The sequence below is a fragment of the Providencia heimbachae ATCC 35613 genome (assembly GCF_001655055.1).
Taxonomy (GTDB): Bacteria; Pseudomonadota; Gammaproteobacteria; order Enterobacterales; family Enterobacteriaceae; genus Providencia; species Providencia heimbachae.
On sequence record NZ_LXEW01000014.1, the window covers coordinates 1 to 57,671 of the forward strand.

General features: G+C 40.2%; 54 protein-coding genes (1 of these 54 running past the window's edge). 31 read left to right on the top strand and 23 right to left on the bottom strand.

The window, feature by feature from the left end; all coding sequences use genetic code 11:
- Positions 1 to 319: 319 nt before the first annotated feature.
- Both M998_RS03520 and glpX read left to right on the top strand, forming a co-directional pair.
- Positions 320 to 1,243, top strand: a complete 924-nt coding sequence (locus M998_RS03520) for an AEC family transporter (RefSeq protein ID WP_068442813.1) — start codon at positions 320 to 322, stop codon at positions 1,241 to 1,243.
- A 166-nt stretch (positions 1,244 to 1,409) separates the two neighbouring features.
- Positions 1,410 to 2,393: a class II fructose-bisphosphatase gene (glpX, locus tag M998_RS03525; RefSeq protein ID WP_068442810.1), complete on the top strand. Its 984-nt coding sequence runs from the start codon at positions 1,410 to 1,412 to the stop codon at positions 2,391 to 2,393.
- A gap of 102 nt (positions 2,394 to 2,495) precedes the next feature.
- Here glpX and M998_RS03530 read toward each other — a convergent pair whose 3' ends face one another.
- Positions 2,496 to 3,395, bottom strand: a complete 900-nt coding sequence (locus M998_RS03530; RefSeq protein WP_068907586.1) for a LysR family transcriptional regulator — start codon at positions 3,393 to 3,395, stop codon at positions 2,496 to 2,498.
- 124 nt (positions 3,396 to 3,519) lie between these two features.
- On the opposite strand from M998_RS03530, the gene M998_RS03535 reads away from it, so the two are divergent.
- Together M998_RS03535 and M998_RS03540 are read left to right on the top strand one after the other, a co-directional pair.
- Positions 3,520 to 4,386 carry an SDR family NAD(P)-dependent oxidoreductase gene (locus M998_RS03535; RefSeq protein WP_068442804.1) on the top strand — a complete coding sequence of 289 codons (867 nt, stop codon included), beginning with the start codon at positions 3,520 to 3,522 and terminating at the stop codon, positions 4,384 to 4,386.
- Complete coding sequence (locus M998_RS03540) at positions 4,383 to 5,228, top strand: SMP-30/gluconolactonase/LRE family protein (protein ID WP_068907588.1); 846 nt, start codon at positions 4,383 to 4,385, stop codon at positions 5,226 to 5,228. Before M998_RS03535 ends, M998_RS03540 begins: the two co-directional genes overlap by 4 nt.
- A 198-nt stretch (positions 5,229 to 5,426) precedes the next feature.
- On the opposite strand, the gene dtpA is transcribed toward M998_RS03540, so the two are convergent.
- Complete coding sequence (dtpA, locus tag M998_RS03545) at positions 5,427 to 6,893, bottom strand: dipeptide/tripeptide permease DtpA (RefSeq protein WP_068907589.1); 1,467 nt, start codon at positions 6,891 to 6,893, stop codon at positions 5,427 to 5,429.
- A 1,000-nt stretch (positions 6,894 to 7,893) separates the two neighbouring features.
- On the opposite strand from dtpA, the gene M998_RS03550 reads away from it, so the two are divergent.
- Positions 7,894 to 8,925 (top strand): tetratricopeptide repeat protein, encoded by a 1,032-nt coding sequence (locus M998_RS03550; RefSeq protein ID WP_068907591.1) that lies wholly within the window; start codon positions 7,894 to 7,896, stop codon positions 8,923 to 8,925.
- A gap of 355 nt (positions 8,926 to 9,280) precedes the next feature.
- Here M998_RS03550 and dpiA read toward each other — a convergent pair whose 3' ends face one another.
- On the bottom strand, positions 9,281 to 9,973 hold the full coding sequence (gene dpiA, locus M998_RS03555) for a two-component response regulator DpiA (RefSeq protein ID WP_068907593.1): 693 nt from the start codon (positions 9,971 to 9,973) through the stop codon (positions 9,281 to 9,283).
- Entirely contained in the window at positions 9,966 to 11,603 is a 1,638-nt protein-coding gene (dpiB, locus tag M998_RS03560; RefSeq protein WP_068907595.1) for a sensor histidine kinase DpiB, read from the bottom strand. Before dpiB ends, dpiA begins: the two co-directional genes overlap by 8 nt.
- A 367-nt stretch (positions 11,604 to 11,970) precedes the next feature.
- On the opposite strand from dpiB, the gene citC reads away from it, so the two are divergent.
- The 8 genes from citC (at position 11,971) to M998_RS03600 (ending at position 20,445) form a co-directional block, all read left to right on the top strand.
- Positions 11,971 to 13,047: a [citrate (pro-3S)-lyase] ligase gene (citC, locus tag M998_RS03565; RefSeq protein WP_068442787.1), complete on the top strand. Its 1,077-nt coding sequence runs from the start codon at positions 11,971 to 11,973 to the stop codon at positions 13,045 to 13,047.
- The gene (gene citD, locus M998_RS03570; protein WP_068442785.1) at positions 13,044 to 13,340 is read left to right on the top strand and encodes a citrate lyase acyl carrier protein; all 297 of its coding nucleotides are present in this window, start codon (positions 13,044 to 13,046) and stop codon (positions 13,338 to 13,340) included. The genes citC and citD overlap by 4 nt, the downstream gene beginning before the upstream one ends.
- Positions 13,340 to 14,236: a citrate (pro-3S)-lyase subunit beta gene (gene citE / locus M998_RS03575; protein ID WP_068442782.1), complete on the top strand. Its 897-nt coding sequence runs from the start codon at positions 13,340 to 13,342 to the stop codon at positions 14,234 to 14,236. The genes citD and citE overlap by 1 nt, the downstream gene beginning before the upstream one ends.
- Positions 14,237 to 14,244: 8 nt before the next feature.
- Positions 14,245 to 15,771, top strand: coding sequence for a citrate lyase subunit alpha (gene citF / locus M998_RS03580; RefSeq protein ID WP_068907597.1), 1,527 nt, complete (start codon positions 14,245 to 14,247; stop codon positions 15,769 to 15,771).
- 2 nt (positions 15,772 to 15,773) lie between these two features.
- The gene (gene citX / locus M998_RS03585; protein WP_068907599.1) at positions 15,774 to 16,319 is read left to right on the top strand and encodes a citrate lyase holo-[acyl-carrier protein] synthase; all 546 of its coding nucleotides are present in this window, start codon (positions 15,774 to 15,776) and stop codon (positions 16,317 to 16,319) included.
- Positions 16,300 to 17,190, top strand: coding sequence for a triphosphoribosyl-dephospho-CoA synthase CitG (citG, locus tag M998_RS03590; protein ID WP_068442773.1), 891 nt, complete (start codon positions 16,300 to 16,302; stop codon positions 17,188 to 17,190). Before citX ends, citG begins: the two co-directional genes overlap by 20 nt.
- A gap of 392 nt (positions 17,191 to 17,582) precedes the next feature.
- Positions 17,583 to 19,016: an anion permease gene (locus M998_RS03595; RefSeq protein WP_068442770.1), complete on the top strand. Its 1,434-nt coding sequence runs from the start codon at positions 17,583 to 17,585 to the stop codon at positions 19,014 to 19,016.
- Positions 19,017 to 19,389: 373 nt separating this feature from the next.
- Positions 19,390 to 20,445 (top strand): 4-oxalomesaconate tautomerase, encoded by a 1,056-nt coding sequence (locus tag M998_RS03600; RefSeq protein WP_068907601.1) that lies wholly within the window; start codon positions 19,390 to 19,392, stop codon positions 20,443 to 20,445.
- 104 nt (positions 20,446 to 20,549) lie between these two features.
- On the opposite strand, the gene M998_RS03605 is transcribed toward M998_RS03600, so the two are convergent.
- From M998_RS03605 to M998_RS03620, 4 genes are all read right to left on the bottom strand, one after another.
- On the bottom strand, positions 20,550 to 21,686 hold the full coding sequence (locus M998_RS03605; RefSeq protein ID WP_068442763.1) for an AAA family ATPase: 1,137 nt from the start codon (positions 21,684 to 21,686) through the stop codon (positions 20,550 to 20,552).
- Entirely contained in the window at positions 21,683 to 22,393 is a 711-nt protein-coding gene (locus M998_RS03610; protein WP_068446444.1) for an RNA ligase family protein, read from the bottom strand. Before M998_RS03610 ends, M998_RS03605 begins: the two co-directional genes overlap by 4 nt.
- A 311-nt stretch (positions 22,394 to 22,704) precedes the next feature.
- A complete protein-coding gene (locus tag M998_RS03615; protein ID WP_068907603.1) occupies positions 22,705 to 23,523 on the bottom strand; it encodes a VanW family protein in 819 nt (272 codons plus the stop codon).
- Between the two features lie 347 nt (positions 23,524 to 23,870).
- On the bottom strand, positions 23,871 to 25,187 hold the full coding sequence (locus M998_RS03620) for a CitMHS family transporter (RefSeq protein WP_068907605.1): 1,317 nt from the start codon (positions 25,185 to 25,187) through the stop codon (positions 23,871 to 23,873).
- Positions 25,188 to 25,909: 722 nt separating this feature from the next.
- Here M998_RS03620 and M998_RS03625 point away from each other — a divergent pair.
- Positions 25,910 to 27,001 (top strand): NADH:flavin oxidoreductase/NADH oxidase, encoded by a 1,092-nt coding sequence (locus M998_RS03625; RefSeq protein ID WP_068907607.1) that lies wholly within the window; start codon positions 25,910 to 25,912, stop codon positions 26,999 to 27,001.
- A gap of 76 nt (positions 27,002 to 27,077) precedes the next feature.
- Here the strand turns inward: M998_RS03625 and M998_RS03630 are convergent, their stop codons facing one another.
- Entirely contained in the window at positions 27,078 to 27,401 is a 324-nt protein-coding gene (locus tag M998_RS03630; protein ID WP_068442751.1) for a hypothetical protein, read from the bottom strand.
- 163 nt (positions 27,402 to 27,564) lie between these two features.
- Positions 27,565 to 28,434 (bottom strand): DMT family transporter, encoded by an 870-nt coding sequence (locus M998_RS03635; RefSeq protein ID WP_068907608.1) that lies wholly within the window; start codon positions 28,432 to 28,434, stop codon positions 27,565 to 27,567.
- A 375-nt stretch (positions 28,435 to 28,809) separates the two neighbouring features.
- Between M998_RS03635 and M998_RS20030 the strand changes: the two genes are divergently transcribed.
- Positions 28,810 to 29,007 carry a hypothetical protein gene (locus M998_RS20030; RefSeq protein ID WP_068442746.1) on the top strand — a complete coding sequence of 66 codons (198 nt, stop codon included), beginning with the start codon at positions 28,810 to 28,812 and terminating at the stop codon, positions 29,005 to 29,007.
- A gap of 83 nt (positions 29,008 to 29,090) precedes the next feature.
- Here the strand turns inward: M998_RS20030 and M998_RS03645 are convergent, their stop codons facing one another.
- Positions 29,091 to 30,563, bottom strand: a complete 1,473-nt coding sequence (locus M998_RS03645) for a DASS family sodium-coupled anion symporter (protein WP_068442742.1) — start codon at positions 30,561 to 30,563, stop codon at positions 29,091 to 29,093.
- Positions 30,564 to 31,274: 711 nt separating this feature from the next.
- Here M998_RS03645 and cutA point away from each other — a divergent pair.
- Positions 31,275 to 31,622, top strand: a complete 348-nt coding sequence (cutA, locus tag M998_RS03650; RefSeq protein WP_068907610.1) for a divalent-cation tolerance protein CutA — start codon at positions 31,275 to 31,277, stop codon at positions 31,620 to 31,622.
- 382 nt (positions 31,623 to 32,004) lie between these two features.
- A complete protein-coding gene (locus M998_RS03655; protein ID WP_068442737.1) occupies positions 32,005 to 32,346 on the top strand; it encodes a carboxymuconolactone decarboxylase family protein in 342 nt (113 codons plus the stop codon).
- 72 nt (positions 32,347 to 32,418) lie between these two features.
- Here the strand turns inward: M998_RS03655 and betA are convergent, their stop codons facing one another.
- Genes betA through betI form a run of 3 tightly spaced genes read right to left on the bottom strand, consistent with a single transcriptional unit; the run spans position 32,419 to position 36,242 of the window.
- Positions 32,419 to 34,092, bottom strand: coding sequence for a choline dehydrogenase (gene betA, locus M998_RS03660; protein WP_068907612.1), 1,674 nt, complete (start codon positions 34,090 to 34,092; stop codon positions 32,419 to 32,421).
- A gap of 39 nt (positions 34,093 to 34,131) precedes the next feature.
- The gene (gene betB, locus M998_RS03665) at positions 34,132 to 35,613 is read right to left on the bottom strand and encodes a betaine-aldehyde dehydrogenase (RefSeq protein WP_068907614.1); all 1,482 of its coding nucleotides are present in this window, start codon (positions 35,611 to 35,613) and stop codon (positions 34,132 to 34,134) included.
- Positions 35,614 to 35,639: 26 nt separating this feature from the next.
- Complete coding sequence (gene betI / locus M998_RS03670) at positions 35,640 to 36,242, bottom strand: transcriptional regulator BetI (RefSeq protein ID WP_068442727.1); 603 nt, start codon at positions 36,240 to 36,242, stop codon at positions 35,640 to 35,642.
- 206 nt (positions 36,243 to 36,448) lie between these two features.
- Between betI and M998_RS03675 the strand changes: the two genes are divergently transcribed.
- On the top strand, positions 36,449 to 38,491 hold the full coding sequence (locus tag M998_RS03675) for a choline transporter (protein ID WP_068907616.1): 2,043 nt from the start codon (positions 36,449 to 36,451) through the stop codon (positions 38,489 to 38,491).
- 73 nt (positions 38,492 to 38,564) lie between these two features.
- Here the strand turns inward: M998_RS03675 and M998_RS03680 are convergent, their stop codons facing one another.
- Positions 38,565 to 38,924: a hypothetical protein gene (locus tag M998_RS03680; protein ID WP_068907618.1), complete on the bottom strand. Its 360-nt coding sequence runs from the start codon at positions 38,922 to 38,924 to the stop codon at positions 38,565 to 38,567.
- Between the two features lie 257 nt (positions 38,925 to 39,181).
- Positions 39,182 to 39,964 carry a DNA-binding transcriptional regulator KdgR gene (gene kdgR / locus M998_RS03685; protein ID WP_068446443.1) on the bottom strand — a complete coding sequence of 261 codons (783 nt, stop codon included), beginning with the start codon at positions 39,962 to 39,964 and terminating at the stop codon, positions 39,182 to 39,184.
- Positions 39,965 to 40,177: 213 nt separating this feature from the next.
- Between kdgR and kdgK the strand changes: the two genes are divergently transcribed.
- The 4 genes from kdgK (at position 40,178) to M998_RS19900 (ending at position 42,556) form a co-directional block, all read left to right on the top strand.
- Entirely contained in the window at positions 40,178 to 41,110 is a 933-nt protein-coding gene (kdgK, locus tag M998_RS03690; RefSeq protein ID WP_068907619.1) for a 2-dehydro-3-deoxygluconokinase, read from the top strand.
- Between the two features lie 49 nt (positions 41,111 to 41,159).
- Positions 41,160 to 41,777 (top strand): bifunctional 4-hydroxy-2-oxoglutarate aldolase/2-dehydro-3-deoxy-phosphogluconate aldolase, encoded by a 618-nt coding sequence (locus M998_RS03695; protein WP_068907621.1) that lies wholly within the window; start codon positions 41,160 to 41,162, stop codon positions 41,775 to 41,777.
- Between the two features lie 181 nt (positions 41,778 to 41,958).
- Positions 41,959 to 42,405 (top strand): GNAT family N-acetyltransferase, encoded by a 447-nt coding sequence (locus M998_RS03700; protein WP_068907623.1) that lies wholly within the window; start codon positions 41,959 to 41,961, stop codon positions 42,403 to 42,405.
- 22 nt (positions 42,406 to 42,427) lie between these two features.
- On the top strand, positions 42,428 to 42,556 hold the full coding sequence (locus M998_RS19900) for a hypothetical protein (protein ID WP_269459833.1): 129 nt from the start codon (positions 42,428 to 42,430) through the stop codon (positions 42,554 to 42,556).
- Positions 42,557 to 42,737: 181 nt separating this feature from the next.
- Here M998_RS19900 and M998_RS03705 read toward each other — a convergent pair whose 3' ends face one another.
- Complete coding sequence (locus M998_RS03705; RefSeq protein WP_082787579.1) at positions 42,738 to 43,451, bottom strand: RNA polymerase sigma factor FliA; 714 nt, start codon at positions 43,449 to 43,451, stop codon at positions 42,738 to 42,740.
- A gap of 435 nt (positions 43,452 to 43,886) precedes the next feature.
- A complete protein-coding gene (locus tag M998_RS03710; RefSeq protein WP_068907625.1) occupies positions 43,887 to 45,011 on the bottom strand; it encodes a FliC/FljB family flagellin in 1,125 nt (374 codons plus the stop codon).
- A 354-nt stretch (positions 45,012 to 45,365) separates the two neighbouring features.
- Here M998_RS03710 and fliD point away from each other — a divergent pair, with 354 nt between their 5' ends.
- From fliD to fliT, 3 genes are read left to right on the top strand one after another with little or no spacing between them, the layout of a single operon-like run.
- The gene (gene fliD / locus M998_RS03715) at positions 45,366 to 46,796 is read left to right on the top strand and encodes a flagellar filament capping protein FliD (protein ID WP_068907627.1); all 1,431 of its coding nucleotides are present in this window, start codon (positions 45,366 to 45,368) and stop codon (positions 46,794 to 46,796) included.
- A gap of 5 nt (positions 46,797 to 46,801) precedes the next feature.
- Positions 46,802 to 47,200 carry a flagellar export chaperone FliS gene (gene fliS, locus M998_RS03720; RefSeq protein ID WP_068442702.1) on the top strand — a complete coding sequence of 133 codons (399 nt, stop codon included), beginning with the start codon at positions 46,802 to 46,804 and terminating at the stop codon, positions 47,198 to 47,200.
- Complete coding sequence (gene fliT / locus M998_RS03725; protein ID WP_068442699.1) at positions 47,190 to 47,579, top strand: flagellar protein FliT; 390 nt, start codon at positions 47,190 to 47,192, stop codon at positions 47,577 to 47,579. Before fliS ends, fliT begins: the two co-directional genes overlap by 11 nt.
- A 90-nt stretch (positions 47,580 to 47,669) precedes the next feature.
- Here the strand turns inward: fliT and def are convergent, their stop codons facing one another.
- Positions 47,670 to 48,176, bottom strand: coding sequence for a peptide deformylase (gene def, locus M998_RS03730; RefSeq protein ID WP_068907628.1), 507 nt, complete (start codon positions 48,174 to 48,176; stop codon positions 47,670 to 47,672).
- Positions 48,177 to 48,762: 586 nt separating this feature from the next.
- Here def and M998_RS19785 point away from each other — a divergent pair.
- Complete coding sequence (locus M998_RS19785; protein ID WP_068907630.1) at positions 48,763 to 49,707, top strand: YadA-like family protein; 945 nt, start codon at positions 48,763 to 48,765, stop codon at positions 49,705 to 49,707.
- 98 nt (positions 49,708 to 49,805) lie between these two features.
- On the opposite strand, the gene M998_RS03740 is transcribed toward M998_RS19785, so the two are convergent.
- A complete protein-coding gene (locus tag M998_RS03740) occupies positions 49,806 to 50,306 on the bottom strand; it encodes a hypothetical protein (protein ID WP_068907632.1) in 501 nt (166 codons plus the stop codon).
- 430 nt (positions 50,307 to 50,736) lie between these two features.
- Between M998_RS03740 and M998_RS03745 the strand changes: the two genes are divergently transcribed.
- Entirely contained in the window at positions 50,737 to 51,192 is a 456-nt protein-coding gene (locus tag M998_RS03745; protein WP_068907634.1) for a DUF1097 domain-containing protein, read from the top strand.
- A gap of 346 nt (positions 51,193 to 51,538) precedes the next feature.
- Here the strand turns inward: M998_RS03745 and M998_RS03750 are convergent, their stop codons facing one another.
- From M998_RS03750 to fliE, 3 genes are all read right to left on the bottom strand, one after another.
- The gene (locus M998_RS03750; RefSeq protein WP_068907636.1) at positions 51,539 to 51,748 is read right to left on the bottom strand and encodes a hypothetical protein; all 210 of its coding nucleotides are present in this window, start codon (positions 51,746 to 51,748) and stop codon (positions 51,539 to 51,541) included.
- A gap of 391 nt (positions 51,749 to 52,139) precedes the next feature.
- Positions 52,140 to 52,499, bottom strand: coding sequence for an MmcQ/YjbR family DNA-binding protein (locus M998_RS03755; protein ID WP_068907638.1), 360 nt, complete (start codon positions 52,497 to 52,499; stop codon positions 52,140 to 52,142).
- 151 nt (positions 52,500 to 52,650) lie between these two features.
- A complete protein-coding gene (gene fliE, locus M998_RS03760; RefSeq protein ID WP_068907640.1) occupies positions 52,651 to 52,962 on the bottom strand; it encodes a flagellar hook-basal body complex protein FliE in 312 nt (103 codons plus the stop codon).
- Between the two features lie 242 nt (positions 52,963 to 53,204).
- Here fliE and fliF point away from each other — a divergent pair, with 242 nt between their 5' ends.
- The 4 genes in view from fliF to fliI are tightly spaced (each overlapping or abutting the next) and all read left to right on the top strand, a layout consistent with a single transcriptional unit that may run on beyond the window.
- Positions 53,205 to 54,890 (top strand): flagellar basal-body MS-ring/collar protein FliF, encoded by a 1,686-nt coding sequence (gene fliF / locus M998_RS03765; RefSeq protein WP_068907642.1) that lies wholly within the window; start codon positions 53,205 to 53,207, stop codon positions 54,888 to 54,890.
- Positions 54,887 to 55,879 carry a flagellar motor switch protein FliG gene (gene fliG, locus M998_RS03770; RefSeq protein WP_068442675.1) on the top strand — a complete coding sequence of 331 codons (993 nt, stop codon included), beginning with the start codon at positions 54,887 to 54,889 and terminating at the stop codon, positions 55,877 to 55,879. The genes fliF and fliG overlap by 4 nt, the downstream gene beginning before the upstream one ends.
- Complete coding sequence (fliH, locus tag M998_RS03775; RefSeq protein WP_068907644.1) at positions 55,872 to 56,603, top strand: flagellar assembly protein FliH; 732 nt, start codon at positions 55,872 to 55,874, stop codon at positions 56,601 to 56,603. The genes fliG and fliH overlap by 8 nt, the downstream gene beginning before the upstream one ends.
- Positions 56,600 to 57,671: the 5' portion of a flagellar protein export ATPase FliI gene (fliI, locus tag M998_RS03780; RefSeq protein ID WP_068442668.1), read on the top strand. The gene runs 293 nt beyond the window's last position; 1,072 of the gene's 1,365 nt are visible here — the first part of the coding sequence; the start codon lies at positions 56,600 to 56,602; its stop codon lies beyond the right edge, outside the window. Before fliH ends, fliI begins: the two co-directional genes overlap by 4 nt.

A 57,671-nucleotide genomic window follows, 5' to 3' on the forward strand; every position in this document is an offset into this window, starting at 1 on the left:
TGAAGTATGACGGATTTAGACAACCCGATTAATTTACCCTAAATAATTCGAGTTGTCGGTAGGCGGCAAATGAGCGAGTCTCTAGGAGCATACATAAGTATGTGACTAGAGTGAGAGAATGTAGCCAACACCCCGACAATTTGAAGTATGACGGATTTAGACAACCCGATTAATTTACCCTAAATAATTCGAGTTGTCGGTAGGCGGCAAATGAGCGAGTCTCTAGGAGCATACATAAGTATGTGACTAGAGTGAGAGAATGTAGCCAACACCCCGACAATTTGAAGTATGACGGGTAAAGATGGGTAAGAGAGACACTATGCTACTACACATAATACTAGCCGCATTGGGGCCTATTGTTCTTGGTTTAGCCGTTGGCTGGTTATCTGGGAAATATGGCTTTATTAAACGTGAATACTCACAGGCATTTGCTGATTTTGTGGTCAAAATTGCACTGCCTTTTGCTTTATTTTTAGCGGCGGCACAAGCACCGCCATCCGTGCTACTCAATGTTGATTACTTGATTGCATTAGCGGTAGGCTTAATTGTCTCGTATGTCATTGGATTTATCGCCGGAAAAGTTTTTTTCCGTCATGACAAAAAAGATGCTGCGATGCAGGCTTTATCGGTTTCATTTCCAGATATGGCATACTGTGGGCCACCGGTTTTATTAGCAACCGTCGGGTCATCGGGTTTAATTGCCATGGTGCTCGGTAATCTTATCTATACGGTTATTATTATTCCATTCACGTTACTGATGATAAGTGGAACGCAGCAAGGGAATAGTATTTTAAAATCGATTGGTAAAGCCGTCGCTCAACCCTTAGTTTTCTTACCGATACTGGGTGCAATATTAGCAATTTGTGGCGTTAAATTGCCTGAAATTTTGCAAAACTCAGTAAATGAATTAGGTAAAACTGCTGGCGGTGTTGCCTTATTTTTCCTTGGTTTACTCCTTTCAGGTATCAAGCTAAAAATTAATGCTGAAATTATTTTTAACGTATTCATTAAAAATTTTGTACAAGCTGCACTGATCCTCGGTACAGGGATTGCTCTGGGGTTACAGGATGATTTATTAAAAGCTGCATTTATTATTGGCGTACTGCCAACTGCAACCGCCGTTCCGGCATTAGCAATTAGCAATAAGGCCTATACGGAAACCGCTGCAGGCACAGTATTACTGAGTACGCTTGCCGCATTAATTTCGATCATTGGCGGTATTTCCATCGTCGAAATGCTCTAATCTTCCCTTTAACCATGGCAGATTACTCACGATCTGCCATGGCCTCTCTTATTTATCGACTTAATTCCTGCTGATTAAATCGTCAATAATTTGCCAGACAGATCACAAAAAACGTATCATATGTTTAGGAACTCTTCTTTTTATTCATCTGGGAAATAAATTAAAAATGAAAATCAGCGATGAATTAGCCTCGGCTATCGCTTCTGTCACTGAAGTTGCTGCAATTGCCGCCTTTGATTGGGTAGGAAAAAAAGATAAAAATGCCGCAGATAAAGCGGCGGTTGAAGCCATGAGAAATCGGCTAAATGAAATTGATTTCCATGGCAAAATTGTGATTGGTGAAGGTGAAATTGATAATGCCCCAATGCTGTATATTGGCGAAAAGGTCGGGAAACAATCAAGTAATTTTGGATTAGATATCGCCGTAGACCCTATTGATGGCACACGAATGGTCGCTTGTAACGAACAAAATGCCATTGCAGTTCTTGCTGCTGCTCCGACAGGAACATTATTACAAGCACCTGATATGTACATGGAAAAAATCGTTGTAGGCCCCAAAGCTAGGGGAGCAGTACATCTGGCTAATCCATTAGAAAAAAATATTGAGTTACTTTCGGCTGCACTAAATAAGCCAATCTCTAGCTTATCTATTGCTGTACTTGATAAACCCCGCCATCAACACATCATTAAAACTATTCGTAATTTTGGCGCTAACGTTATTACCATCCCCGATGGTGATGTTCTCGCATCATTATTAACAATCCTACCCGAACACGCTATTGATATGATGTATGGTACTGGCGGCGCACCTGAAGGAATAATTAGTGCAGCCATTGCCCGTGCCTTAGGTGGTGATATGCAAGCACGATTAGTCTCTCGCTCTCAAGCCAAAGGTGAAAGTGAAGAAAATATTCGAATCGCTAAAGAAGAAACTTTACGTTGCCAGCAAATGGGAATCGAAATCGGCGATATTTTGTCCCTTGATACCATGGTAAGTACTAATGATGTGATTTTTTCAGCTACGGCAATTACATCAACCGTGCTAATGGCGGGGATCTCTAACGATGCCTATAGCCGAATTTCAAATACAGTCTTAGTCAGTGGACACAATCGTTCATTAAAAATAATCAATAATCGCCACTTCAAGTAAATAAATTATTACATTAAAAATAGCCTATCACCTCGTGCCAACCCATTAATAGGTTGGCATTTTTATTTAACTTAAATTATTCTGTTTGCCGTTTTATGTCTGTCAATTATCACATTTAGCAATTTCAATAAATTTTTGCACAACTCGGCTTGTTGTCATTGGCGTCCCCAATGACAATTCAAATTCAATGTCTTGTCCTGTTGTTATCGGGAGATAACTAATTCTATCTTGACGAAAGGTTTGCATACTTTGCGGTACGATTGATACCCCAACGCCTACCGCTACCAGAGATAAAACAGCATGCATGCTATAAGCCTCTTGAACTATTTTCGGAACGAATCCGGCCTGAGCACACAGTTTAAATATTCGTAAATGAAAGCCTCTACCTTCTGCCATCGGCCAAAGTACAAAAGGTTCATCAACAAGATGTTCTAATTGAACCGAATTGCTTTCATTCAAAGGATTGTTATGTGCTATGGCAATACATAACCTATCTCTATCAAATGGTTGAAGCTCAATATCAGGTGCATTCATTAACGGAGGGATCATAATACCAATATCTAACCTATCATTATGTAAATCATTCACTTGCCCTATAGTCGTTGTTTCTTTTAATTCCAGTTGAATGTTAGGATGAGCTTGCCGGAATTGGTGTATTACGTCAGGTAATCGTCCATATAATGCACTACCGACATAACCAAGCCGTAGAACTCCCGCGTCTCCCATCCCAATATCGTGCGTAACTCTCACTGCCAAGTTTGCTTGTCGAAGTATTTCTCTGGATTCGTGCAAAAATCGCTTTCCTGCTGGAGTTAATCCCAGGATTCGACTATCACGATTAATTAAACAGACTTCAATATCTTCTTCCAGTTTACGAATAGCGATCGTCAATGGTGGCTGAGACATATTGAGCCGCTTTGCGGCTCGATGAAAATGCAATTCTTCTGCAACGGCTATAAATTGTTCCATTGCACGTAATGTGATGCGCTTATTTTCCGTCATGCATATCCTCAACAAACCACTATTGATACAAAAAATATATCAAAACCAACCATAAAACATATTTTATATATTGCATCATCACTGAGATACTCTTTTTATTCAAGTAATAATCTAAGGCGTTAAAATGATCACTTTTCAACATCAAGTTGTATTAGTTACTGGCGGAGCACGTGGCTTAGGGCTTGCTTATGTACGCTGTATTGCCAAATTAGGGGCAATCGTGTTCATTCAAGACATTGGCGCCGATAGCCAAGGGAATGGCAGCGATCCAACCATTGCACAACGATCGGCACAAATGTTACAAGCTGAAGGGTTCGATGTGCGTGCAATTACTGGCTCACTATCTTCTCGTGAAGAGTGTCACCAACTTGTAAAACACGTTATTCAGCAATCTGGGCAATTGAATGCCGTGATCCACAATGCTGGCTGGGTCGCTTATCAGCCGATCGAACAGCTCAACGAAGAATCATTCGACCACATGTTGTCTATTGCGACAAAAGCGCCTCTATGGTTAGCGCAAGCGGCATGGCCAACCATGAAATCTGCGGGTTATGGTCGTATTGTCGTCACAACATCATGCCGAGCATTGTATGGACAATATGCACAAATTGGATTAGCCGCTTACGCAGCGGCAAAAATGGCAATTGTTGGTGCCATGAATATCCTGAACTTAGAAGGTGAGAAACATGGCATTATTGTTAATGCAGTCTCCCCTGTTGCAAAAACACGTATGTGGGGTATTGAAGACGAACCCAATGAATTACATCCTGCTGATGTCGCTCCCGGTGTTGCTTTTTTGGCCTCATCGGCTTGCCAATCTGGTGGTTGGATCCTACGTGCGGCAAATGGCCAATTTCATGCCACAAAAGCACTAGAAGCTGAACATGTTGATTATCCACGTAATATTCAGGGAGTTTCTGCAAAAACAGCACAAGATGTCGTAGAACAATGGTCAAAAATAGCAATTACTGATGTTGAACCACGCAAATGAGCGATATTCATATCGCCGTTCGAACACAAAATATCCTTGGTGAATCCCCTATTTGGAGCTATTCAAGGCAATCGTTGTTATGGGTTGATACCTACCAAGGAATACTGTCGGTTTTTCATCCGAATACCGCAACCTATTCAACTTATAACTTACCAAAGCCCCTCTCTTTTGTGGTAGAAAACAACAAATCGGAACTGATTGTCGGTATTGGCAGCCAAATTGCAAAATTAGACACCCAGTATCATTGGCATTTGATTGCTACAGCACCACTTTTAGATGCAGAGTATCGCTTTAATGATGCAAAAATGGATGCCCAAGGCAGACTTTGGTGCGGGTTCATTAACGAGCAATTGAAAGAAAATAGTGGGTACCTCTATTGTCTTGATCAAACCAGAAATTGGATCATTGCAGACGATGGTTTCACACTTATTAATGGGCTTGCTTGGAGCCATGATAATCAAACATTATTTGTCACTGATTCAATAAAACGTATTATTTATGCCTATGATTTTTATTTATCAACAGGAAATATTGCCAATAAACGTATTTTTGCTGAGTTTGGGGAACTAGATGGCAAACCGGATGGGTTGATTATTGATAACCAAGGTTATTTACTCAGTGTCATGTTTGATGGCTCAGCAATCATTCGGCTCTCCCCTGATGGAAAAACGCTAAAACGTTACCCATTATCGGTTAAACGCCCAACAAGTTGTTGTTTGGTTAACAATGATACCGATCTCTATATTACCACTGCATGCTTAGGGTTAACGGCTCCAGAGCAAGTAACATCGCCTCAATCAGGCTGCCTATTAAAAGTTAGCTATCAACAATTTCTAAGTTAAAACAGCTTATGTAACCAATATTCTCTTGATAAGATGTTCGTCACTTATAACGTATACAAGTAAAATCGCTCCGCTCAACTAGCGTCAAATAAAAAGGGCGATTACTGAAGTATCTCCGTTAAGTTGGAAACTTCATCATCACCCTTTTTATTTATTACCCGCAATTCATTTTATTTCCAAATACCCACTAAGCTTTAATTAATGCTCAATAGTCATTCGATTTAATACTGGTGCGGTCAATATCATAATGATAGCGATAATACCCGTCACAATACCAATTTTCATAAATACATCACTGTAAACCGCTAATGATTCAACTTTACTGGTGATCTCGCCTTCAGGTACTGCCGCCATCGAAGCAACAGAGCCCGCAATAAATGCGGCGGCAGAGTTAGTCAGGAACCATGCACCCATGATGAAGCCCATTAAGCGCTGTGGTACAAGCTGTGCCACCATCGCTAAGCCTAAGCCAGAGATCATTAGCTCACCAATACTTTGGAAGCCATAACAAATAATAAGCCACTGAACAGAAACAATACCCGCTTCATTCGCAAATTTCGCACCTAGAGGCAAGACAAGGAATGCCGCCGAGCAAAGCACCATACCAATCGCAAATTTATGTGCCATCGGTAAATGATCGCCCATTTTATTATAGATAGCGGCCAATATTGGGCTACCAATCATGATCCAAAGTGGGTTTAGCGCTTGATACTGAGCTGGTTCGATTGAAAAACCGAGCACTTCATGTTCAACGTTATGCAACGCAAAGAAGTTTAATGACGTTGGCATTTGACTATATAAAACAAAGAAGACTATCGCTTCAAGCATCAGGATGAGTGCGACGATCATTCGACGCCGAGCAATCCCTTTTAGCGCTAAGGTTTCTTTGATAAAAATAACGAGGATACCTAACGAAATGATGGCTAATGCGGTACGAGCAATGCCTAAGTTATAGAGCAGCCAATTTGAAAGTGCAATTAATGCAACCACGCCGACAATCGTTGCGAGTAGTTTTGGGATTACAATAGGTTCAAAGTCTGGTTTAGAGCCATGCTGAGAAACCCATTTCTTACACATAAAGAAGTTGATAAGTGTAATAATCAAACCAACAAAACTTAAAGAAAACGCAACATCCCAACCGTAATGCTTAGCTAACCACGGAGTGGCCATCATTGAGAAGAATGAACCGATATTAACGGACATATAGTACATGGTAAATGCACCGTCCAATCTAGGGTCATCTTTCTCATAACAGGTTGATAATAAAGAGGATGGATTGGCTTTAAATAAGCCGTTACCCACCGCGATTGTCGCCAATCCTAAATAGACCATTGATACGTCATGGTCTGCAAAAGCAACAAATGCATACCCTGCAATTAGCACCATCGTCCCAAGTACTATTGCGCGTTTAGTGCCTAAAACTTTATCCCCTAACCAGCCTCCAATAGCAACAAAGCCATATACCAATGCAGAAAATGCAGCGAACAAAGCAATTGACTCTGTTTCTGACATTCCCAGCACTTGGCTAAGGTAAATAGGTAGGATCCCTTGAAGGCCGTAATAACCAAAACGTTCCCAGAGTTCGATAGAAAAGATGAGATAGAACGATCGAGGTTGCTTAAACGCGTTAAGACTCACTTCCTCTTTATTATTTGTTGTGGACACAAGTTACCTCTAGTACAACCTGTACATATGCAAAAAAAACCACGGAGCGCTGTCTGCACTCTCGCATTGTTATAATCCCAAGAATTTAAAGTTTGAAATATTCACTTTCGGTAGGAGGAGAATCATTCCCTGACCTCAAAACAAATAAAACTGTGTGTAAATATTGTTTATGAATCACTAACATAAAATTCAATGAGTTAAAGCATAATTGATTATTTATTCAACGTTAATAAGGATATAAACGGCTACAGACCCAATAATCAATTAAACAATATACGTTATTTATGCACCAAAAATAAAGATTTAGCTAGTGTTAATTACTGGGTGAATGGATTTTTATCGTGATTAACTTCAATTTTTTACAAAATACCAATATTATTATCGACCACTAATTAATCATATGTTTACCATTTGTTAAGTATATTATTCTAAATTTAAAAGATAATGGCTAATTTTTACTTAATAGATTTATTTTGATGAATAATAAATAAGCTAAATTAATTTAAGTTATAGTTTCACTTATTAAATATTTAGCTAAGGGATTATTTAACTAAATAATTACTTTTGTCATACTGATATAAAACAATTCAAATCATCAGTCGATTTTACTGTTTGAAGGGTCGAAAATTTTGAGGCACGTAATTTTTAGACAAAAAAAAGCCCAGTGAATAAACTGGGCTAATGCATACTACTCAAGGATCTTTAAAAACTATCACTACGTAGCTGCATTATTACATTACTTCATGTAAAGAAATGAATGATGAGGGTAAATATATGAATGTTTACGCAAGCAAACAGTAATATAGATACTAATAAGACATCGGTCTTATCAAAAAGGTTCATCTTTTTTTATTTTTTCTTTAAAAATTATTTTTTACCGTCAGAGGTAAGCATTTTTAGCGTATTGTGTGTTGATTTCATCCAATAATTGCATGAATGAAAACAACAGGATAACCTAAACATTACCCTATTTTGAAAGATTCAGCTTGAAGGAATCGATGTGAAAAAATTTTTTTTATCCTTTTTCATTGTCAGTAGTTTTTTTGCTCACGTTGCTTATGCAGATCCCTTGCTTACCCAAACTGATGAACAAAGCTTAGTTGCGCTTACTGATAATGGGCAGGCTGAAGCTCAATTTAATTTAGCGATGTTTTATCAATCTAAAGGCCAGTTTGATAATGCAATTATTTGGTATCATAAAGCCGCCGAACAAGGTTTCACCAAAGCACAAATTAACCTCGCCTTGATGTACCAAGAAGGTACTTCGGGTATCCCAAAAAATGAAAAAGAGATGCTTTATTGGATGCTGAAAGCTGCTGAGGCTGGTGATCCTCTCGGCCAAATGAATATGGCGCAATACACGCTACATGGCGTCAATAAACTTTTAGAAAAAAATCCACAACAAGCAGAACATTGGCTACAAAAGGCTGCAGAGCAAGATTTCCCTGCGGCTTTACTCACCCTTGCGTATTGGTATGAAAAAGGCACTGCGGTGACTGAAGACCCTAAAAAAGCACAAGCAATTTATCTTAACCTTGCAGAAAAAAATCATCCTCAGGCGTTATACTTACTGGGCTACCAAGCTGCCACAGGAATGTATGATAAAGTTGATTACCCTCTCGCCTTCCAATATTTTACGCGTTCTGCTGAGCTCGATTTTTCACCCGCACAAAATAGCTTAGGTATGTTGTATTTATCTGGGCAAGGTACGAAAAAAGAGATTAAATCAGCCATTAAGTGGTTAACTCTCGCTGCTGATAAGGGCGAAGTTTCGGCGCAATTTAATTTAGCTCTTATCTATGCACGAGGCGATGAAATAAGCCCTGACCAAGCCAAGGCTTGCCATTGGTTTATTAAAGCGGCTCAACAAAATAGCCCTGATGCACAATATGCCAGTGGCGCTTGTTACCAATATGGTATGGGTGTCACTCAAGATGATAAGAAAGCATTGCGTTGGTACAAATTAGCCGCCGCACAAGGAAATGAACGCGCAGAGAAAAAAGTCTTAATTCTAGAAAATCAAAATAAATAAACAGTCAATATCAGAAAATCTGCAAATTATTTTGTTGCCATTTTTGTTACTGATTTACTTTTATTTTTATTTGAAGCCAACACATTTTCAGCTTGAATTAAGGCCTACAATTAATCCTCTAAATAATTCATGTTGTAGGTAGGCGGTGAGTAAAGCTAAGTGCTAGGCGCATACATAAGTATGTGACCCGAGTTAGCGTATGAAGCCAACACATTTTCAGCTTGAACTATGACTTATAGTTAATCCTCTAAACAATTCAAGTTGTAGGTAGGCGGCGAGTAAAGCTAAGCCCGAGGAGCATACATTAGTATGTGACTCGGGTTAGCGTATGAAGCCAACACCCCTACAGCTTGAATTATGACGAGGAAATAGAGGATTTGCGGTATATCCGTTGCGGCCGCCCCACCTTCCCATACGCTATTTCCGCTTCAATCTTATTTTGTGCCAAACAGTACTCTAAATAACGCCTTGCGGTTGTACGGCTTAATTTTATGGTCTCTGCGATAGTTTCCGCTGTATATTCAGCACCTGGCTCAATAAACAACGAGAGAACTTTTTCCAAAGTTAATGTGTCAATACCTGTGGGCAATTCTTCTTTTACTTCTCCCCTTGCGTAGGTATTAAACATATCATCAATTTGGCTTTGACTTGTTTTGCTCGTTGCTTGTAGTACAGATTTTCGCTGTATATATCTATCTAATGTTTGACCTAACCTTTCGTAAGCTATCGGCTTCACTAAATAATCAAAAACCCCCAAGCGAATAGCTTCTGAAACGGTATCCATATCACTCGCCGCAGTTGTGAATACAATATCAGCACCGTTTCTTTCTTGAATAAGCTCATGAACCAGATCAATACCTTTACCATCAGGTAAATAATTATCCAATAGAATCAAGTCTGGTTTCATGTATTCAATCATTCGTCTTGCTTCAGTAATGTTACCGGCGAGCCACACTTTGTCGCAGCCTGGGTAAGCTTTGATATACTCCGCATGCATTTCCGCGAGGAGTAATTCATCTTCCACAATGAGGATTTTTATCTTAATCATTTTGTATCTTCACTTTCGGAATAAATATAGAGAATACTGTACCATGCGGTTGATTTTCTTCAATAATAACCGCTCCATTGCACCGACTCACATACGATGAGACCAAATATAACCCGATCCCGTGTCCATCTACAGCTTCCGTTTTTGTGGTGATCCCTCTCTCGAACCACTTGTCTTTTATTGCTAGAGGAAAACCACACCCTTGGTCAGCAACTTCAATAACAATGTCCTTTCCTTCATCGGAAAGGTAGAGCTCAACGTGTTTATTGCCATCACTCACTTTTAAGCTAGCTTCGAATGCATTATCTAGTAAGTTACCTAAAATCGCACAAAATTCAACACTATTCAATGAATTAGGCAAAGACCTTAATTGGCTTCCTGGCGTAAATTTTAATTGAAGCCCCAGTTCTTTCGCCCGGTGGTATTTCCCAAAGAGTAATCCAGCGACTTGTTTATCCGAGAACTGTTCGCGTAATGAGTCAATTAGTTGTTGCTGGGACTCTGACTCGCCTTTAATTAAAGCCAGTGCTTGGTCATATTCTTTCATTTGCAAAAGACCACTTAACGTCGACATCCAATTTAAGTGTTCGTGACGTAAAGTACGCAAATTTTCTACGTATTGACGGACTTGTGTCAATTGGGAATTAAGCGATTCAATATCGTTTTGACTACGAAAACTGATCACAACGCCAATCAGTTGATCACCGTCACGGATCGCGATGCGATTTGCTATCACATTTAGTCCATTAAACTCACACAAAACATCATGCTTAGATATTGCTATGTCTGTCGTAAAAAATTCAGCTGGAGAAATATGTTCAGAAATTGACTTACCAATTAATTGGCCGGCAGGTTCACTCAATGAAAGCATTTTTCTTGCATTATGGTTGATATTAATAATCTTACCGTGATAATTGACCGCAATAATCCCTTCAAAAACGGCTTCAAATATCCCTTTTTGGACTTGAACTAATTGGGTGATTTCTTCGGGTTCCATCCCCAACATTTGACGCTGAATTAACCGCGTAAATACCCAAGATAAAAAAAGTAGGATAACTAAAACGCCGACAAACGTTGCACCTGTTTGAACAAATAACTCGCTACGTGAAGTGTCAATTTTATTGGTCAGATAACCAATAGACACGACACCAATCACCGTACCATTTTCATCATATACGGGTGTTTTAGCTCGCATCGCATTTCCGATAGAGCCTTCCCCCCCAATAAAATAGCTTTCTCCATTCTCAAGTGCACCCGGTTTATTCCATTGCATTTTGAAACCGACTTTTTCGCTATTAGGATGATACAAGCGCATCGAATTTTCATCACCAATCACCACATAATCGTAATCTGAGTCTTGGTTCAGCTTATCTGCAATAATTTTGAGCTGCGGAATGTTTTTAGTTTTCACCGCTTCAATTACGCCATCCATCGATGCAATCAGCTTCGCTTGGTTCATGGCTAGCGATCGAATATTTGACATCAACCGGTTCTCGGCAGTATCCGTAAAGTATTTCCCCAATCCCAATGTCAGGAACACGGAAACAAATAATAGAAGAAGGAACACTCGCATAGAGAATGAAATTGAGTTTACTTTCTTAAATGTGGGGAGTTGATACTCTTTTTTCATCGACAATCCCATTACCCGCTGAAAAGTAAAATTTTTGTTACATCAAAAATCATGAAATAAACTTCAAAACAAACCACAAGCAAAAACATAATACACATATTATTAATTAAACACATTAAAACCATGAAATAAAACACATATAAAATAATTAAAAACTTTAAAACCATTAAATAAATACAAACTCATTTTAGAAACATGAAATAGGTCAAGTATATTAAATACAGTACCTTTAATATTAATATTGAAAAGGGTAATTAAATAAACGCTTATTGAGTAATTAATTAAAACTGCGAAAAATATTTATTTAATTAACTTTAACATTAGCAACATTTTAAATACATCTCTAAAGGAGATGCAGGATACTATTATGTTCGAAAACATAACGTTTAATCAGATAAAACGTCATGAGAACAGGAAACTTGCTGAAATCACTCAGTTTTTAAAAGAGAATGATTTAGAGCTTGATGCCAGCATCGACGTTTTTATTACCATAACTCGCAATGATAAATTAATTGCATGCGGTGGTTTAGCTAAAAATGTGATTAAATGCGTTGCTATCAGTGATGATATGCGAGGTGAAGGTCTTGCATTAAAACTGGCGACTGAACTGGTTAATCTTGCTTACGAAAATAATACTACTCATTTATTTATATATACAAAAATTCAAAATGAAAGCCTATTTCAACAATGTGGCTTTCATACTATTGCAGCCGTGCCTAATGTCATGGTTTTAATGGAAAATAGTTGCTGTTACCTCAAACGTTATATTCAAAGTTTAAAAGAACAACGTAAAGAAGGAAAAAGAATTGGTGCGATTGTGATGAATGCCAATCCTTTTACGCTTGGACATCGTTATTTAATAGAGCAAGCCGCTAAAGCTTGTGATTGGTTACATCTATTTGTCGTAAAAGAAGATACTTCACGCTTTCCTTATAAAGTTCGCTTAAATTTAATCGAAGCGGGTACCAAAGGAATTGATAACCTGACTATTCATAAAGGTTCTGAGTATATTATTTCTCGAGCCACTTTCCCTTGCTACTTTATTAAAGATAAAACGGTTGCAAACAATTGCTATACCGAAATCGATATTAAGATTTTTCGTCAATATATTGCCCCAGCCCTGGGAATAACACATCGTTTTGTCGGTTCAGAGCCTTTTTGCCAAGTCACTAATCAATATAACCAAGATATGCGCTTTTGGCTTGAAACGGATGCGATGAATTTCCCTCCGATTGAACTCGTTGAATTACCGCGAGTAGTCATTGATGGCACGGCGGTTTCCGCCTCGCAAGTTCGAAGACTTCTCGCTAAAAAAGATCTTGCGGCGATTAAGCCGATTGTGCCTGAGCCAACCTACCAATATCTCCAAAGTATGTTGGCTACCCAAGCACAGTCTGCAACAAACCGCATTCAAAGTTCTGAATTAGTCACAGGTGGATCATGAAAATACGACACGCAGCGGTTGCCGGCACACTCGAGTCGAGTGATGTCATGGTACGAATAGAGCCTTTAGAGGATACACAAGAGGTCTCAATACAAATTAGCAGTAGCGTTGAAAAACAATTCGGTGATGCCATTCATCGCATCGTACTTGAACTGGTGAAATTGCATGACATTCAAGGAGCACAAATCATTATCGATGATAAAGGTGCTTTAGAGTGTGTACTGAAAGCACGGTTAGAAGCCTTATTCGCTCGTGCTTGCGACGTTGAATATCTGCCTTGGGAGGATAAATAATGACGCCAGAACAAAAATCACGCACACGCAGAAGCATGCTATTTGTGCCCGGCTCAAATGCCGCGATGCTGAGTAACTCTTTCATTTATAAAGCAGATGCTTTGATGTTTGACCTTGAAGATTCAGTTACTTTACGTGAAAAGGATACGGCTCGCCGCTTGGTTTACCATGCGCTGCAACACCCTTTATATCAAGACATTGAAACTATTGTGCGAGTAAACGCCCTTGATTCCGCTTTTGGTGTTGCTGACCTTGAAGCGGTTGTGCGCGGTGGTGCTGATATTGTCCGTCTACCAAAAACAGATAATGCACAAGATGTGATTGATATTGAAAGTGAAATATTACGCATCGAGAAAAGCTGTGGCCGCGAAGCTGGCAGCACAGGGCTTCTTGCTGCGATTGAATCACCGATGGGGATCACTCAAGCTGTGAATATCGCCCATTCATCACCACGACTTATTGGCATCGCCTTAGGTGCCGAGGACTATGTCCGCAATTTGCGCACCGAGCGGTCTCCAGACGGCATTGAACTCCTCTATGCTCGGTGCGCCATTTTACAAGCCGCTCGCTCAGCCGGTATCCAAGCCTTTGATACCGTTTATTCTGATGCCAATAATGAGGAAGGTTTCTTAAAAGAAGCCGCCTTGATTAAACAGCTTGGCTTTGATGGCAAATCATTAATTAATCCACGACAAATTGAGTTACTTCATAATCTTTATGCGCCAACTCAAAAAGAAGTCGACCATGCCCAACGCGTTGTAGATGCGGCGGATGCAGCTGCTCTCGAAGGTAAAGGGGTAGTTTCATTAAATGGGAAAATGGTCGATGGCCCAGTGATTGACAGAGCTCGCCTAGTGTTATCTCGGGCGGCATTATCAGGTATTCGGGAAGAGTGAGGCAAAAAATGACAACAATAACTCAGCGCCAGGCTCGCGTATCAGCCTACCTAGAACCCAAAACAGATGAAACATTGCGCTCATTTAAAGATATTGGAAAAGTGCAACAACAGGTACAAAAACCACGAAACCGCAAACTGTGCGATGACTTACAAGTGGCTATTCGCCGCTCTGGATTAAAAGATGGCATGACCATTTCATTTCACCATGCTTTTCGTGGTGGTGACCTGACTGTCAATATGGTGATGCAAGTTATTGCAGAAATGGGTTTTCGTAACCTCACCCTCGCCTCTAGCTCACTAAGCGCTTGCCACTCTCCTTTGGTTGAGCATATTCGCCACGGTGTTATTCGCAAAATCTATACTTCTGGTATTCGCGGCCCATTAGCAGAAGCTATTTCACGGGGAGAGCTTGAAGAACCGGTGCAAATCCATTCACACGGTGGACGAGCCAATCTTGTTCATAGCGGTGAGCTAAACATCGATGTTGCCTTTATTGGTGTGCCATCTTGTGATGAATATGGCAATGCCAATGGCTATACCGGTAATGCAAGTTGCGGCTCTCTGGGCTATGCAAAAATTGATGCCGAAACTGCCCAAAAAGTGGTAATGCTAACAGAAGAAATATTGGCTTATCCTCATAATCCATCCAGTATCAAACAGGATGAAGTGGATTACATCGTTAAAGTAAAACGTGTTGGTGATGCCGATAAAATTGGCGCAGATGCAACCCGTATGACTTCCAATCCACGTGAATTATTAATTGCACGCACCGCCGCTGATGTGATTGAAAAGTCAGGATACTTTAAAGATGGGTTTTCATTACAAACTGGAACTGGCGGCGCTTCTCTTGCCGTAACACGTTTCCTTGAAGATAAAATGCGCCGTCATAATATTCAAGCAGGCTTTGCCCTCGGTGGTATTACATCAACCATTGTTGACCTGCATGAAAAAGGTTTGATCCGTAAATTATTGGACGTACAAAGCTTTGACCGCGCTGCCGCAGAATCACTGGCACGAAATCCAAATCATATCGAGATTAGCGCCAATCAATATGCCTGCTTTGATTCCAAAGGCGCTTCCGTTGATATGCTTGATGTGGTAGTGCTCAGCGCATTAGAAATTGATACCCAATTCAACGTTAATGTATTAACTGGTTCCGATGGTGTTATTCGTGGTGCATCTGGGGGGCATAGTGATACTGCTGTTGCAGCGAAATTGTCCATCATTGTGGCACCTTTAGTTCGCGGACGCATTCCGACACTCGTTGATGAAGTGATCACTTGTGTCACACCGGGATCCAGTGTTGATATTTTAGTTACTGACCACGGTATTGCTGTGAATCCTGCTCGTCCTGAATTGAAACAACAACTTGAAAATCAAGGGATAAAAACAGTCTCCATGAGCTGGTTACGAGAACGCGCTCAGCTGTTGACGGGTGAACCTAATCCTATTGAATTTACAGATAAAATTGTTGCTGTAGTCCGTTATCGTGATGGCTCTGTCATTGACATTGTTCATCAGATTAAGGAGTAACCATGTTTTACCCACTGCCTGATACTAACGAGCAACTTGAGATTTCCTTACCTGACTTACTGGCGAGCCGCGATGCCCGTCAAGCTCGCCAGCAAGAATGGATTGGTCTCCATCAGGTAACCTTGATTTCATTTACTGTTGTTTTTCCGGGCGCTGTGAAAGACAGCCATCTGGTCAGACATATTTTTAATCAGGGACTAAATGCGCTTAAACAAGTTGCTTTATGCAGGCAGTGGGTACTTTTATCACAACAATCTTTTCCACTAAAAACGGGACCTGAATGCTTAGTGGCGGTAGATGCAAACGCAGTTGAAGTGAAAAAAGCCTTAATTGAAGCGGAAGAATTATCTCCTGTCGGTCGATTATGGGATTTTGATGTTTTCGATGCACAAGGACAGCAGTTCTCACGCAGCCAATTAAATTTACCACCAAGACGTTGTTTAATTTGTGAGAATGAAGCCAAAGTGTGTGCTCGTCATCGAACACATCCGCTTAATGAAATTTTTAATCGAATCGAGGAGTTAGCCAATGCGCCCACAGCTTACTGAGCAGATTAATGATTTAGGCGAAAACCTTATTCAACATTATAGCCAGCTCGCTTGGCAAGCCATGCTCGCAGAAGTGAATTTAACACCTAAACCCGGTTTAGTTGATAAATATAATACGGGTGCACATAAAGATATGGCGCTTACGGATTTTCATTTAAGCGCCAATGCTATCGCCCAGTATTTTCCACAATTTATACTCGCGGGCGCTCAGTATAAACATTTGGCCATCGAACAGGTTCTGCCGGAAATTAGAAGTATTGGGATTGCATGTGAAAAAGCGATGTTTCGTGCTACTCAAGGTGTTAATACCCATAAAGGTTCTATTTTTTCACTTGGATTAGTATTAACCGTAATAGGCCGTCAATTAGCTTTACGACAAAAAATTTCGCCTATGGCAATTAGTCGATTAGTCGCAGAAATGTGCCAAGGGATTAACGATGAATTAAAGCGGCCAACGGATAACCTAACCGCCGGACAACGTTTATATCAACAATATGGATTAACAGGTGCGAGAGGCGAAGCTGAAAGTGGTTATCATTTAGTTATCAATCACTCACTTCCTTATTACTTACAACAGCTCGCTATAGGTAAAATACAAGATATTGCATTGATCGATACCTTGATTTTATTGATGAAAATAAATGACGACACCAATATTGCTAATCGTGGGGGCATGCAAGGTTTAGTATGGACCAAACAACAAGCCACTCTGCTACTACAAAGTGGTATTAACCATCCATCCGATTTAGTAAAAGTTCAAATTTTTGACCAGCAATGTATTGAGCGAAATTTAAGTCCTGGCGGCAGTGCTGACTTATTAATCCTAACCTGGTTTTTTGCCCGATTACCTTATTCAAATATGAACACTTAAGGTTAAATAAAATAATGCGAATTTAAATATTAATTAACACAGGGATAAAATTAACAACATATTAATTTTCTTCACCAGTCATTGATTTAAAAATTCACAACATATTTGCAAATAGCGTTATGCCTTAAAAATAAACTCTATTCAAGATACAGCTGTAAGCAAATATGGGGATTCAAAGTTTTGAACTTATATTTTTAATGAATTTATAAAATTAAAATTTATGCCCTAAGTATATTCGAACTTCAGGATATTGGTGTTATGCCACCAATATAGACTCAAAATAAATCAAGTTTCAGGTTGGTGGCTATAGTCAACAACCCTGCAATTTGAAGTATGACGGGTATATCAGTTGTTTGAAGTATGACCGGTATATAAATCAAGGAAATTAGCCTATGCAAAAAGACAAAATATGGAAATTGCTAATTCTCATTGCAATTCCAATCATTATTGCCTTAATACCGACACCAGCAGGATTGCCTCATATTGCTTGGCTGTTATTTGGTCTTTACCTTGCCGCAATTGTCGGGCTGGTATTAAAACCTTATTCAGAACCTGTAATATTACTCGCGACCATTGCTGCTAGTGCCGTTATTATTGGTATCACTGGCACCAAAGATGTTAAAGCAGGTGAGGTATTAAGTGGTTATGCATCCGGTACAACTTGGCTTGTATTTGCTGCATTTACACTGAGTGCTGCATTTGTTATTACCGGACTTGGTAAACGCCTCTCCTATATTCTCATTGGTAAATTAGGTGGAACAACTCTCGGGCTTGGCTATGTCACGGCGATACTTGACTTAATTATCGCTCCAGCAACACCATCAAACACGGCTCGTGCTGGCGGGATCGTATTTCCTATCATCAACAGTGTCGCCGTTGCATTAGGGTCTGATCCTGAAAAAAGTCCTCGTAAAGCGGGTCATTACTTATTAGTTAACGTCTATATGGTGACTAAAACCACCAGCTATATGTTCTTAACCGCAATGGCACCAAACGCATTAGCGCTGGCAATGATGAGTGACATTATGGGCATTCATTTAAGTTGGGGAGGATGGGCATTAGCGGCATCGGTCCCTGGTTTAATTATGCTCGTCTTGACACCCTTAATTATTTATAAGCTTTATCCCCCTGAGCTAAAAAAAGTTAATAATAAAGAGATTGCAGAAAAAGGTCTGAGTGATTTGGGTCCAATGACCATGCGTGAAAAATTACTCGGCATAATCTTTGTTATTGCATTAGCAGGATGGATATTCGCCGATAAAATTGGGGTAAGCGCATCCAGTGTTGCAATCGCCGTCATGGCGCTGACTCTTATTCTTGGTGTCGTCACTTGGGATGACGTGCTCAAAAACAAAGGTGGCTGGAACACCCTGATTTGGTACGGTGGTATCATTGGGATGTCAGGCGTCTTGACCAAAGCAGGCTTTTTCAAATGGTTAGCCGATGTGATGAGCGAATACCTCTCTTTCGGTGACCAAGCAATGCTCGCCTTCTTTGTGATTATGTTTATCAGTGTCGCGATACGTTACCTATTTGCCTCGGGTGGCGCTTATGTTGCAGCGATGGTTCCAGTATTTGCCACTGTGGGTATGGTTGCCGGTGCACCACCGATGCTATTAGCCCTAGGCCTACTCTTCTCGAATGCCTATGGCGGTAGCTTAACCCATTACGGAGGCGCAGCAGCTCCAATCGTCTTCGGTGCTGGTTATAATGATATTCGTTCTTGGTGGATCATTGGTGGGATAGTGGCTTTTTTAAGTTTACTGGTTCACATGACTATCGGTTTAGGTTGGTGGGAACTGTTAATCAGTATGGGATTAATTTAAACCATAGCTATTAGCTAGATAGCAATAATGGAGTGCAATATATTGCACTCCATTAATTTCCCTAATCTTAAATATCTGTACTAAATAATTCATAAGCATGCACATAGATACTCTAAATAATTCGAGTTGTCGCTAGGAGCATACATAAGTATGTGACGAGTGCGAGTGAGCGCAGTCAACAACGCAACAACTTGAAATACAACGAGTAGATACTCTAAATAATTCGAGTTGTAGCTAGGCGACAAGGGAATGAGTCGCTAGGAGCATACATAAGTATGTGACTAGTGCGAGTGAGCGCCAGTCAACAACGCAACAACTTGAAGTATGAAGAGTATACGTGGCAACTTGAAGTATGACGAGTATAGGAGTAAACATGAAAAACATCCCTTGCACTCTAATGCGTGGCGGCACATCAAAAGGCGTGTTCTTATTAGCCGATTCACTCCCTACCGATATTAATCAACGTGATGAACTCATTTTAGCCATTATGGGTTCTGGCCACCCTTTACAGATTGATGGTATTGGTGGTGGTAGCCCGCAAACCAGTAAAGTGGCGATTATTAGCAAATCCCTTCATCCAGATGCCGATGTTGACTATTTATTTGCTCAAGTTGCTATCACCGAACGCATCGTCGATACCGCACCAAATTGTGGCAATATACTGTGTGCCGTCGGCCCTTTTGCTATTGAGCAAGGTCTCGTGCCTATCTCGGGCAGCCAAACGACTGTACGTGTTCGCAATATCAATACCAATACTTTTGTTAATTCGACAGTACAAACGCCGAATGGGCAAGTTTGTTACGAGGGTGGTACACAAATTGCCAGCGTACCCGGTAGCGCTGCACCGATTGCGCTAACTTTTTTAAATGCTTGTGGCGCTAAAACTGGTCAATTATTACCAACGGGTCATCCCATCGATACAATTGATGGGATTAATGTGAGTTGCATTGATATGGCTGTCCCGATTGTTTTAATTGATGCACCACAGATGAATAAAACAGGCTATGAAACGGCTGAGCAACTTGAAGCCGATAAAGAATTTATGCAGCAACTGGAAAGTATTCGAATTAAAGCCGGTGCGGCAATGGGACTTGGTGATGTGAGTAAAAAAGTGATCCCAAAACCGATATTAATCTCCCCTGCTATTAATGGCGGTACGATTAATGCTCGTTATTTTATGCCCCATAAATGTCATGGCGCATTAGCAGTCACTGGCGCGATAGCTATTGCAATAAGTACTATTTTACCTGATAGCATTGCCAAGCAATATATTAGTAGTGATATTAATATGTCGAATATATCCATAGAGCATCTAAGTGGTAATTTTGAAGTTTCGCTTAATCTACAGGGTGAATTTCCTGAAGGAATACAAGCTTCAATTATTCGTACTGCCAGAAAGCTCTTTGTGGGTGATGTCTTTGTGCCCTGATTTTTTCAAAAAAAACAAATTAGCCTCTCTATTTACAATGAAATAAAGAGGCTAATTATTATATAACCAACGTCATTTAAGCCGCAGGTACGCGGCTACGTTAATCAAATCTCATCCCATAAAGTGACAAAGTTGCCATTGATGAAATAGGAAACCTGATGAGCCTCGTCTGGTGTTGGTAATTCAAGTTTGGTTGCCATTCGCGCCATTACATTATCCGGCACCGCATGTTCACGCTGACGATTCTGCTGTTCCCATTGCTTGAACGGTACCTCTAAATAAATCAAATGTACTTTGGCTTGATAACGCGCAAACAGGCTAATCATCGTTTCGCGTAATGAAGCACTTAACGATGTGGCATTCCAAATAAAATCTTTTTTCGAACGCAGCAAAATTTTTGCGTGTTCTTTAGCTTGCTGAGCAACCCACCCCTGCGCATTTCTATCCGCCGGATTGATTTTATGCGTGCGCCTGATCTCATCAAGGCAGACAATTTCAGTCTGGGAATAAAACTGTTGAATGAAGTGATCTTTCCCCATTCCGGGTAAGCCACACAACATAATGACTTCGCTCCCCTGTTCTTCAAAAGGCGCATAATCAGGGGTTCCCCGTTGATAATGAAAATAATGAAAACGCCCTGCTAATGAAGCAAAATTTTTCGGTTGATGCCAACAACCTTGTTCACGGCAAAAAAGCTCAAATAACTCGATACGCGCCAGTAAATCCGCTTTATCATCACAAGTTCGGCCAATCGCATCTGCTTTCGCTAACATGCACAATAAAGACATATCAACGCGTAAAGAGGCGGCAAATAGCGCCCGTTCGGGATCGGGTTTTTCCATTACCCATAATGGCAACCCGTGAAAGCGCACTAATGCAGCAATTTGCTCACGAATAACAAAAGGCGTCTCCCGTTCGCGAAAGAGAATATTTCTGACCGATAATTCCCCTTTTTTGGCATGTCCTGGAGAGCGGATCCGCCCATCCTCTTCCTTTGTCGTGCTACGCTTTTCTACATCATGCAATAATGCAGCCGTCCAAACGATATTTTTCTGTAATGAAGAAAGTTGCTGATATTCAGATAAACTTTCTAAAGCGGCCAATACCATTTGCGTGTGAATAGCCACATTACCTTCCCCGTGATGTTGGCTATCTTGGGGAACCGCTTGCATATCTCGCACAAATGTAAATTGTGCTTCTAACTGCGACCATTCACGCTTATCCGTCAATTGCCAAATCATGGGTTACCGCCTTGGCATTCAAAGGCCAATTTTGCACGCTGCCAATGACGCTTCCAATGAATATCTGTTTTTACATGATTTTTACGTACATATTTAAAAATATGTTTCATAAAATCATCCACATGAAAACCTTGGCTATCGCGAGTAACAATACCTTCCATGCTGCAAGGATTTCCCGTATGGGTATCTCTGGCAATAAATTGGCTATCTAACGATGCCGCAGCAATTAATGATCGAGAATATTCTTGCTCTGTTAAGTGTTTGTCGATTGAAATATCCAATTGTGGAACCGTTGGAAAATCAAACAGTGATGCATAAAATTTCACTTCGTCCCAACTGAGCCAATGTTCACCTTGCCTCACCGCAAACACATAGAAGTAATCTTCAATATGTTGATATTCAATTGAATGAATGGCGTACAAATTTTCACCAAATAACTCAATGTCACCGAGATCATCTTTAATTAACTGCCAACGTTGGCGAATTTGCTGACTCCACGCGGATTGTGTCGGCGCGCCATGAGAGCGAGCAAAGACACCATGCCGGTTCAAGCAATTATTTTCACCATCGAGTTTTTCAGTATGAACAAGTTGTTCAATATTTTGGATGTGGGACCACCAGTCGCTATTAATACGATCATCGCTGGTCGTGCCGGGTGAGAACGGATAGTGATACGTTCTACCGTACTTTCTTGATTGCATATTCATCATGCTTTCTCTAAAAAAATAGAAATAACAACAATTCTTTTGCCAGAATTGCGTTCTTATCCTCAAAATAATTCGAGTTGTAGGTAGGCGACAAGTCAATAAGCACAGTCAACAGCGCGGTAACTTGAAGTATGACGAGGATAAATATTGAGAAATCAAGTGCGGTATTACATATCTATTCCGAGTAACGGCCTCATGGTTATGTCTTTCTTAAGAAAAATAGCAAGAAATCATTAAATTAATGAAAATTCTAGTCGAATAGTCAAGTAAAAGGCTATCAATCTATTCCTAATTTGATATCAACAAGCATTTTACTCAGCGCTAATTTGGCTTTCATTTACCAAGTATTTTACAATGACTTTATTACGATACAAGCACTTATCTTGTAGTGTAATAGGTTCCTGCCCTTTGGTCGTCACTTTTTGCCAAATTTCATTATGACGATAAATAGCACCATTTTGTCGTGTAAATTTATGGTTTTGCTGGTAAATATGATATTTTTCCTCACGCGGTGAAGAGCACAATAATTCACCTTCGAGCTGGTGCTCGGCAATATTGAATACCAATTGGAATATAGTTTGCGTTGGGTTGTAAAAGACCAGATCAATATAATTATAAAAGATAGCCGCCCCAGAACCGAATGGCAGTACTCGCCCTTCATCAGGGAATGGGTCAAAACTGTGGTTTGCACGCTCAATGACTTGTAATGGTGAGTGTAAAATCATCCAATGAATTAAGTTACTTAGCTGACAAATTCCCCCACCAATACCTGAACGGGCTTCACCAAACGATAATTCCATTCCTTCCACAAAACCACGTTTTTCGCTTGGTTTTCCGACCAAAAGACAAAATGAAAAATACTCTCCCGGTGCAATAACAATACCGCTCATCGCTGCTGTTGCAATACGTAGGTTAATCACTTTATTGTGCTGTAATCTAAGGTCGGAATCACCGAGTTTACGAATAAGCTTTGAGGTATGTTTATTATAGCGATGCGTCAACCGTTCACTTTTGATATTTTTTGCATATTGTCTGGTTGAAAATGTCCAATACAACCAGCGAACAAAACGCTTTTGCCTTACTCTCAACCAATACAGTAACGGATGATATGATGATAATGGCCGACGCATGAAAGTCCTTATGAGGATATATTCCATGAATAATCCCATACTTATCCAATCATCAAAATAGTAACTGTCTGATATTTAATGTTCAACTTAGCAACTACTTCGTTTTTTCTTCCATTATATCTTAGCCGCCGCCCTTTCCATTGTAGTTTTGATTTCAGTTTCTATTTTTATTTTTTATTTTTTATTTTTTATTTTTTTAATTCCCGAAAATTTGCTCTAAGGATTTCAAGCAGCAGCTAGGCGGCAAGGGAGTTCATTTCTGGGAACATACATAAGTATGTGACTAGAATGAATGACCGCAGCCAACAACGCTGCGGTTTGAAAGACGACGAGCAAAAACGAGGAGATTAATAAAGGCCGAGAGCCCCGCCGACTGCCAGCGTAAAGAAACTAAACACCCAAATCCATCCAAACGAATAACGTAAATGTTTACCCATATCGATCCCTGCAAGCCCCATCGCTAACCATGCAGCTGGAGAAAACGGGCTGACAAATGTTCCCGCATTATTACCTATTGCCATTGCATACACCACTGCGGATGGATCAACACCTGCGGTTGCCGCTATTTGCTGAATAATTGGCAGTAGAGCAAAGTAATAAGCATCGGTACTGGTAAAGATATCCATTGGTACGCCGAGTATACCGACGAAAATATGAATTTTGGATACCCACTCCGTTGGCAATATCGCGGTTAAATCTGTGGCGATCGATTGCAGCATTCCACCATCAGATAAAATACCCAGAAATGCCCCCGCGGCTAATATTATCGCGACCATTCCCAATGCTTGCGGTGCATGTAGTGATAACACTTTCATTTGATCTTTTGGATTAGGATAATTAACCAACAATGCGATTGATAGTGCAATCATAAACACATACGGTGCTGAGAGTAGACCAAATGCTAAGCAAATAACGGAAGCAATTATTAATCCACCATTAATTAATGGTTTTTTCGGTTTATGAATAACATCATTTATTTCCGCGTTTTCATCACTGAAAGGCAATAAAGAATCCATTTGATATGGTGTTGTGCCTTTCAGCGCAGCGGCTGCAATACGGCGTTTTTCCCTAACCCCCATAATAGTGGCAAAAGCGACAGCACCCAGCATACCGATAAGCTGCACTGGAATAAGCCCCTGCCAAAGCACTGAAGCATCAATACCTGTTACCGCAGAAGCTCTACCTAGTGGCCCGCCCCATGGCACCATATTCATGATCCCCATGCTGGTGCACATGAGTAATAGCATTAAATATGGACTCATTCCCAGTTGGCGATACAAAGGTAACAGAGCAGGAATAATGATTAAGAATGTTGCCGCACCAGAGCCATCTAAATGCACAACGCCTGCAATTAATGTGGTCATAATACAAACAATAATGACATTTCCTCGCGTCATCTTAACCATTAAACGAATTAGCGGATCGAAGATATGTAAATCTTTCATCAGGCTGAAGAATAGAATGGCAAACAGGAACATGGCTGCCACTTTTGAAACTTTATTTATGCCACTTTCAAAAAAGACGGAGATTTCAGGTATAGAATAACCGGCTAATAAAGCACCAATAAATGGAATGCAGGACATTGCAATAATAGGGCTAACTTTACCCATCATTAATAAAGTCACAATTGAAAGTATGATTAAAATACCAATAATCGTTAACACATTTATTTCCTTCTTAGAATTATATTTTTTCAGGTGAATGAATTTCTATCAAAAATTGCATACGAATATCATTGAGCGTTAATTATCACTTCAATATTTATTTAAGCTCATTGAATATCTACATATTGCTTATATAAATCTATCTACCCACATGCAAGATGAAATTTATTTTTTTGCTGCCTTAACATGCCATTTACAATTATAAAAATCATACTTTAGAATAAAAAAATAGATTAAAACTCTATTAGAACCATTAAAACCATTGATATTTATTAACACCATTTCAATTTGGTAATTAATGTTTTAATTGCTAACATACAGATTATCAGTCTCTAATTATTATTAATTGTACAACTATTTTAGTTTTTCTATTATTTTTTATATAAATACGTGTTCATAATAAGTGAGAGTACAGAAATTTATACTTTTTACTGTTTTTCTCAAATTTATACATAACGACTTGCTTTTTTGTCTCATCACCAGCAAAAAAATCAGCTAAAACTGTCAATACCACACCTTCTCACAAAAAAAATTCATCGGTATTTGTATAATGTAGGAATCATTCAAACTTATACCCATCATGATTTGAGTTACGGCTAAGCTAATGAGCGTAATCAACAACGCTATAATTTTAAATGTGGTTGGTATATACCCAAAATAATTCGAGTTGCTTGTAGGCGCAAAGCGAAAATAACCGATGAGCATAGATAAGGAATACACCAATGAGCCACCTCTTTTCCCCCGCATCAATTGGTCAAGTTTCACTAAAAAATAGAATTATTGTTCCCCCTATGTGCCAATATTCAGCAGTCGATGGTATGCCTACCGCTTGGCATCATGCCCACTATATGAACCTTGCGCTATCCGGCGCAGCACTTGTGATTGTTGAAGCCAGTGCTATCACCCCTATTGGCCGCATTACCTATCAAGACCTTGGTATATGGAATGATGCACAGATGGAAGCCATCAAACAAATGCTGACGGATATCAGACAATTTTCAGATGCACGTCTAGGTATTCAAATTGCGCATGCGGGCAGAAAAGCGTCTACTGACCTACCTTGGCATGGTGGCAAAAGCCTAAGCGCGGCAGAAAAAAATGGTTGGCAAACGGTCTCTTCATCATCTCTCGCTTTTGGGCATAACCACCCGCCTCGTGAACTTAGCATTAGTGAGGTACTAGAAGTAAAACAACACTTTATTGATGCTGCGAAACGAGCAGAAAAAGCAGGATTTGATGTCATTGAAATTCATGCGGCCCATGGTTATTTACTGCATGAATTCTTATCACCAATATCAAATAAACGGCAAGATGAATACGGCGGTAGTTTTGTTAACCGTAGCCGCTTACTGCTGGATGTTTTTCATGAAATAAGAGAGGCGATAGATCCCAATATTGCGATTGGCGTACGTATTTCAGCAACTGACTGGGTAGAAAATGGTTGGGATGTTCCTGAATCTATCGAACTTACCGAATCACTCGAAGAACTCGGTTGTGACTATATCCATATTTCGTCTGGAGGGCTTTCAGACAAACAACAAATACCATTAAGTCCTAATTATCAAGTTCCCCTTGCTCAAGCTATTCATGAGAACACCATGATGCCCGTTATTGCCGTAGGTTTAATTACTGACCCTCTTCAAGCAGAAGCGATTATTGCAACGCACCAAGCTGATTTTGTGGCAATTGGTCGAGGCATATTATTTGAACCACGTTGGCCATGGCGTGCAGCGACAGTATTGAATGAACAAATTGAAGTTGCCCCACAATATTTACGCAGTGCCCCCCATCAGTTTAAAAATATGTTTAAGTAAAAAATAAAAACCGCAGCCTTATTAAAGCTGCGGTTTTTGATCAATTCAGCCATTAAACTATCTTAGTTGATAAGTATTAACGTGAACTTGTTGAGCACTGCTGAACAAATTCAATCATTGATTTTTCGAATTCAGGCTCTGCTGCTGCGCCTGATTTTTCTAATTCTGCATCCATACGTTTGAATTCTTTCAAACCATATTTTTCAATCGTTTTATCGTAAGCACAACCACAAATTGCTTTAACAGCATTCGCTGTTTCGCCTTCAGGATTTCCAGAAGCCACTACGCAGGTGTTCACAAAATTTTCTTTGTATTCTGCAATTTCAGCTTTTTCATCGGAACAAGCCGATAATACTGCCATAGCACCCGTCATAGCTAAAATTAATGCGATCTTTTTCATTTCAAACCTATTATTTTTCTGTTTACAGACACGATTAATCCCAATAAACGAAATAAGAACTTCATATTAAGATTAATATCCCTACCACCAATATCTTGTATTTAATAATAGCGCCTTTGATATAAAAAATCTGCCGTCATTAACTTATTTTTATGATTAACACTTATCTTGATGAGTTAAAGGATCGCCAACGATAATAAAACAACGCCAACAAAATAAGAATACAACCCACTACTTGGATAAAAGGCATCCTTTCATGATACCAAATAGCGGCTACAAAGACTGTCATCACAGGCTCTAATATCATTATAATTGCCGCATTGGCTGCCGTTGTATTTTTCTGTCCGAGTAGTTGTAAAACAAAGCGTAAACTGGTGGCAATCACAACACTCGCAATAAACCAAATAACCGTAGATAGCGCTAAACTTGAAGGCCATTGCTCCAAAAATAACGACAGCACCAAGCCGACAACGCCAGTACAGGCTAATTGTATTGTCGTTAAGGGCAAAATAGGGACACTGCGGGCATATAAGCTGGTATAACAAAAATAGATTGCTTGAACAATTGCGGCACCGAGGAACCATAATTGACTGGCTTTAAACTCTAATTGAGCTTTGAAAAGAGTTAAGCAAGCCAGCCCTAATATTGCTACGGGCAAAGCTTCCCAGAAATAGCGACTTGGCCTGTTTTTAAGGATCACCCATGCAACAAGTGGCACAAATAGCATCGCGAGGCTCATAATAAAGGCCCCTTCCCCTAATGAATCCGTCGTTGCCACCGCATAGATCCACAAAACAAGGTTTAGCGCCATCCACCCGCCAGTCATGAGAATTTTAGGCAACTGCTTTAATTTTATTTTATTCGATTTACCACGACAAAAAGGGAGTAAAATAATTGCCGCTAATAAAAAACGGCTACCAAGAAAGCCGAATATCGGCATACCTTGCACTGCTTCGCGAGAAAAGACCCATCCCCATGCTGCAATCATGGTTGTCAGCACTAAGAATAACTCTGCTTTTCGTTGTGAATGCATTTTTACCTCTAAACGTTTTCACTGCTTAATAGTTTTTATCATACTGCCTTTTTTTGACAAGCCAATCATATTTTGGCTTTTCGGCAAGTTAATTAAAATAAAAACATCAATCAATAATATCCTTAATAAATAGGACCATTAATCAAAAAAACTTCCTCTTAAAGGCGATTTTTTAGCTTTTATCTTCCTTATTTATTGACCTTTTTTTTATCACCTCCTCCATTGTGCAAAAAATGAGGAAATTGACTTATAAACCCATCAATTTTTCTTATTTTTGATTCTGAGATAATCATGACATAACAGAAAAACACTTCAGTCAAACAGTCAGTCATCGGGGTTGTTTTTCATTTCAAACAATGGGGAAATATCAATATCATGGATAATAAATTACATACAGATATAGATATAATCAGAAAGGTTAAGCAATCAATAAAAGCTCGAAAATATGCTCATGCTGATGAAATAAGCCTGTTATGGCAATACGCTATGAAATCAACTGAAACCATAAGCTGGTCAAAAATAATGCTGATGTCTCTTGCTATCTGCATCATAATAACTTTATTTGCTTATTGATTAACTTACCTTTAAGTATAAAAAAAGCTGGAACGATACTAAAGAGCCAGCTTTTTTATTGCTTTAATTTAATGGTTTATCTGTTACCAATAACCTAAGAACTTCCACCAAACGCTACCGATAAAGAACCAAATGGTTAAGTTCACCACACTCATTACGAAACCCGTTTTCCACCACTCACCCAACGTTGCGTAACCTGAACCAAAAATAATCGGTGCGGTTCCTGTTCCGTAATGCGTCAAAGACATCATTAATGAAGATGAGAAAGCAAGGGTTAAACCTAACAACATCGGTGGTGCGCCAAGTGCTAACCCCGCAGCGAAGAATGCGGCAAACATTGCGGTAATGTGAGCCGTCGTACTCGCAAAGAAATAGTGAGAATAGACATAAATTAGCACCAGTATTAGCATGCCCCACACCCAACTAATCCCCATACTATCAATAGAGCTGCCTACGGTTAGTGACATCCACTTAATTAGACCTAATTTACCAAGGAAGCTTGCCATCATCACCAGAGCGGAGAACCAAACTACGGTATCCCAAGCACCTTTATTTTTAAGCACGTCATCCCAATTAATAACACCTGTTGCTAATAAAACACTCAGCCCGATAAATGCAGCGGTGGTTGCATTAATGCTAAACGCAGGCCCAAATAACATTGCTGGAATACCTGCCCACATAATTAACAATAAACCAAATACAGCAAGCGTGATTTTTTCAGGTAAAGAAACTGGACCTAATTGCTGTAAGCGTTCTTTTGCAAAATTAGGCGCATCTGGTGTGGATGTAATTTCAGGCTTATACATCAAATAAATGACCAGTGGCATACAAATTAATGACACGATCGCCGGAACAAATGCAGCAATTGCCCACATGCCCCATGTTAGTTCATTATTTTGGCTAGTCTCACTAATAATTAAACTGACGATTAATGGGTTAGGCGCAGTCGCCGTAATAAACATCGCCGATGTAATAGGATTAATATTATAGTTTACTAAAGAAAGATAACGCCCTATTTTTCCCGCCGTTCCATCTTCTGCTTTGGAACCAAAACTGTCTGAGATAGAACGCATGATTGGGTGAATAATTCCCCCACCTCGGGCGGTATTACTCGGCGTTACTGGCGCTAGTATTGTCTCAGCAATTGCTAAAGAGTAAGCAATCCCTAATGTTTTTTTACCAAATAATGAAATGACGTAATATCCAATTCGAGCCCCTAACCCTGTTTTATTCAAACTCATGGAAACCATGATTGAAATACCAATTAGCCAAATTAAGTCATTCGAAAAACCACTTAGCGCGTCTGCTATTGCTCCCTTTGTCGATTCAGGGTTAGTCACTCCAGTGACAGCAACAAGGGAGATTGCCACGATAGAAACACCACCAATAGGTAATGCTTTACCAATTATTGCGGCGATTGTACCAACAAATAAAGCCAAAAGGTGCCAAGCATTAGGATTTACACCCTCTGGTACAGGAATAATGAACCAAATAATTAAAGCGATGGCTACAGCGATTAGGGTCGGAATAGGTTTTAACGGCGTCAATTTATTCATAAGGGTATCCATACAAGTTTTAAGATGGAATTACAGAGAAAACACAGTTATATATTCTGTTATTTATCTTCATGTTAACAAATCATCATCTATAAACCTTGATCGTTATCAGTGAGTTACTTTATTTTAGATAAAAAGTGGCTCATTTTGTAACGAAATGTAATTAACCTCTTATCATCAACGCTTTTAATTTGCATTGTCTATAAAAGTACCAATTTATTCTAATCAGAGAATAAGAATAAATATAGCAATTAGAATAATCATTTACCCACTTACTGGGTAAAAAATGAATAAGCAGTTAAAACATAAAATATTTCGTCACATGTCACTAATATACAAAAAAAAACAATACAGTTATATCTTCATCCTCAAAACTGTAAGCTGAATCGAATTAACAATATTCAATATAAAAAAATCAATTAAATGACTTGAATATATATTATTAACACCAAAACCCAATTCAGACTAAAAATCAACCTAACAGAATGAAAAGCAAGCAACCATTGAGCAAGAATTAGCCTGCAAACAACTTTTTTTTATATATCGGCGGTATAGTAATCATATTTGTTACTTAACATGATAATAGCGAAAAGTAATAATTAATCTTATATCAATCCCCCCACTTTATCTTTTATACATTTCAGTTTTATTTAATCTAAAATTAATAATGAACCTATTCTGAATAAAATTAAAATGATTGAGGAAATAACAATGACCCACAATGACACATACAGTTCAATTTCTCAGCAGCCTTGTATTATTTTATGTACGACAAATAGCCAAGAAAGTGCAATTAAAATTTCGCAACATTTACTTAACAATAGACTAGCCGCTTGTGTTTCATTATTACCGGAAATAATATCGCTATATCTTTGGAAAGGAAATATTACACAAGATAAAGAAATCTTATTGCTGATCAAAACAACTCAAGAAAATCAATTGGCTCTATTTAAAGCAATTAAAGATATTCACCCTTATGAAACACCAGAACTGATTCGGCTTGATCCAAGCCAAGTGGAAGATAATTATTTGCAATGGCTGTTAAATTCTGTTCGATAAGTAAACAACAAACCATATCTGTATGAAATATAAATAAATATGAATCATCCACCTTACCCTCTTTACGAGTTTACAATTTTCACTCGCTGGTCGGCTATGGTTAACTATAATTTAATGATATATAAGTAGACTCGCTTTATATTTATTTTCCCTCCTCATCATTTCGGAGGGTTTTTTTTATCTAAAAAAATAAAAAGTGTTAAATGTCATAACTTTCGATAATGACCTAAATGAAAAGTCAAATAGGCAGTCTTTAGGTAAATTTAAAGAAATTAGCTCCAATTATTAATATTGTTAACTATAGACCTTGATAAATAACATTTATATATTATATTAAAAAGTATAATGATTTCATATAACATAAAAATGTAAGGGATGATTCATGGCTAAGTTTAAAGATGTCACTCGTAATATTTCCGAAAATTTATCGCATTTAAGTAAAAATATTCCTGATGTAATGGGGCAGTTTTCAGGACTTGTTGCCGCGGGAACAAAAGATGGCGCACTCGATAAAAAAACCAAAGAACTGATTGCAATTGGGATCGCCGTTGCTAATCGCTGTGATGGCTGCATTGGCTTTCATACCAAAGCATTAGTCGATTTAGGCGTGACAGAACAAGAGTTATCTGAAGCCCTCGGCGTTGCCGTATTTATGGGCGGTGGACCATCCGCGATGTATGCGGCTGAAACGATCAGCGCCTTCAAGGAATATTCAGAAAAGTAAAAATATCAAATGGATAAAGGAAGCCAATGCTTCCTCTATCCATATTGACTAACTGCCTGTTTTAACCTTTTTTCAGGTAAGAGCGTCTTTAGCGATTTCGTTATTAGCAATATAGTAAGGGGCTTGGCTAGGTGCCAAAGGTGCGCGATGACGAATTTTATCAGCGATCTTTTCCGCTATCATGATCGTAGTCGCATTCAAATTTCCGGTAATAATCAATGGCATGATTGATGCATCAATCACCCTTAGATTTTCAAGACCGTATACGCGTCCAGCACCATCAACCACCGCCATTTCATCACTGCCCATTTTACAAGTACCGCAAGGATGAAATGCTGTTTCAGCGCGATCACGCACAAATGCATCTAACTCTTCATCTGTGCTGACTTGTTTGCCGGGGCTGATTTCCTCACCTCGATAAGGGTCAAGAGCTGGCTGTGCCATGATTTCTCGCGTAATGCGAATAGCCGCACGAAACTCCTCCCAATCTTGCTCGCTCGACATATAGTTAAACAAGATACTTGGGTGTTGTCTTGGGTCTCGGGATGTAAGCCTTACACGCCCACGGCTTGGGGAGCGCATAGATCCTACGTGTGCTTGGAATCCATGCATATTCACGGCATTACTGCCATTGTAGTTAATCGCAACAGGTAAAAAATGAAATTGAATATTCGGCCAAGCAAATTTATCACTGGTTCGAATAAACCCACCCGCTTCGAATTGGTTACTCGCCCCGACGCCAGTGCCATTAAATAACCATTGAGCACCAATCATTGGCTGGTTATACCATTTCAATGCCGGATATAAGGAAACGGGTTGCTTACATTCATATTGTAAATACATTTCAAGGTGATCTTGCAGGTTTTGCCCTACACCCGCTAAAACATGAACTGGCGGAATATTAAATTCATTTAGAACATCCTCGGGACCGACGCCTGAGCGCTGCAAAATTTGAGGTGATGCAATGGCTCCTGCACACAATAGAACCTCTTTACGGGCATTAACCTCAGTCGGGGTTGTACTTTCCCCCTGATAATATTTTACACCTACCGCTTTTTTACCTTTAAACAGTATAATATCAGTAGTTGCATGGGTCACAATCGTCAAGTTTTTCCGCATTTTTGCTTGGTCAAGATAACCCCTAGCGGTACTCGCACGGCGGCCTTTCGCTGTAACGGTTCTATCCATAGGGCCAAAGCCTTCCTGTTGATAGCCATTAAGATCATCAGTTTGTGGATATCCGGCTTGCACACCAGCGGCAATCATCGCGTGAAATAAGATATTATTTCCCTGCTTTGGTGTTGTGACACTGACAGGCCCACTATCACCATGATAGTCATTAGCGCCAATATCGCGGGTTTCCGCCTTACGAAAATAAGGCAAACAATCTTGATAGCGCCAATCTTCAAGGCCGGGTGCCTTAGCCCAGCCATCAAAGTCCATCGCATTTCCACGAATGTAACACATGCCATTAATCAACGAAGAGCCACCAAGCCCTTTACCTCGGCCACATTCCATACGCCGATTGTTCATGTATGGCTCGGGGTCTGTTTCATAAGCCCAATTATAACGACGGCCTTGTAGTGGATAAGCTAATGCCGCTGGCATTTGTGTGCGAAAGTCGAGCCTATAATCAGGCCCTCCTGCTTCTAGGAGCAGCACAGTAACATCTGAATCTTCTGTCAAGCGGGTCGCAAGAACGTTACCGGCTGAACCAGCACCGATAATAATGTAGTCATAGACCATTGTTATCTCCTCTGTTTCAGTCAAATTAAAAAATAAACATCAAAAAACGGATGCAAACTCACCCAACTCTACTTGTATCGATTTGATTTGTGTATAATTTTGCAGAGTCACCAAGCCATTTTCACGGCCAACCCCTGAATGTTTATATCCACCAACGGGCATTTCAGCAGGCGATTCCCCCCAAGTATTAATCCAACAAATACCGGCTTGAAGCTGATGAATAACACGATGAGCACGGGTAAGATCATTAGTGACTAAGCCTGCGGCTAAGCCATAAACGCTATTATTTGCACGCTCAATCACTTCTTCTTCGGTGTGATAAGATAAAATACTCATCACTGGACCAAAAATTTCTTCTTGCGCAATTTGCATGTTGTCAGTGCAGTCAGTGAAAACAGTGGGCGCAACATAAGCCCCATTGGCAAAGTCACCTGTAACCAAACGCTCCCCACCACATAACAACCGAGCACCTTGCTGTTTACCAAGGTTGATATAGCGCAAAACATTTTCCATATGCGCAAAGCTAACTAATGGACCAAAATTGGTCGCTTCATCCAGTGGTGAACCGATTTTTATACGTGCTACTCGTTCTGTAATTTTGGCTTCAAATTGTGCTTTTAGCGCCTCTGGAACAAAAACACGCGTCCCATTGGTACACACTTGCCCTGAGCTATAAAAATTTGCCATCATGGCAATATCGGCGGCTTTATCTAAATCCGCATCATCAAAGATAATCAATGGAGATTTGCCGCCCAGTTCCATGGTGACCTCTTTAAGGCTTGAGGATGAGGCATTTGCCATCACTTTCTTACCGGTCGTTATCCCTCCAGTAAATGAAATCTTGGCAATACCCGGATGTTCTGTTAGCCATTGACCAACCTCACTACCGCTACCGGTTACAACATTAAATACACCTGCGGGTAAACCGGCTTCAGTATAAATTTCTGCTAGTTTTAACGCTGTCAATGAAGTGACTTCACTCGGCTTAAAGATCATTGCGTTTCCTGCGGCAAGCGCAGGCGCAGATTTCCACAACGCGATTTGAATGGGATAGTTCCAAGCACCAATACCCGCCACCACACCAAGGGGTTCGCGTCGTGTATAGGCAAATGCACTGTCACGTAATGGAATTTGTTGCCCTTCAAGGGCGGGGATTAAACCTGCATAGTATTCAAGTACATCCGCCCCCGTCACAATATCGACAAAACGCGTTTCTGAAAGCGGTTTTCCCGTATCCAAGGTTTCGAGATGTGCCAGTTCATCATTACGTTCGCGCAAGATATCAACCGCACGACGCAAAATACGCGAACGCGCCATTGCAGTCATCGCCGCCCAAATTTTTTGCCCTTGCTTCGCACTTTCTACTGCCCAATCAATATCTTCATAGCTTGCCGACTGTAAATTCGCTATCACGTTACCATTGGCTGGATTTATTGCTTCGAACTGCCCACACTCGGGTTGTGAACTGTCCACATAACCACCATGAATGTATAGCTTATGTATAATAGGTAAGCTTTGCATCGTATCTCCCTCAAATTCTTGTGTGCTTAAGTCTGTTTTTTACCTGCACGATTAAGTTGCATATCGATATACTCGTTAGTGATACTTAACGCATCAACAACGGGAAAAGCTTCATTACTCAATGCGCTACGTAACCATAACCCATCAATCAATGCCGCTAACCCTTTGGCTGCGCGACGCGCTTGTTGTTTATTCAGTATGCGACCAAACTCATAACTCAGATTAGAGTAAAGCCGTCGGTCATTGACCTGCTGTAAACGATTTAAATTTGGTTGATGCATGCTACTTGCCCAAAAAGCCAGCCATGTTTTCATCGCCGCTTCACTGATCTGCGATGAATCGAAGTTCCCCTCAACTATCGCTTGAATGCGCAATTTAGGTTCAGCGCCCGTTAACATTCGTAAACGGATAGCCACTGCAAAACCTAATTGATATTGGATATGGCGCATGGTTGCTTCCAATAACCCATTTTTATCACGGAAATAATGGCTAATTATTCCGGTTGAAACCCCTGCTTTTCGAGCGATAAGCACGAAGCTCGCATCTTGCATTCCCACTTCATTAATTACCGCTAAAGTGGCCTGAATTAACTGCTGTTTACGTATCGACTGCATTCCTATTTTCGGCATTATCTAAGACCTAAAAAATACATTGACCCTAATCATTAGACGATTTTTTGATTGAACATTCAATCAATATTAACTATATTTTATTACAATTAATTTACAAATAACCAAGGAAGATAATTGTGAAATTTTGAATCTTTACTAAATATCAAATAGTTAGTAAAGGATACAACTTTTAACTCCCTAAATATAAAATTACGGATCTGACGATGAAAAATCAAAACAGTCCAAAAAATCAGCAGAAGGATAAACTTAATTCTGTGGTTTTTTTCACCTCTGCCGGCCTTATTCTGGCATTCTCTTTTTTTACAATCTTAATGACCGAAACAGCAAATCAATGGATTGTTGCCGCCCTTGGTTGGGTATCAAAAACATTTGGCTGGTACTATTTATTAGCCGCAACTTTGTACATCGTTTTTGTCATTTTCATAGCAACTTCCCGCTTCGGTAATATCAAACTGGGTCCCGAACAATCCAAACCCGAATTTAGTATGTTGAGCTGGTCAGCGATGCTATTTGCCGCAGGAATTGGTATCGACCTGATGTTTTTCTCTGTTGCAGAACCGGTAACACAATATATGTTACCGCCAACAGGTGAAGGAGAAACACTAGAAGCAGCTCGTCAGGCGATGGTGTGGACACTGTTCCACTATGGCCTGACGGGCTGGTCTATGTATGCATTGATGGGGATTGCGCTGGGTTATTTTAGTTATCGCTATAATCTTCCATTAACAATCCGCTCGGCTTTATATCCCATTTTCGGCCAACGTATTTATGGCCCTATCGGTCATGCCGTCGATATCGCTGCCGTATTAGGCACCATTTTTGGTATTGCCACGACATTAGGGATTGGTGTTGTTCAATTAAATTACGGCTTAAAAGTATTATTCGATTTGCCACAAGGGCTAACGGTACAAGGCGGATTAATTTTTCTTTCGGTGGTCATGGCTGTAATTTCAGCCACATCGGGGGTTAATAAAGGGATCCGCATTTTATCTGAACTCAATGTATTACTCGCATTTGGCTTAATTTTATTTATCTTATTTGTCGGGGATACCGAGTTTTTACTCAACGCTTTGGTACTCAATGTCGGCGACTACGTTAACCGCTTTATGGGCATGACACTTAATAGCTTTGCCTTCGATAGACCTACCGATTGGATGAACAGTTGGACGCTATTTTTCTGGGCTTGGTGGGTCGCATGGTCACCATTCGTCGGCCTATTCCTTGCTAGAATATCTCGTGGCCGCACCATTCGCCAATTCGTTATCGGTACCTTAATTATTCCTTTTGTTTTCACTTTATTATGGCTCTCTATTTTTGGTAATAGCGCGTTATATGAGATCATTCATGGTAATAGTGAATTAGCGAAAACCGTGCTTGAAGCCCCTGAAAAAGGCTTTTATTCATTACTTGCGCTCTATCCCGGTTTTGGTTTCACCGCCTCGATAGCCACTATTACTGGGCTTCTGTTTTATGTCACTTCCGCGGATTCCGGTTCTCTCGTCCTCGGAAATTTCACCTCTCAACTCAGTGATATCAATAGCGATGCACCAAATTGGTTACGTATTTTTTGGTCTGTTGCCATTGGTTTGCTCACTTTAGGCATGTTGATGACCGATGGGGTTGCTGCGCTGCAAAATACCACGGTGATCATGGGGTTACCTTTTAGCTTTGTGATTTTCTTTATTATGGCAGGCTTATATAAATCGCTGAAAGTAGAGGATTTTAGACGCGTTAGCTCGCTCAATATCACTGCACCTGCGCCACTGTATGGCAACGGTACATTAAATTGGAAGCAACGATTAGGCCGCGTAATGAACTTTCCCGGCACAACTTACACGCAGCGAATGCTCGATTTAGTGTGTATCCCTGCCATGAAAGAGGTGGCTAATGAGTTGAGTCTCAGAGGTGCAAACGTTGAGTTCAATAGGTTACCTGCCATTGCTGATGAGCGATTAGACCACTTAGAACTCACAGTTGATCTCGCTGAGGAACAAAATTTTATCTATCAAATTTGGCCTCAACGTTACTCTGTTCCGGGTTTTACCTACCGTGCTCGTTCTGGAAAATCCCACTACTTCCGTTTAGAAACTTTCTTATGGGAAGGAACGCAAGGGAATGACTTAATGGATTACACTAAAGAGCAGGTAATCAGTGATATTCTTGACCAATATGAAAAGCACATGAATTTCATTCATTTAAGCCGAGAAGCACCGGGTTCTACACTCACCTTCCCTGAGTCTGTTTAGTTAATAGCCACCTATTAGTCGCTAAAAAGGCGCTCAATTGAGCGCCTTTTAGATCGTTTAATCCGATATAGCTTCATTCATTCTGGTATTTTTGCTGTAGCATGGATTGAAGCTTCTTAGGATCATTCATCCATGCGGTTGAATTCGGGCACCCTGCCCCTGTTGGGTTAATATCACAGGGGCGTATCTGATTGAAAATAGACTTTTCGTCGGCATCTCGCTGTGCCAATAAATCTTGGTAGCTACGATCCTTTTCGGCAATTTTCTTTTTTGGATCAAATTTAAACTTTTGTTCCGTTTGTAATTTTTTAATGCCTTGGTAGTTTTCATCATATAAACGATCAATGGGTGACTTTTCTTTAAATGACAAGTCGATGGCAAAGCCGAAAGAAGAGAAACTAAGAAAAAAGAGAAAAATAACCTGCTTAAACATATGGATATCCCGGATAGACACATAATGTTACATTATATGTATCCACTACTCCATCAGCACATAATATCTATTTTAAATTTTAAATTTATTTGTTATTCAATAGATTAGAAAGCATTAATTATAAAATCAATTGATTGAATTGCTATAATTACCATAGTGACCATTTTATACAAAATCACTTTTTTCATTCAACTGGATCAATAGGCCACTAATAAACCGATGAGTAATCGTTATATTCACAGTTATTTAGCGCGAACTTATTGGTCATAATGATGATATCCCATCTTTTCAGAGATGATTCGGCCGGCGTTTTTTAACAATTCCACATAATAATCAATCTTTAACTCATCAAAGCGGATTGTTGGAAATGAAATAGATAACCCTGCAATAACATGACCTAAACGATCATAAACAGGTACTGCGATACAGCGTAACCCTAACTCCTGCTCTTCCCTATCCTGTGCATAATGTAATTCACGTACCGTGGCTAATTCCGCCCGTAATTGGTCAATATTTAATAATGTGGTATCGGTTTTTTTATCGAATGATTCATCTTTTAGCGCATGGCGAATCGCATCTTCACTTTGCCATGCCAACAATATTTTGCCAATCGCCGTGCAATATAAGGGGTTACGTCGACCAACTCGTGAATACATACGCAAATTATAACTTGAGTCTATTTTATGAATATAAATGATTGCATTTTCATCTAAAGCGCCAAGGTGCACGGCTTCTTGCGTTATTTGCCCAATATGGCGCATCTGTTTGTCTGCTAGCTCAATTAAATCAACATATTCTAACGATTTAGCCCCCAGCTCGAATAATTTTAAGGTTAAAGAATATTTATCCGCTTCCCCCTCTTGTTCTACATAACCAAGTTGCTTCATGGTTTGCAGGAAACGGAATGTGGTGGCTTTTGACATAAATAAACGTTGGGATAGTTCAGATACACCAATTTCCTTTTGCTCACCAAGCGCACTGAGAATACTAAATACTTTGACCACCGCAGATACGGCATCCGTTTGATTCGTCTTATCCATTGTCATTGGTTTATCTCATATTTATAACAATTTTTATTATACAGTTTCGACATCTATTTTATGCCATTTGTCATAGCATAATTGTCCCTCCCCACAAAAACAAGAACGACGATTCAATATTTTTAAAACGGCGTTTCATTTTAATTGAACTTCTCTGAAAAGTACGCTTTAATAGTTTTCATTAGATTCGTCACAGATAGGTAGGTAATGATAATGGACACACATCAGCAAATAGCCGTTATCGGCGAATGCATGGTCGAATTGCAAAAATCAGGGGAGCTGTATAAGCAAACCTTCGGTGGCGATACCCTGAATACCGCACTGTATCTATCACGTTTAACCAAAACGCAAGGCGTTACCACCCGTTATCTTACCGGATTGGGACAAGACCCATTCAGCCAACAAATGCTATCGAGCTGGCAACAAGAAGGCATCAACACAGAAAATGTGTTTATTTCTGATAAGCATTTGCCCGGCATGTACTTAATTGAAACTTCTGCGGATGGTGAGCGTCGTTTTTTCTATTGGCGAGATAATGCTGCGGCAAAATTTTGGCTCACTGAAGACAGCAAAGCGCAAACACAGCAACTGCTTAATTCTCAGCAATTCATTTATTTAAGTGGTATCAGTTTAGCCATTCTGCCTGATGTTGCTCGTCAATTGCTGTTTGCTATTTTGCAGCAAGCCAAGCAACACGGCGCAAAAATTATCTTTGATAATAATTATCGCCCTGCGCTTTGGCCATCAAAAGACGCGACTAAACTGGCTTATCAACAAATATTGAACCTAACCGATATTGCCTTTCTAACCTTTGATGATGAGCAACTGCTGTATGGCGATACCCAAGAAGCACAGTCAATCGCTCGAGCACAGCAATGTGGCGTCAAAGAGATTGTAATAAAACGCGGGGCTGATGCCTGTTTTGTGGTTATCGACCAACAAAAAATCGAAGTCCCTGCCAATAAAATTAATCATGTTGTTGATACCACCGCCGCAGGGGATTCATTTAGCGCGGGTTATCTTGCAAGCCGTATTGTAGGTGGCTCGCCTATCGAAGCCGCAAAAATGGGTCATTTATTAGCTGGAACCGTCATCCAACACCGGGGAGCGATTATTCCAACTGAAGCGATGCCTGTCATTGATTAAAGTGGCCGTAATTTGAAAGATGACGGGTATAAATTAAAAAGGTTAAATAATGAATACACTCTTAGAAAAAATTAAACGTCTCAAAGTTGTTCCTGTGATCACCATTAATGATGCCGCACATGGAGCACCATTAGCCAAGGTGTTGATGGAAAATGGTTTACCTTGCGCCGAAGTGACTTTTCGTACACCGGCTGCGGTACAAGCAATTAAGAACATGCGTGCCGCTTACCCGGATCTTTTGATTGCCGCGGGTACGGTATTAACCACCCAACAAGTGGATCAAGCGATTGATGCAGGCGTTGATTTTATTGTCAGCCCGGGCTTCAACCCAAAAATTGTGACTTATTGCCAACAAAAAAATGTGATCATCATTCCGGGTGTCAATAGCCCAAGTTTGGTTGAGCAAGCCCTTGAATTTAATCTCACCACATTAAAATTCTTCCCCGCCGAAGCCTCTGGCGGTACCGCAATGCTTAAAGCATTAAGCGCCGTTTATCCGGTGAAATTTATGCCAACCGGCGGTATTGGCCTGAACAATATTGCACAGTACACCGCATTACCCTCAGTATTAGTGTGTGGGGGCTCATGGATGGTACCAAACTCACTGATCGACAGTGAAAATTGGGATGAGCTCGCCAAATTAGTCGCCGAAGCCGCCAATATTTAATTAATATCGCGTTGTTGTCTTTTGATCCTCATGTCCGATTGGCATGGGGATTTTTTGTTGGTGGATAAAATCTATTTATTACTATTTCGCTTAATTAATCACAACCTTAAACAAAAAACAGGCAAATTTCATCATTTCGAGCTAAACCTATAGAAGTATCTTTTTTTATCGAGGCTGCTCTATGGATGCGATAGCTAATAGTCTTACTTATCATGTTAATCACGCGATTTCGGTTGACGATTTTGTCACGCTTATTCGGCAATCACCGTTAAATGCGACAGTACAAACCGATAATGTGGTTCAATTAGAGAATATGCTGAACAATGCGGATTTATTGATTAGTGCATGGGATGAAACACAGGTGGTTGGTTTTGTACGAGCGATCACCGATTTTAGTTCTTGTTGTTATATCGCCGAATTAGCGATAGCCGCAAACTATCGTCAACATGGTATCGACCGCCAGCTTATGCGCATGGCCGCTGAAGAACTCCCCTCTGAATGCCAAATTTTATTTTTCGCCTCCGATAGCAATCTAACTGAATATTTAAAGCTGGGCTTCACTCAATCCCCCCGAGCATGGCACACCACTGCCCAAAACTATTTATCAAAATCCGCAGATGGGGTTTGATATTCATAGGATGAAGCAGCTAATGCAATTGGAAGAAAGAGTGAGAGAGAAATACTTTTTGTTTTTGTCTTGCTTGCGCCAATGTGATGGTTTTGATGGTTTTGATGGTTTTGATGTTGTTAAATTAAAATCCATCACGGAGATAACCTAAATAATTGGCATTGTGGCGCACATCAAATTTATTTTTGTACCCTTTACGTCAATGTGATGCTCTAAATAATTCGTATTGTGGGTAGAAGACCAGAGAGGATATCTTGGGAAGCATACATAAGTATGTGACCCAAGTAGCCGAGCGCAGTCGACACCCCCACAATGCGAAGTATGACGAGCATCTATTTAAGGCGGCCGCGCAGACGCTTAATAGCCTGACTATGCAACTGACTCACCCTCGACTCCCCCACATCCAGCACCGCGCCTATCTCCTTCAGATTCAGCTCTTCCTGATAATATAGCATCAGCACCATTTTCTCGCGATCGGGCAGCTGCTCTATCGCCCCCATCACTTGCGCCCGCAAACTTGAGTCCATCAACAAATTTAGCGGATTGCCGCCATCGTCTTCATCCATGGACGGTTCACAGCTTTCCCCATGAATTTCGTGCCACTCATCATAGGAAAACAGTTGACTATTATTGGTGTCGAGCAAGGCTTGGCGATACTCTGAAAGCTCAATATCCAGTGCTTTGGCAATTTCCGGCTCGCTGGCGCTGCGACCAAGGGATTGTTCCAAAACCCCTATCGCTTTGGTCATTTCTCGGGCTTGGCGACGCACACTACGTGGCGCCCAGTCACGGCTGCGCAGTTCATCGAGCATCGAACCGCGAATACGTTGTACCGCATAAGTGGCGAACGAAGCCCCTTGGGTAACATCGAAACGTTCCAATGCATGCAGTAAACCAATGCCACCCGCTTGGATTAGGTCGTCGATATCGACACTCGCGGGCAATCTGACTTGCAGTTTTAGGGCTTCATGGCGTATTAGAGGGTAATAACGCTCCCATAGGCTATTTTTATTAATGACACCTTCGGCAGTATACAAATCACTCACAACCTGAATCACCCATTAACTTTTACGAAAGGTAGTTATTATCTGTGCTAGATATGATTTCAATCCGTAGAGTAAGGCCACAAATATGGCTTTATTTACCCTATCCTAAATAGGTTAAATTTGAATGATTGCAAGGTTAACGGTTGTTTTAAATGAATTTATGGTGGGATTTACTGATGGTACATGTAGCGGGAGTTATTTTAATAAAAGATAATTTTAGTATTTTTTAGCTTTTAGTTTTTAATTTTTTCAAAATGCTTAACCGCGCCCTAGATAGTTTGTGCTACAGGTAGGCGACGAAGGAGGTTATCCCGATGAGCGTACAAGGGTACGTGATTCGGGTGACCGACTGAAGGCAACACCCCTGTAGTGCAAAATATGACGGGCAAAGAAAAGGCCAGCAAGCTGGCCTTTTCTATCATCATCCAATACGAATTAACGTAACAGGCTCATAACACCATTAGGAATTTGGTTAGCTTGCGCTAACACAGCAGTACCCGCTTGTTGCAGGATCTGACCACGGCTCATGTTAGAAACTTCTGTTGCAAAGTCAGCATCTTCGATACGGCTACGTGCTGCACTCAGGTTGTTAACAGAGTTGTTCAGGTTATTGATAGTAGATTGGAAACGGTTTTGAATCGCACCTAAATCTGAACGGAAACTATCAACTTGTGCTAATGCTTTGTCTAATGCATCTAAAGGCAAGTCAGTTATTTTTGCCGGCATATCGGTACCACCCTCTACTGTACCGTCCTCTTTAATTGTAGCACCATTTTTATAAGTTGTAGTCCCATCTGCAGCAACTGTTTTTACAACAAACTTACCATCATCAACAGAACCATCTGCTTTCATTTGCTGGTAAACCGTTTGGCCTGAAACGGCTTTAATTTCTACATCACCTTTAAAAGCATCTTTGCCCTCAACACCAGGAGTAGTAACATTGCCACCGGCGTCCTTAACCTCTTCTACTTTATCTACCTTTGGAGTATCTACTGTAATTTTAGTTACTTTAGCGCCGATAGTTGAATGCGTTGTTAAATTAAATTCATTCAAACCTAAAGTTTCGCGATCAATTTTTTTCAAGCCAATATTGATTTTCTCGCCATCATTAGCACCAACTTGAACCGCTAAAGAAGTATCTTTGCTCAGCACTTTAACACCGTTAAACTGAGTTTCTTCAGAGATACGATTAATCTCATCCATACGTTGTTTAACTTCAGCTTGGATAGATTTAGTATCTGATTCAGAGTTAGAACCGCTTTGTGCTTGAACAGTCAGTTCACGAATACGTTGTAAGTTATCGTTGATTTCGTTAACCGCGCCTTCTGCTGTTTGCGCGATAGAGATACCGTCGTTAGCGTTACGTGCCGCTTGAGTTAAACCTTTAACGTTTGCAGTGAAACGGTTAGCGATTGCTTGGCCCGCAGCGTCATCTTTTGCGCTGTTGATACGTGAACCAGAAGACAAACGCTCAATGGCAGTACCTAGTACGCCTTGTGAACGGTTTAAGTTGTTCTGAGTAGTCAGAGACAGAATGTTAGTATTAATGACTTGAGCCATGATGTGATCCTTATTATTCAAATTAATGCGTTAAGCCAAAATGCTTAACTTGATGAATTTCGTCAGCAACTAGATTATCGGCTGCAATAAAAACCCCTTTAGGCTTTTTGATGAATATTTTTATTAGCAAAGAATAAAACGGCGCTGCAATCAGCTTTTTAGCGAATTAATTTTTTATAAATGCTTCAATTTTTATTCATTTTATTATTATTTATTCCCAATAAAGATAATTACCTCTGTTTACCTCCGCTTCTCCTCTCATCATATTTTTAAGAATAGTCTAAGATTTTCAGCCCACCCGCCGATAAAGATCGCAATAGAATTTATTTTCAAGGTTATATTCAGGAGTAATACATGGCAGGTATATCCACACTCGGTATCGGGGCTAACTTAGATTTAAACGTCCAAATGGATCAACTTGAAGCGATGGAAAGACGTCGCCTTGACCCATTAACTGCACAAAAAGCCAGTTACGACGCGCAGATTAGCGCCTTTGGTAAAATGCAGTCATCCCTTGAAAAGCTGAAAAAAGCCGCCGAAGATTTAAAAAAATACGGCGATATCAGCACCACTAAAGTCACTGGTGAATATAAAGCCTTTGATGTCAAAACCGATGGTAAAGCGGTTGCCGGTGTCCATGATGTAACCGTTGAGCGCCTAGCAAAAGCGCAAACCATTGCCACCAAAGGGCAAAAAGACAATAAAGAATTACTGGGTAACGGTGCCGCAGAACGTACCATTACCATTACACAGCCTTCACAGAAAGAAAATAAAGATAAGATTGTTATCAAGTTAGATAACGAACACACCTCTTTAATTGAAATTGCTGATGCCATCAATAAAACCGATAAAGGTGTTTCTGCTTCGGTGATTAAAGATAAAGACAATGTGTATCACTTGGTGGTTACCTCTAAAAAAGAAGGCACAGAAAACCGCATTAGCATCAATGTCGAAGGTGACGACAAGCTCGCGGATATCCTCAATGTTGACTCCGTGATGGATGATAAAGGTAATGTTACCTTAGCCAACACCACGGGTATGGAACAAAAAGTTCCACCACAAACCGCCTTGCTTGAAATCGATGGTTTTCAGTTAGAATCACAAACCAATGAGGCCAAAGATTTATTTCCCGGTTTAACGCTGACGTTAAAAAAAGAGAGTGAAGATGGTAAAGCTGACCATTTAATCGTCTCAGAAGATATTGAACCGGCTAAAGCAAAAATCAAAGCGTGGGTAGATGCTTACAATGAGTTTCAAACCCTTGCCACCGAGTTAACCAAATATACCCCAACAGAAAAAGGTACTGCGCCAGATAAAAGTAATGGCCCGTTAATTGGTGATTCCACCTTACGGTCAATTCAAAGCCAGTTGCGTACCCAAGTTCGGACAACCCAAGACAGTGGTGAGTTAAACCTACTGAATAAAATGGGTATCAAGCAAAAGCTAGACGGTACATTAGAGATTGAAGATAAAAAGCTGGATAAGGCGTTAAAAGAAAACCCTTCCAGTGTGAAAGTATTTTTTGCCGGTGACGGCAAAGAGACAGGTCTTGGTACACAAAACTTTAATTTTTTAAAAGATACCTTAGACAATAAAGAAGGCACACTGCATAACGCCACTGACGGTATCCAAAAGAAAAAGAAAAGTCTCGATAAGCGTATTGAACAAACCAATAAGCAAATCGAAAACACCATGGAGCAACACCGTCGTCAATTCCAAAACCTCGACAAAATGATGAGCTCACTCAATAGCACCAGTAATTCATTAGGCAGACTTTTAGGCTAATCACTATGTATCAGAGCAAGGCAAACCAAGCCTATCAACAGGTTAATTTAGAAAGTGAAATTACCAATGCAACCCCTTACCAACTGATTCAAATTCTGTTCAAAGGGGCATTAAGTGCCCTTAAACGGGGGGAGATTTTTATGGAACAAGGCAAGGTTGCTGAAAAAGGTAAAGAAATCTCAAAAGCTATCGATATCATTGACACAGGCTTAAAACAATCGCTTAATTATGAGGCTGGCGGTGAACTTGCTGAGAATTTAGCAAGTTTATATGATTATATGACGATGCAATTGCTTCGCGCCAATCTCGAAAACAACGTGGCTTATGTCCAGGAAGTTTACCAATTACTCTCCGATATCGCTTCTGCATGGCAGCAAATCGGTGCAAATGTGGATGAAAGATAACCCGGTGGACAATAAAAATCCTATCGATTTACCCGAAATATACCGAAATGTTTTAGTTTTAAGCGAAAATTTAGTTGCCTTAGCGCAATCAGGGGAGTGGGAGGCGCTGGTCTCCCGCGAAACCGAGTATGTGCTTGCTGTGGAAAACCTCACGGTTTTAACGCAAATATTTGAGGAGCAGCAGCCCATTACCGAAGAATTTATTCAATTATTACAAAAAATTATTGAGAACGAACGTATTACTAAAGAATACTTACAACAGCATTTAAATTTTCTCAGTAAAGAAATAAAACAATTAGATCAACAGCGCGTACTGAATAATAGCTACGGTCAGTTTGATGACTCAGATACTGCGCTGATTATTAAGCCCATGGAATAAGCATTAATGTGTCAGGTAAAATAACCTGACACTCATGGCTGTTAGACTTTAGCTAGCGTACTGCGAAAGGGAACAAACAATAACGCGTTATTATTGCTGTTTTAAACGTTGTTGCTTTTTTAGCTTTTTCAACAACATATTACGTTTAAGTGGCGATAAATGGTCGAGGAATACTTTGCCATGTAAGTGGTCTATTTCATGTTGCATTACAATGGCTAAAAACTCATCGTTATCAACAACAAATTCCTTGCCGTCTCGGTCAAAAGCTTTCACTTTTACACGCAAGAAACGGTCTACATCCGCATAAATTTCAGGTACAGACAAACACCCTTCCTGATAGCTGGTCTCCCCTTCACTTTCAATGATTTCAGGATTAACAAACACCATCGGCTGGTTACGTTCTTCTGAAATATCGATCACCATAATTGATTTGGTTTCAGCGATTTGCGTTGCCGCTAAACCAACCCCGTTGTCGGTGCTGTACAGGGTATCGAGTAAATCATCAATTAACGTTTGTACTGCAGCAAAATCGGTGACTGGCGCACAATTTATGCGCAATCTTTCATCAGGGATTTCAATAATTTGTCTTACTGCCATATCTTAAATCCTATAAATTCAATAACTTTCAATCAAATACTTACCCAATATTATCGTACTTTAGTTAGCATAATGACATGCAAAAAGTGGCATTATTGCCATGATGAATGGCTAAAAGTGCCACGATAAGTACCAATAATAAAATTTCACAGAAAAATAACATGTTATTTAGAAAAAAACACCTGATATCTCGTTTCAATAGCCATTTATCAGTCACTGATATTTTACGGAATACTAAAACACCCACTTAAACTAAATGAATTGATTTTCTCTTATCATAAAGGTTATTCGCCACTTAAATAATAAGCTTATTATTATAATATTTATTTTAATTTATGATATATACTCAAAATTCTTATTAAGAAACGGGCTAACACAAAATTAAATTGATCATTCAATTTAAACGATAAATACCATTGTATTTAATTTCTTCAAACACGGATATTTCGAGCAAACCAAGTTAAAAAACTGATTTTACCCTCGTCAATAAAATCCTTATTATCCTGACTGTTTTTAACGATAAAAAATTCAAATGAATTGAATTAATTTTTATCCCCTCTTTTATTCGTTATATGGAAATTACGATATGAAAAAGAAGCTGTTATTGAACAGTATCACTGCGGTTATGTTATCTGCTCTACCTTATCACGCGATTGCTGATGATTTTGTTGAAACGCCAAAAACGCCGTTCAATGAATCTTTGGTTTACCCTGAACATATTCATGAGGATTATCAGCCACTCGAAAAAAGTGATCAACTGGCACATTTTCGAGATGATATTAATAATGCAAAAAAAGGTATTAGCGATACCAATACGAGAATAAGTTATATTGGAAAAAACATCAGTGATAGAATAACGACCCTCGATAATAACGTGAATAGTAAAGTCGACGATATTAATAAGACTATTACCGAGAATCAACTCATTGATAGGCGTATTACGATGAAGCTACATCGAGATATACAAGATTTAGATAAAAAACAGATTGAAGAGATAAAAAGAACCGATAATTCGATTAATACATTAAATGATACTTTAACTGAGTTAAATTTAGCTGTAGAAGATAATAACATTAAAGGGAAAAAATATACTGACGACAAAATCATCGCCACTGAAGAAAAATTGGCTGATAGCGAAATTATTCTAAATAGTTTGATTGAAGATGCCGTCACGACCAGCAAATCCCACACCGATTTAACACTCCGAAATCAACAAATGTTGAATATCAACCGATTCGATAGTATCGAAAGCCAATATGATAAAAAATTCGATAACATTGAACGAAAAATAGCCAAAAATGCCAAGCGAGCCAATGCCGGTATCGCATCGGTTGCTGCAATGTCGAATATCCCTTACTCAACTAAAACACGCTTTAGTGCTGGTATCGGCTTAGGGAATTATAAAAGTGCTAAGGCTATCGCGGCGGGAGCTCAGTATCAACTCAAACAAAATTTAAACCTACGTGGTTCTGTTTCTTGGAACAATGCAAGCAGCCCAGTGATTGGTGCAGGTATCGCATTCGGTTGGTAAATCACTAACGTTCATACTTTCTTAAATTGCCACTAATCAATAGTGCCAACGACTTTATTGGCACTATTTTATAAATAATAAGCTTATCCCGTTTTAATCTATTGCTGAGTAAAGGTGATAATGGCTATCGGCGTTGGGTTAATCGTGACCCACAAGTTACTCATCCCAAGACTTGTTTGTGCTGATTCACCGACTTTGTCACAACTCGCTTCTGACTGGCATTTATTGTTGACTGAATCCGCTGTTTCTTTATCAAAGCCTTTTTCAGCCAAATAGCTAATTTCACTGTTCAATTTTTGTTTAAAATTATCAAAGTTTGGTTTTGGTGATGCGTAGTCTTCTACACCAACAATAGTTGTAACCACTTGAGAGAGATTATTGCCTTCAAAGACTAATTGGTTTTCATAACTCCAGTCATTGAAGGGCTTTTGAGCGCCAAACGTGCAGATGGTTTTGCTGCCATTGGCTTTGCAATCACCCGCTTTAATAAAATTAACGCTGTCGATGGTTTGCCCCCAATTTAGGCCAAACGGTGCATTTGATGTGTTATCGCATCCAACTAATGCTAATGCAGCAACTCCGGCTATAATCCATTTCATCCTATCACCCTCACAAGTAAATTTACCTTATGCTACATGGCAGAAGAAATAAATTGAAGCAAAAATACGGTTTGAGGTTAATTGATAAATTGAACGTTAAAAATCCTTTTATATATTCAACTTAAAAATTACATATATTTAATGATAATCAAACAGTTAAATTTAATACTCGCAAATTCACTCAGACGAATTGCAACGTTTAACCCAAGTCTATACAATGCTCCCCTTGCAAAAAACAGTTATCAAAAAAACATAATAAAAAACATAATAAAAAACATAATATTTATATGATTAATGTTCGACTGCCCCTACAAAGGCAACATTGATATTACCTATCAATTTAATACCGCCAATATGGAAAGAGCGAGTAAACCTAAAAAGTTAATTCGCCTATTTGATTAATTTGTAACAATAATTTGAAGTGTATATTGTGAAGATACTTTTTTCTCTTTCTTTAACAACGGCTATTCTTTCAGGCGTTTGGGCATGGGTTGCTAACGCATTCGGGTTAATTGGTTGGGCGGGGTTTTTAGGCTGTACTGCCTATTTTGCTTACCCCAAAGATGGCTTCAAGGGGCTGGCTATCACGGCTATCACTGTTGTTAGTGGTGTCATTTGGGGGTTGATTATTATCCACAGTGGAACCTATTTTCAGGACTCTCCGGATGTTCTAGGATACTTAATTACCGGTGTTATCGCTTTTATGATGTGCATTCAAGCGCATAAGGCATGGTTGGCTTATATCCCAGGTACCTTTATTGGTGCTTGTGCCATTTTTGCGGCACAAGGCGAGTGGGCAATCACCATACAATCATTATTAGTGGGTGTTTTATTTGGCTATTCAATGAAAACAAGCGGCCTTTGGTTATCCGCCAAATGGAAATAAAAAAAACCGCCATCAATGGCGGTTTTAAAAGAAACAAAATGGAACCAAGGGAAATTCAAGACCAAGCTGATAATACATTAAAGCTACCTCCTTACAACATCTAACCAAATGATTTAACTAATGAATTACAATTCAACACCTAAGTATTCTTACATATAATTTCGAGGAAAATAATAGAAGTATTATAAAAGTGGCGATAATACCCCTATAAAGCTATTCATTTATTGATGAACAAAGTTAATGTATCTAGCTATCCTCTCCTTTTATTCGCTTTGATGGATGTTCCAATTACGACCAATTCGGATTTATCTGTAGTTATTGATTAAAAAATTTAATCACTATCCTTTTATTTATTTTTTCTATTACCGAAGATAACAATCAGCACACCAAAAACGGCCACCACTAAGCTGGCAATAATATAATTTTGCCGATCAAATGCTAACCCAGCGTCCTTAACACTTTCGCCATAGACCAATGGAATACTGACATCCATATTAAACGATATTATTGCTGTAATGAGACCAATAATCGCCAGAACAACCCCAAATGTTTTCATTTCATTCCCTCTTTTCCATATTAATTTAACTTATGTTAGTCAATCAGACGTGAAATGAACAGCCTAAAGCGACTCACTGGCTGTAGTCTGTGATCTAGGTGGCAATTGGAAGGGGAATAACGCTATTCGGTATTAATTCGTACGATAGAAATAGAAAATACGTTAACGCGATTAGCTGAATTTAATTTAATGTCATCAATTAATGAATTGCTCATTAAGCGATAAACTTTACAATTCCTGCACGTTATTTAACTTGGCTTTCATAAAATGACGCATTTGTCTGTATAACTGTATTTAAGCATTACCCTCAATTAATAGACCATCCCTTTAGGCCCCAACACCAGGGGCTATTTTTTTAGCTTCAAGCTATGTCAGAGGATTAAGTCACCCCTTACTTTGTCGTTAACCGGTAACTATCATCAATCAATAATTTCAGTTCGTCATCATGAAAATGGCTCCCTAGCTTTATCGTCACCCAATGTTCTTTATTCATATGATACGCAGGGTAAACGTCTTTTATTAATCGCAAAGAACCGACTAATTCCGGGGAAGCTTTTAGATTTACGATATCAACTAAATCAATACCACTACCTTGATCAAGCTTTTCAGAAGGAACGCTCATGACCAAGGCGAACCATTTTGAGTTATTTTGATGTCTAAAAACAACATAGTTCGGAAACTTAATCCACGGACTCTCGGTACTCACCCCGTACTGGCTTTGGATATAGTCTATCATTTCATTCCGCGTCATTTTAGCGTCCCATAGTTTATTACACTTCTGTTTGGCTTAAGTTAAAACTCTACTCCCTCTACCTTATTTCAGCAATAAAAAAGCCCTGCTGATGTCCTCTTTGGCACATAAGCAAGGCGACTAATTCATAACATTCAAATAGATAAACCAATCACACTGGCATTGACATAATTTCTTGATAAGCCGCGACTAATTTATTTCTAACCTGAATTCCCATTTGCAAACTCAGACTGGCTTTTTGCATATCCACCATTACATCATTGAGTGCAATATCTTGCTTGCCTAGGGTGAAATCCTCAACTTTTTGCGCTGATTGATTGCGTACTGTATTGATTTGGTTAACTGAAGCAACTAAATGATCCGCAAAGCCAACTGGTTCTATGGCAGGCTTAATCGGGTTTGTTGCTTGGGTTGCCATCACATTTAATTGTGACACAACCCCTTCAATGGCTTGGATCGTCATCTTATTCTCTTGTCTTTATTGAGCGAAATTTTATAAAAACTGATTTTAGTTTGCCTACCCTACCACACTGATTTTTACTTGAAGCCCACAAATAACACCTAAATTAGGGGCTGATTCGCTCATTAGATCCCCTCAAGACAATAAATAATAGCAACGTAAAAAAGTGACGTTACGAAGAGGGAAATAACATTGTTTCACCAAAAGTATTTTCATCCGTCTAGTCTGCAAAGCAGGGAATATTTATGAGTGCCGCATCTAAAGATACGGGGGAGACCAAAAAAGGTTTTGCCTCAATGATTGAGAGCATCAAAGCCGACCCTAAAATACCGTTAATTATTGCAGGAGCTGCTGCGATTGCGATTGTTGTCGCCCTACTTCTTTGGTTACGTAGCCCTGATTATCGCGTACTCCTTAGCAATCTTAGTGCTAAAGATGGTGGTGAAATTGTAAGTCAATTGACTCAAATGAATGTGCCTTATCAAATTGCTGATAATGGTAGCGCTATTTTAGTTCCTGCAGATAAAGTGCATGAATTACGTTTAAAGCTCGCACAGTCTGGTCTGCCTAAAGGTGGAAATACCGGATTTGAGCTATTAGATAAAGAACAGTTTGGGATCAGCCAATTTAGCGAGCAAATTAACTACCAACGGGCATTAGAAGGTGAGTTATCACGCACAATTGAATCACTTAGCCCAGTACAAAGCGCGCGAGTGCATTTAGCAATTCCAAAACCGACCCTTTTTGTTCGTGAACAAAAATTACCTACCGCCTCTGTCACTGTTGGGTTATTACCGGGAAGAGCGCTGGATGAAGGACAAATTAGCGCTATTGTGCATATGGTTTCTAGCAGTGTCACCGGCCTAACCGCTGCTAATGTGATTATTGTCGATCAAACCGGCCGCCTGTTAACCAATAATGATAATAGCCAACAATCCACCAACAGCGCACAAATAAAAATGACCAAAGAGATGGAAGCCCATCTCAAGCAACGCATTGAGGATATTCTTTCGCCATTAGTCGGACGCGCCAATATTCATGCGCAAGTGACTGCACAAATGGACTTTTCGAAGGTTGAACAAACCTCGGAAGAATATAAACCTAACCAAACAGCCGATAGCGCTGCTATTCGTTCACGCCAGAACAGCCAAAGTATGCAAAACAATAATGGCGGTCCAGGTGGTGTTCCCGGCGCTCTTTCAAATCAACCTGTTAGCGCGCCAAGTGCGCCAATCGAAACCAATAAAGATAATAAAGATACACAACAAACAACGAATACCCGTAATAGTACGGTTAACTCACAAAGTGATGAAACCACCAATTACGAAGTGGATCGCAAAATCAGTCACACACAGCGCCAAATTGGCGTCGTTGATAGACTTTCAGTCGCAGTTATCGTCAATTACCACTCACAAGACGGTGAAAAAGGGCCTGAAATGAAGCCATTGCCACCGGAAATGATGCAACAAATTGATGCATTAACCCGTGAGGCAATGGGCTATTCCGCTAACCGTGGTGATTCTATCAACATTACTAACTCATTATTTACTAATGATACGCCTGTTGAACCCGAAGTTTCCATGTTGTCCAACCCGCAGTTTATTGCACAAGCGTTGGATTACGGAAAAATTATTCTCATCGCAATTATTGCTTGGTTTATGTGGCGCTTTGGTGTCAAACCTCAGTGGGTTAAATACCGTAAATCACAACAAACACAGGCTGAAGCTGAAATGTTTGTGGCAACACAATCAACCGCGCCATTCGTCGTTGACGAAGAAATTAATGAAGATATGGACGAAAAAACGCGTCGTCGCCTGACGCGTCAACGAGTAAGTGCAGAAATTCAAAGCCTACGTATTCGTGAGATGGCAGAAAAAGACCCTCAAGTCGTGGCAATGGTTATCCGTCAGTGGTTAGGAAAATCCCAATGAGTTTAAGTGGAACAGAAAAAAGCGCCGTAATGCTGATGACTCTCGGCGAAGATCAGGCTGCTGAAGTGTTTAAGCACCTCAATCCTAAAGAAGTTCAGCAATTGAGTATGGCGGTTTCGAATATGCGCCAAATCTCCAATAACGAGCTGGCAGAAGTGTTAACTGAATTTGAAGAATCAGCTATCCAGTTTGCGGCCTTGAATATCAACACTAACGATTACTTGCGTTCAGTATTGATTAAAGCCCTTGGGGAAGAACGCGCAGCGAGCTTGCTCGAAGATATTTTCGAAAAGCAAGAAACCACTTCGGGGATCGAAAGCCTCAACTACATGGAACCACAAACGGTTGCCGATATTATTCGTGATGAACATCCACAAATTATCGCCACCATACTGGTTCATTTAAAACGCAACCTTGCGGCGGATGTTTTGGAGCTATTCGAAGAGCGCCAACGCAACGATATTATGCTACGTATCGCGACCTTTGGTGGCGTACAACCAGCAGCATTAGCTGAACTGACCGAAGTGCTCAATAACCTGCTTGATGGCCAAAATCTCAAACGCAGCAAAATGGGTGGCGTAAGAACCGCGGCAGAAATTATTAATCTGATGAAAAATCAGCAAGAAGAAAGTGTTATCGATGCCATGCGTGATTACGATGGCGAGTTGGCTCAACGTATCATTGACGAAATGTTCCTATTCGAAAATCTTATCGAAGTGGACAATCGCAGCATTCAACGCATTCTACAAGACGTTTCAACCGACTCACTGGTTATTGCACTCAAAGGCAGCAACCAAGCACTGCGCGACCATTTCCTCAACAATATGGCGGCTCGTGCAGCCGAAATTGTACGCGACGATTTAGAGTCTCGTTCACCGGTTCGTATGTCTCAGGTGGAAAACGAACAGAAAATTATCCTGCAAATTGTTCGCCGCTTAGTGGAAAAAGGCGAAATTGCCATTGGTGGTGGAGACGACGTATATGTCTAAATCAACAACGCCCAATGAACAATGGCAGCCTTGGCAGCTTCGCGAGCTTAATCAATGGGAACTGAATTCTTCCGGGATCCCATCCTTAAGCGATGTCCCTGTACCTGATGTGCCCAAAGTGCCCTGTTTAGAACCGAAAGAAGTGCTAGAGCAAATTAATTTGCTGGATAACATCAAAGAAGATGCACAGCGCACAGGTTTTCAACAAGGCCATGATAAAGGTCAGCAAGAAGGATATCAGGCGGGCTTTGAACAAGGTCTACGGGCGGGAGAGGAGCAAGGTCGTGAACAGGCGCTCGCTCTGCAACAGCCTGTGATTGAAACATGGCAAAAATTATTAACAGAGTTTAACTACTCCCTTGATACTTTCGATACAGTTGTCACCACAAAATTACTGCAAATAGCACTGACTGCGGCTAAACAAGTTTTAGGGCAATCAACGGTTTGTGATGGAACCGCATTACTCGAAGAAATTAGTAATTTGTTACTGCAAAAACCGATTTTTGCAGGGCAGCCCGAACTCCATGTAAACCCAAATCATGTGGAATTGATTGAACAGCATCTTGGCTCACTGTTGAATCTTAATAATTGGCGTTTAGTGGCAGATCCAAAACTGCACCTTGGGGGTTGTCGTGTGGTTGCTGAAGATGGCGAAATTGATATGACCGTTGCCACTCGCTGGCAGGAATTATGCCGCTTATATGCACCGGAGAGCCTATCATGACCGCACGTTTGGGACGCTGGATAGCTGCACTTGATGGCTTCGAGTCAAAAATGAAAGGCATCCCGATGGTGCGCCATTATGGTCGATTGACTAAAATCACCGGCCTAGTGATGGAAGCCGAAGGGATAAAAATGCCTTTAGGTGCGACCTGCTTCATCGAACGTTCCATTAATGGGGGCGCAGATGAAGTGGTCTGCGAGGTCGTCGGTTTCAATGGCCCTCGTATGCTGCTAATGCCTCTCGCGGACTTAGAAGGCATCGCACCCGGTGCACGTGTTTACGCGCAATCTACCGGAAGCGAAGGCCAAACCAGTCGCTTGCTACCTATCGGTAATGAATTATTAGGCCGCGTGTTAGATGCTCAGGGAAATCCCCTTGATGGTAAAGGCGCACTTGAAGTCAAAACACGTGCGCCGTTAATTACGCCACCAATCAACCCATTAGAAAGAACACCGATTAGCAGTGTGCTTGATGTAGGCGTGCGAGCAATCAACGCACTTCTGACAGTAGGCCGTGGCCAGCGTATGGGATTATTTGCCGGTTCTGGCGTAGGCAAAAGTGTGTTGCTCGGTATGATGGCACGATTTACTCAAGCGGATATTATTGTGGTAGGCCTAATTGGTGAGCGTGGCCGTGAAGTCAAAGATTTTATTGAAAATATTTTAGGGCCTGAAGGCTTACAACGTGCCGTTGTGGTTGCTGCGCCTGCTGACGTATCCCCTTTACTTCGAATGCAAGGGGCTTCTTACGCCACTCGAATTGCCGAACATTTTCGCGACTTAGGCCAAAGTGTTTTATTGATCATGGACTCGCTCACTCGTTACAGTATGGCGCAGCGAGAAATTGCCTTAGCCGTCGGTGAGCCCCCTGCCACCAAAGGTTATCCACCTTCTGTATTTGCCAAATTACCGGCGCTCGTTGAACGTGCCGGTAATGGTAAAAATGGTGGCTCTATTACTGCGTTTTATACCGTATTAACCGAAGGGGATGACCAACAAGATCCGATTGCTGACTCAGCACGTGCGATCCTTGATGGCCACATTGTTTTATCACGATCACTGGCGGAAT

Coding starts and splice junctions, on each gene's coding strand:
- M998_RS03535 (WP_068442804.1), top strand. CDS start 3,520: ATGATCACTTTTCAACATCAAGTTGTATTAGTTACTGGCGGAGCACGT.
- M998_RS03600 (WP_068907601.1), top strand. CDS start 19,390: ATGAAAAACATCCCTTGCACTCTAATGCGTGGCGGCACATCAAAAGGC.
- dpiA (WP_068907593.1), bottom strand. CDS start 9,973: ATGATTAAGATAAAAATCCTCATTGTGGAAGATGAATTACTCCTCGCG.
- fliF (WP_068907642.1), top strand. CDS start 53,205: ATGAGTGCCGCATCTAAAGATACGGGGGAGACCAAAAAAGGTTTTGCC.
- cutA (WP_068907610.1), top strand. CDS start 31,275: ATGACCCACAATGACACATACAGTTCAATTTCTCAGCAGCCTTGTATT.
- M998_RS03755 (WP_068907638.1), bottom strand. CDS start 52,499: ATGACGCGGAATGAAATGATAGACTATATCCAAAGCCAGTACGGGGTG.
- M998_RS03630 (WP_068442751.1), bottom strand. CDS start 27,401: ATGAAAAAGATCGCATTAATTTTAGCTATGACGGGTGCTATGGCAGTA.
- citC (WP_068442787.1), top strand. CDS start 11,971: ATGTTCGAAAACATAACGTTTAATCAGATAAAACGTCATGAGAACAGG.
- fliE (WP_068907640.1), bottom strand. CDS start 52,962: ATGACGATCCAAGCCATTGAAGGGGTTGTGTCACAATTAAATGTGATG.
- betB (WP_068907614.1), bottom strand. CDS start 35,613: ATGCAAAGCTTACCTATTATACATAAGCTATACATTCATGGTGGTTAT.
- M998_RS03710 (WP_068907625.1), bottom strand. CDS start 45,011: ATGGCTCAAGTCATTAATACTAACATTCTGTCTCTGACTACTCAGAAC.
- betI (WP_068442727.1), bottom strand. CDS start 36,242: ATGCCGAAAATAGGAATGCAGTCGATACGTAAACAGCAGTTAATTCAG.
- M998_RS03540 (WP_068907588.1), top strand. CDS start 4,383: ATGAGCGATATTCATATCGCCGTTCGAACACAAAATATCCTTGGTGAA.
- M998_RS03680 (WP_068907618.1), bottom strand. CDS start 38,924: ATGTTTAAGCAGGTTATTTTTCTCTTTTTTCTTAGTTTCTCTTCTTTC.
- M998_RS03655 (WP_068442737.1), top strand. CDS start 32,005: ATGGCTAAGTTTAAAGATGTCACTCGTAATATTTCCGAAAATTTATCG.
- glpX (WP_068442810.1), top strand. CDS start 1,410: ATGAAAATCAGCGATGAATTAGCCTCGGCTATCGCTTCTGTCACTGAA.
- kdgK (WP_068907619.1), top strand. CDS start 40,178: ATGGACACACATCAGCAAATAGCCGTTATCGGCGAATGCATGGTCGAA.
- M998_RS03635 (WP_068907608.1), bottom strand. CDS start 28,434: ATGCATTCACAACGAAAAGCAGAGTTATTCTTAGTGCTGACAACCATG.
- fliD (WP_068907627.1), top strand. CDS start 45,366: ATGGCAGGTATATCCACACTCGGTATCGGGGCTAACTTAGATTTAAAC.
- citG (WP_068442773.1), top strand. CDS start 16,300: ATGCGCCCACAGCTTACTGAGCAGATTAATGATTTAGGCGAAAACCTT.
- M998_RS03675 (WP_068907616.1), top strand. CDS start 36,449: ATGAAAAATCAAAACAGTCCAAAAAATCAGCAGAAGGATAAACTTAAT.
- fliS (WP_068442702.1), top strand. CDS start 46,802: ATGTATCAGAGCAAGGCAAACCAAGCCTATCAACAGGTTAATTTAGAA.
- fliT (WP_068442699.1), top strand. CDS start 47,190: ATGAAAGATAACCCGGTGGACAATAAAAATCCTATCGATTTACCCGAA.
- M998_RS19900 (WP_269459833.1), top strand. CDS start 42,428: ATGCAATTGGAAGAAAGAGTGAGAGAGAAATACTTTTTGTTTTTGTCT.
- citE (WP_068442782.1), top strand. CDS start 13,340: ATGACGCCAGAACAAAAATCACGCACACGCAGAAGCATGCTATTTGTG.
- citX (WP_068907599.1), top strand. CDS start 15,774: ATGTTTTACCCACTGCCTGATACTAACGAGCAACTTGAGATTTCCTTA.
- fliH (WP_068907644.1), top strand. CDS start 55,872: ATGTCTAAATCAACAACGCCCAATGAACAATGGCAGCCTTGGCAGCTT.
- dpiB (WP_068907595.1), bottom strand. CDS start 11,603: ATGAAAAAAGAGTATCAACTCCCCACATTTAAGAAAGTAAACTCAATT.
- M998_RS03605 (WP_068442763.1), bottom strand. CDS start 21,686: ATGATTTGGCAATTGACGGATAAGCGTGAATGGTCGCAGTTAGAAGCA.
- citD (WP_068442785.1), top strand. CDS start 13,044: ATGAAAATACGACACGCAGCGGTTGCCGGCACACTCGAGTCGAGTGAT.
- M998_RS03615 (WP_068907603.1), bottom strand. CDS start 23,523: ATGCGTCGGCCATTATCATCATATCATCCGTTACTGTATTGGTTGAGA.
- def (WP_068907628.1), bottom strand. CDS start 48,176: ATGGCAGTAAGACAAATTATTGAAATCCCTGATGAAAGATTGCGCATA.
- kdgR (WP_068446443.1), bottom strand. CDS start 39,964: ATGGATAAGACGAATCAAACGGATGCCGTATCTGCGGTGGTCAAAGTA.
- M998_RS03700 (WP_068907623.1), top strand. CDS start 41,959: ATGGATGCGATAGCTAATAGTCTTACTTATCATGTTAATCACGCGATT.
- fliG (WP_068442675.1), top strand. CDS start 54,887: ATGAGTTTAAGTGGAACAGAAAAAAGCGCCGTAATGCTGATGACTCTC.
- betA (WP_068907612.1), bottom strand. CDS start 34,092: ATGGTCTATGACTACATTATTATCGGTGCTGGTTCAGCCGGTAACGTT.
- M998_RS03645 (WP_068442742.1), bottom strand. CDS start 30,563: ATGAATAAATTGACGCCGTTAAAACCTATTCCGACCCTAATCGCTGTA.
- citF (WP_068907597.1), top strand. CDS start 14,245: ATGACAACAATAACTCAGCGCCAGGCTCGCGTATCAGCCTACCTAGAA.
- M998_RS20030 (WP_068442746.1), top strand. CDS start 28,810: ATGGATAATAAATTACATACAGATATAGATATAATCAGAAAGGTTAAG.
- M998_RS19785 (WP_068907630.1), top strand. CDS start 48,763: ATGAAAAAGAAGCTGTTATTGAACAGTATCACTGCGGTTATGTTATCT.
- M998_RS03750 (WP_068907636.1), bottom strand. CDS start 51,748: ATGAAAACATTTGGGGTTGTTCTGGCGATTATTGGTCTCATTACAGCA.
- M998_RS03610 (WP_068446444.1), bottom strand. CDS start 22,393: ATGAATATGCAATCAAGAAAGTACGGTAGAACGTATCACTATCCGTTC.
- M998_RS03520 (WP_068442813.1), top strand. CDS start 320: ATGCTACTACACATAATACTAGCCGCATTGGGGCCTATTGTTCTTGGT.
- M998_RS03625 (WP_068907607.1), top strand. CDS start 25,910: ATGAGCCACCTCTTTTCCCCCGCATCAATTGGTCAAGTTTCACTAAAA.
- M998_RS03740 (WP_068907632.1), bottom strand. CDS start 50,306: ATGAAATGGATTATAGCCGGAGTTGCTGCATTAGCATTAGTTGGATGC.
- M998_RS03530 (WP_068907586.1), bottom strand. CDS start 3,395: ATGACGGAAAATAAGCGCATCACATTACGTGCAATGGAACAATTTATA.
- M998_RS03595 (WP_068442770.1), top strand. CDS start 17,583: ATGCAAAAAGACAAAATATGGAAATTGCTAATTCTCATTGCAATTCCA.
- M998_RS03695 (WP_068907621.1), top strand. CDS start 41,160: ATGAATACACTCTTAGAAAAAATTAAACGTCTCAAAGTTGTTCCTGTG.